Below are 57671 nucleotides of genomic sequence, written 5' to 3'. Positions count from 1 at the left end.
GGCGGGCGCGGCCCGGTGGTCGGCAGGTCGACGGTGCCGGTGGCCCCGGCGAGGTTTTCCCGCCAGTACGCGAGGTCGGCCTCGGCAATCACGTCGGTGACCACGTCGGCGTACTGCACCGCGGGGCTGGTCAGCGGCGACGGTTCTCCCGCGCGCAGCGCGCGGTAGCACGCGCCGAGCTCGTCGAACAGCACGCCGAACGACCAGCTGTCGGCGACGATGTGGTGCACGCAGAGGCCCAGCACGTGGTGCTCGGCGGCGAGCCGGAACAGGGAGAACCGGAAGAGCGGGCCTTCGGCCAGGTCGAACGGCGTGCGTGCGGCGGCCTGGAGGAGGTCGTCGAGGTCGGCCGGGTGCGCCTCGGTCACCGGCAGCGCCACCGGGACCTCGGCCCGGATCACCTGCAGTGGCCGGCCTTCGGGCGCGGAGAAGACAGTGCGCAACGACTCGTGCCGGGCGACGACCTCGGCGAGCGCGGTGCGCAGGGCGGCCACGTCCAGCGGTCCGCGCAGCTCCGCCGCGGTCGCGATGACGTACGCGGCCGGGTGGTCGTGGGCGTGGTCGAGGAACCACATGCGCCGCTGCACGGCCGTGGCGGGCAGCTCCGACGGCCGCACGGGCACCGGTTCCGCGGCGGGGCCGGCCGTGGTCCTGGTCTTGGTCGCCGCGTCGGTCAGGCCGCGCAGGGTGGGCGTGGCGAACACGGCGTCGAGCGGGACCGTGAGCCCGAACCGGCTGCTCAGCCGGGCGACGAGCCGGGTCGCGAGCAGGGAATCGCCGCCGAGGCCGAAGAAGTCGTCGCCGGGGCCGATGTCGTCGACGCCCAGCAACTCGGTCCAGACCGCCGCGATGCGCGCCTGGTCGTCGGTGAGCGTCTCCCCGGCCGCCGGCTTGATGTCCACTGTGGAGTGTGAGCGGCCTGCCTCGATCCAGTAGCGCTGCCGCTGGAACGGGTAGCCGGGCAGGGACACCATCGGGTGCCGGTCGCTGCCGGTGAACCGGGCGAGGTCCACCCGCCCGCCGTGCGCCCACACCCGGCCGACGCCGGAAAGCAGTGCCGGCAGGTCGCCGGTCGCGTCGGCGGCTCGCCGCATCAGGGGCACGGCCGTGCCCTCGCCGCGCCGCACCAACGTCGTCAGCGTGTGCCCCGGCCCCGTCTCGGCCACCACCAGCCCGGCGCGCGCGAGCTCGGCCGCGGAGTCGGCGAACCGCACCGGTTCGCGCAGATGCCTCGCCCAGTAGTGCGGGTCGGTGGCCTGCTTCGCGGTCACCCAGGTGCCGGTGACGTTGGACAGGTAGCGCAGGCCCGGTTCGGCGAGCGGGACCGCCGCGACCGCCTCGGTGAACTCGGCGAGCACCGGGTCGAGCATCCCCGAGTGGAACGCGTGGGAGGTGCGCAGCACGCGGCAGGCGACGTCTCGCGCGCGCAGGTCCGCCTCGATCTCCCGCACGGCCGACGGCGGGCCGGAGAGCACGCAGGACCGCGGCCCGTTGACCGCGGCGATCGCCACGTCGGGCCGGAGCAGCTCGATGGCGTCCTTCTCCGCGAGCTCGACCGCGAGCATCGCGCCGGGCGGGAGCGACTGCACGAGCCGGCCGCGCGTCGCGACCAGGCCCAGCGCGTCCGGCAGCGTGAACACCCCGGCCAGGCACGCGGCCACGTACTCGCCGATGCTGTGCCCGGCCATGGCGGCCGGGGTGAGGCCGCGGTCCAGCAGCGTGCGGGCGAGCGCGTACTCGGTGACGAACAACGCCGGCTGGGTCAGCGCGGTCCGGTCGAGCGCGCCGCCGTCCGCGCTTTCACTGCCGTGCAGCACGTCCCGCAGGTCGAGCCCGAGGTGCGGGCGCAGCGCGGCCGCGCACTCGTCCACCACGTCCCGGAACACCGGTTCGTCGCGGTACAGCCCGGCGCCCATCCCGGCGTACTGGCTGCCCTGACCGGGGAACACGAACGCGACCGGCCGGTCGGTGCCCTCGACCGGGGGTGCGGGTTCGCGCAGCGCGGCGACGAGTTCCGCGGGGCCGGCGCCGGTGACGACCCGCCGGTGGGTGAGCCGGGCGCGGCCGCGGTGCAGGGTCGCCTCGATCCCGGCGAGGTCACCCGGGTGCCGCTCCAGGTGGGTTACTAGGGACTCCGCCAGGTCGGTCAGCGCGCGGGGCGTCGCGGCGGACAAGGCCAGCAGCGCGGGCCCGGTGCGGTCCGCGTCCGGCGGCCGTGGCGGCGCTTCTTCCAGGATCACGTGGGCGTTGGTGCCGCCCATGCCGAACGAGCTGACGCCCGCGCGGCGCGGGCCGCCGTCCGCCGTCCAGTCCACTGTGGACGTGTTGAGCCGGAACGGGCTCTTCGCCAGGCGGATCCGGGGGCTGGGTTCGGCCAGGTTGGGGTTGCCGGGCAGGATCCCGTGCTGCAACGCGAGTACGGCCTTGATCAACCCGGCGACGCCGGCCGCCGCGTCGGCGTGGCCGAAGGTGCCCTTGACCGAGCCGAGCACGCAGAACCCGGTGTCCTCGGTGCCGGCGCGGAACGCCTTGGTCAGCGCGGACACCTCGATCGGGTCGCCGAGCGGGGTGCCGGTGCCGTGCGCCTCGACGTAGCCGATCGACCGGGGCGGCACCCCGGCATCGGCCAGCGCCCGGGTGATCACGTCGACCTGCCCGTCCACGCCCGGCGCGGTGAACCCGACCTTGGCGGCGCCGTCGTTGTTGATCGCCGAACCCCGGATCACCGCGCGCACCGGGTCGCCGTCGCGCAGCGCGTCGGCCAGCCGCTTGAGCACCACGACGCCGACCCCGCTGGCCGCGATCGTGCCCCGGGCGTTCCGGTCGAACGGGCGGCAGTGCCCGTCCGGAGACAACGTGCCGCCCTCGACGTAGGAGTAGCCGCGCCGCTGTGCGGGCTCGATCGCGGCCCCGCCGGCCAGCGCCACGTCGCATTCGCCGAGCAGCAGGCTCTGCTTCGCCATGTGCACCGCCACCAGCGAGGTGGAGCACGCCGTGTTCACGGAGACGGCGGGCCCGCGCAGGTCCAGCTTGTACGCGACCCGTCCGGCCAGGTAGTCCTTGTCGGTCGACAACGCCACCTGGTAGTCGCCGACGGCGCGCAGCAGCTCCGGCGCGGACGACAGGTTCTCCGTCAGGTAGACGCTGGAGCGTGCCCCGGCGAACACCCCGGCCCGGCGGCCCGCGGAACCGGGTGCCTGCCCGGCGTCTTCCATGGCGTGCCAGCAGCATTCGAGGAACAGCCGGTGCTGGGGGTCGAGCACCTCGGCCTCGCGGCGGGACATGCCGAAGAATTCCGCGTCGAACTCGGCGATCCCGTCGAGTACGACGCCCGACCGGACGTAGCCGGGGTCGGCGATGCTCGCCGGGTCGGCGCCGTCGGCGAGCAGTTCGTCGTCGGTGAACGACCGGACCACGTCGGTGCCGGAGGTGACCGTGGCCCAGAACTGGTCGGGGCCGTCCGCCGCCGGGTAGCGGCAGGCGATGCCGATGACGGCGATGTCGCGATCGCTTCGCTGCATGGTTTCCTTCGTCGTTCAGCGGGTCAGCGGGCCACAGTGGCGGCCATGGCACGCAGCCGGGGCCGGTCCGCCTTGCCGTTGGCGTTGAGCGGGATGCTCGGCAGCGGCGTCAGCCGGCGCGGCACCATGTACACGGGCAGCGTGCGGCGCAGTTCCCGCCGCACCCGCGCCGCGGGCAGGTCACCGGTGTAGAAGGCGGCGAGCTCGGTCCGCCCGTCGTGCGCGGTGGCGACCACCACGGCGGCGCCGATCCCGTCCGTGCGCCGCAACGCGGCCTCCACCTCACCGAGCTCGACCCGGTAGCCGTTGACCTGGACCTGCTGGTCGAGCCGCCCGACGTGCACCCATTGGCCGCCCTCGCGGCGCACGACGTCGCCGGTGCGGTAGTGCCGCCCCTCGGTGAACCGGCCGGTGTCGTCGGCCGGGTCGAGGTAGCCGTCGAAGCGCTGCGGGCCACGCACGCACAGCTCGCCTTCGGCCGCGGGGCGGCCGTCGGCGTCGAGCAGGACGGCGTCCAGGTGCGGGTACGGCGCTCCGATGGGGACGGTGTCGTTGCCCGTGCTCGGCCAGTCCGCCGGGTCGGCGGGCAGCTGGTAGTCCGCGCACGCGATCGTGAGCTCGGTCGGGCCGTACGCGTTGACGATGGCCGACCGGGGCGCGACCGCGTGCCAGGCCCGCGCCTGGCCGAGGGTGAACTGCTCACCGCAGAAGATGCTGTAGCGCAATGCGGTCGGCACGCCGGTGGTCAGCGTGCCCAGTCCGGCGGCGACGGTGATCGCGGCGGGCACGGAGAACCAGTGGGTGAGTTCGCGCTCGGCGAGGTAGCGCACCGGCTGGGTCAGTTCCGTGCGGCCCGGGCACACCAGGGTCGCGCCGCCCGCCCAGCTGACGAACAGGTCGAACACCGCGAGGTCGAAGGTCAGGTCGAAGGTGTGCGACAGCCGGCAGCCGGGCTCGACCGCGAACCGGGACACGTTGTGCGCGAGGAACGCGTCGACGTTGCGGTGGCGCACCGGCACCCCCTTCGGCCGGCCGGTGGAGCCGGAGGTGAAGAGGATGTAGGCGACCGCGTCCGGGTCGGGGCGCGCTTCCGGCGGCCGGGCCGCCGGAAGGTCCACAAGAGACGGTTCGACTACAGCGTTTGCCGCCAGCCCGGCCAGCTCGCCCGCCTGCGCGGCGCCACCCGCGTCGGCGAGCAGCAGGTCCGGCCGCGCCGCACGGCACACGGCCCGGTTGCGTTCGACGGGATGCCCGGCGTTCAGCGGCACCACCGTCGCGCCGAGCCGGGTCGCCGCCAGGTACCCGGCGAACGCGAGCAGGCTGCGGGAGGCGAGCAGGCCGACCCGGCGGGGGAGTGCGCCGCACTCGGCGGCGATGTGGGCGGCCAGCCGCGCGGACAGGTCGTCGAGTTCGCGGTAGGTCACGGCGGCGCCGTCCACCTCGACGGCGACCGCGTCGGGCACGCGCGCGACCGACGCCGCGAACCACTGGTACAACGTCCGAGCGGCGGGCTGGATCGGGTCAGGCATGCGGCCGGGCACCCACCTCGGCCAGCAGCCCGGCCTGCGCCCGCACCGTGCTGTGCTGGAACAGCTCCACGGGGTCCAGCGAGGTGCCCGTGGTGTCGCCCAGCACGTCGCCGAGCAGCACCAGGAGCATGGAGTTGCCGCCCGCCTCGAAGAAGCCGGTCTCCAGCGGCACGGCGTCCTCGTCGGTGTCGAGGACCTCGGCCCACGCCTGGCGCACCAGCGTGACCAGTTCGGGCCGGGGAGCGGGGTCCGGGTGGTTCATGGCGTCTCCTCGGCCAGTGGCGATCGGGGGTCGTCGGCCAGCGCGGTGGCGCAGGCCAGCAGGGTGTCGGCCACCGCGCCGGCGGTGGCCGCGTCGAACAGACCCGTCAGGTAGGTCAGGTCGAACTCGAGCCCGTCACCGCTGTCGACGGCGGCGAACTCCATTTCGTACTTGGCTTTCAGCGCGGGCAGCGGCCACAGCCGGGCCGCGACGCCGAGGTCCGGCGGGCGGGGCGTGGTGTCGGTGGCGTCCACGTACACCGGGGTGACCGGTGGCCTGCCGAGGTCGCGTGCCGGGTGCAGGGCCGCCGCGACCTCGTCGAACGGCACGTCGGCACTCCGGTACCCGAGGGCACCCGCGGCCGCCGCCCGCTCCAGCGCGTCCCGCCAGGTGCGCGCGCCGGTCAGGTCCACCCGGATCGGCACGGTGTTGACGAACATCCCGACGACGTCCGTGGCCGTGCCCGGCCGCTGCGACCACGGGAACACGAACACGAAGTCGCGTTGCGCGGTGTGCCGGGCGAGCGTGCCGGCGACCAGCGCGGCCGTGGCGAGGAACAGGCTGCACCCGGCGTCGGCGGCGGCCTTGTGCAGCAGCGCGGTACGGGCCGGGCCGAGGCGGCGCCGGACCGAGTCCGCCTCGATCGACTGCCGGGCGCCGCGCGACCGGTCGTGCGGCAGGGCGATGTCGGTGGGCGCCCCGGCGAGCGCGGTGATCAGCTCCGCCGCGCCGGCCGGTGGTGGGGGTGGCGCGGGCGCGTCCGCGGCGGGCAGCGGGTCGCCGCGGTAGGCGGCGCCGATCTGGTCGAACACGACCTGGCGGGACGCGCCGTCGAGCACGAGGTGGTGCGCGCAGAACACGAGCACGCACCGGTCGTCGGCCACGAGGAGTTCCGCCCGTGCGGGCGCCTGGTCGGCCAGTGCGAACGGCGTCCAGCACACGGTCGTGACGTGGTCGGCGAGCTTGTCGTCTGGCCAGCCGGTGATGTCGGTGACGGTGGCGCGGGCCGGGGAGCCTTCGGCGCGGACCACGCGCTTGGCCGCCCGGTCGAGGCGGAACCGCGACCGCAGCGCCGGGTGGTGGGCGAGGACCCGGTCGACCGCGGCGGCGAGCCTGCCGGCGTCGACGCCCGGGCCGAACTCGACGATCGACGGCACCAGGTAGGCCGCGCGCAGGTGCGGCATCCGGTCCTGCAACCACATCCGTTCCTGCGCCGAGGTGAGCGGCCGGTCAGTGGTGGGCTCGGCCGCGGGCGCCGGTTCTCGCGCGAGCAGCCGGGCGAGCCCGGTCACGGTGGGGTCGGCGAGGAACTCGCTGGGCGCGACCTGGGCGTTGCCGAGCATGGTGATCGCGAGCAGGGAGTTGCCGCCGAGGGCGAAGAAGTTGTCGTCGTCGCCGATCCGTCCCACCGCCAGTCCGTCCACTGTGGACAAGGCAGTGCGGAACAGGTTCGCGGCCGTGCGCCGCACGTCGGCGGGCGGTGGCGCGCCGCGGTCCGCGGGCACCGGCTCGGCCGAAGGGCGCGGTGTGACTAGGGGTCCGTTCGGCACCCGGACGTCCGCCAGCGGCCGGTCGGGGTCGGCGAGCACCGCGTCGAGCACCGCGAGGTAGTCGGCGACGAAGCGGGGGCCGAGCTCTTCCGGGTACCGGTCGGTGGCGAACTCGAGTGTGCCGCGGGCGCCGGTGGCGGTCGTCTCGACGATCAGCAGCAGGTCGGCCTTCGCGGTGCCGGTCGGCAGCAGCTCGCTCGTCCACAGTGGCTCGTCGATGTTCGGCGCGGGGAAGTTCTGGTGGGCGAACGCGATGTCGGCGAGCCCGCGCCGGCCCGCGTCGCGCGCCGCGACCTCGGCCACCAGCCGGTCGAACGGCAGCCGCTGGTGGCGAAGCGACGCGAACGCCTCCGCCCGGTTCGCGGCGACGAGGTCGCGGAACGTGCCGCCGTCCGGGCAGCGCAAGATCATCGGCACGGTGTTGACGAAGAAGCCGGCCATGCGCTCCAGCGCCGGGTGCGGCCGGTTGACCGTGAACGTCCCGATGACGAACTCGGTGCGCTCGGCCCAGCGCCGCAGGGTTTCCAGGTACGCGGCCAGGAACACCACGAACGGGGTGCCCCGGGTCTGTTTCGCCACCCGTTCGGCGGCGGCCACCAGCTCCGCGTCGAGGTCGAAGACGACCTGCCTGCCCGGCCGGGCGCCTTCCGGGGTCGCGGCGACCGGCCGGGCACCGCCGAGGCGGGCCGGTCCGGGTGCCGCGGCCAGCGCGTCCGCTCGGCGCCGAAGCTCTTCGCAGACAACGGGATCGGCGGAGACCTGCCGGTCCCATTGCGCGTAGTCGACGTACCGCAGTTCGTCCGCCGGCGCCGTGGCGCGTCCGGTGCGGTACAGCTGCGCCAGGTCCTCGAAGAGCGGCACGAGCGACCAGCCGTCCACCGCGATGTGGTGGATCAGCAGCAGGACCGTGCCGGTCGCAGGCCACACGACGCACCGGGCGGGTGGCGTCCGGGCGAGGTCGAACCCGATCCGGCAGCGGCGCACCGCGTCCTGGCGGACCTCCTCGGGCGACAGCGGGTCGTCGACGACCTCCACCGGCATCGCGTGCTGCTCCGCGACGACCTGCACCACCCGGTCGCCGCGGCGCTCGTAGGTGGTGCGCAGCACGTCGTGCCGCGCGACCAGCCCGTCGAGCGCCACGCGCAACGCCGCCACGTCGAGCGGTTCGGTCCACCGCAGGAACAACGGCACCGAGTACAGGGGCGAGCCGGGCGCCGACTGCTCGATCAGCCACAGCCGTTCCTGGGCGCTCGACAACGCCGCGACCGGTACGCCGGTCGGTACGAGCTCAGCGGTCATGCGCTGCGCACCGCCGTGCCCGGCAAGGTGGCGGCGAACTCCGCCAGCGTGTCGGCCAGCAGCAGCTCGGCGGGGTCGACCGTCGCGGCGAGCCGTGCCCCGAGCCGCGAGGCCACCTGCACCGCCAGGATCGAATTGCCGCCGAGGTCGAGGAAGTTGTCGGTGGCGGCGACCTCGACGCCGCCGAGCACCTCGGCGACGACCGCGCCGACCAGATCCGGCCCGGGGGAGTTTCCGGCTGTCCGCTGTGGACTGATCGCGGCCAGCATCGCGGTGCGGTCGGCCTTGCCGGTCGGCCCGAGCGGCACCGCGTCGAGCACCACCCACCGGCCCGGGATCATGTACCCGGGCAGCCGTTCGGTGAGCCGGTCGCGCAGCAGGCCGGGCAGGGCCGCCGGGACGACGCCCGGCGCCGGGAGCGCGAACCCGACCAGGGCGGCCTGCGCGCCGTCGCCGACCTTCTCGACGAACACGTGCTCGGCGAGCCGGGTGGCGACCGCCGCGTGCTCGATCTCCTCCAGCTCGATGCGGAAGCCGCGCAGCTTGACCTGGCGGTCCCGCCTGCCGAGCAGCTCCAGTGCGCCGTCCGCCAGCTCCCGCACGATGTCCCCGGTGCGGTAGAGGGTCTTGCCGGTGCGCGGGTCGGCGACGAACTTGCTCGCGGTCAGCTCCGGCCGGCCGAGGTAGCCGAGGGCCACCCCGGGCCCGCCGACGCAGAGTTCGCCCTGTTCGCCCAGCGCCACCGGGGTCAGGTCGTCGGCCAGGACGTGCAGTTCGGTGCGCTGCAACGCGAAGCCGATCGGAACCCTGGCCCGGTCCCGCAGGCTCTCGGGGGTGCACTGGTAGGCGGTGGCGAAGGTGGTGGTCTCGGTCGGGCCGTAGCCGTTGACCAGCCGGCCCGGGGGACCGGCGTCGAGGACGCGCCGGGTGAGCTCGAGATCCAGCTGTTCGCCGCCGACCACGAGCGTGCGCAGCCCCGCGAACGCGTCCGGCCGCTCGCGGGCGATGGTGTGGAACATCGACGTGGTCAGGAACATCGTGTCGACGCCCGTGTCGGCGACCAGGCCGAGCCACTGCTCGACGGGCAGTTCCGCCGGGGTCGGCAGCACCACGACGGTGGCGCCCGCGGTGAGCGCGCCCCAGAGCTCGAACGTGGTCGCGTCGAACGCCGGGTTCGCCATGCCGGCCACCCGGTCGCCGGGTTCCACCGTGCAGTAGTTCGGCGAGACGACGAGACGCGCGATCGCCCGGTGCGGAACCATCACGCCCTTGGGCTCGCCCGTCGACCCGGAGGTGAACGACACGTAGGCCACGGCTTCGTCGTCGTCGGCCGGGGGGAGGTCGAGGTCGTGCGCCGCCGGGCCGCCGGGGACGGCGAGCACGGGGTGCCCGGCGGGCAGGCGGTCGGCCCGGCCGCCGTCGCCCACGACCACCGGCGGATCGCCGCAGTCACGCAGGATCGCGGCCACCCGGGCGGCCGGGGCGTGCGGGTCCAGCGGCACGTAGGCGGCGCCCGCCCGCAGCACGCCGGTCAGCGCCACGACCAGGCCGATCGACGGCCCGGCGGCCACCGCGACCAGGGAGCCCGGCCGGACACCGCGAGCGGCGAGGTCCGCCGCCAGCGCCCCGGCGCGCTGCCACAGCTCGCCGTAGGTCAGGCTGCCGCCGCTCCGCCGGTCGAGCACAGCGCAGGCGGAAGGTGAGCGCCGAACCTGGTGCCCGAGCAATTCGGGCACGGTCGGCTGCTGGTGCGACAACATCAACCCCCATGGTTCGCCGCGTGGATGACTTCCGGCCCCCCGAACCCACGCGGTGAAGAAAGTTAAGCAATGAACGCGGACAGCACGTATCGCCCATTCGGTGGCTCCGCAGGTCTGATCAGCCCAAAGCCGATACTCCCCGCGAGCGATCGATCACCAAGGGAGACTTCGATGTCACGTACTGCGACGACTCGGCTCGGCAGGGTAAGCACGGAACTGTCCACTGTGGAGCCTCGGGATGGGTCGCCGGCTCGGTTCGCGGCTCGGCGACGCCGGGGTCGAGGTGGTGTTCGGCGAACCAGCAGCGGTTCAAGCCAGGGTCACCGGCGCCGAGCCCTCGAAGCGGTAGCCGACACCGCGGACCGTGGTGATCGGATCCAGGTGTGGCGCGAGCTTGGCGCGGAGCTTGCGGACGTGGACGTCGACCGTCCGGTCGCCGCCGTGCTGTCGCGGCCAGAGCGCCGATTTGAGCGCGGCGCGGGTGAAGACCCGGTCCGGGTGCGCGCGCAGGAAACGCAGCAGGTCGAACTCCAGCCGGGTCAGGACGAGCGGGCTGCCCAGCAGGACCGCGCGCCGGGAGCCGGTTTCGATGCGCAGGAGCGGGTCGGAGACCAGCCTGAGGTGGGGCGCCGCCTTCGTCGGGACGGCCGCGCGCCGAGTCGTGACGTCGACGCTCGCCAGGCCGTCCAGCGCGGTGGCCAGCCGGGCGGCGACGAGGGCCGCGTCGCCGGCTCGGCCGGTGAGGTCGATCCGGATGTCCACGCGGAGCAGCTCGGCGGTCGTGCGCTGTTCGGGCGGGGTCGTCATGAGCGCGATTCTGGTTCGTGACCACCTCGGCGGGAAGGATGCCCGGCGGGTGGAACGACTTGACGGCACGTGCCCCGCCGGCGGCACGATGATCGTGTTCCACGAAGCGGACGGAGCCGCGCGATGAGATTCCAGGTCCTGGACATCCTGCCCACGGGCGTTCGGTGCTGAGTACTCCGAGAAGGTGACCCACTGGGTCGTCGGCAGGACGAGGGCGAGCGAGCACGCGGCCACGACGAGCGGGGCTTCTGGGCCGGCCACGGCGGACGTCGGCACCGGGAGGGGCCCTGACCGCGCGGGTGCGAGACTGGGCCACGACTTGACGACCGAAGGAGCTCGCCGTGGCCTCTGATGCCCTTGACCGACCGGTCCCGGCGGCGAGCGGGCCGGGACAGCCGGTCCTCGAGCTGCTGGACAAGGCCATCGGCCTGCAGACACCGCTGGTGCGCAAGAACATCGCCCGCGCTCGTCAGCGCAACCCGGAGGCGACACCGGCGGAGGTCGTGCGCGCCCTGGAGCGGATGTACCTCAGCGCCCTGGCGAGCACCGGAGCCGCGGTCGGGGCGACCGCGGCCGCGCCCGCCGTGGGCACCGGGGTCGCCCTGGCGTTGTCGGCGGGCGAGGCCTTCTCTTCGCTCGAACTGAGCACCCTGTTCGTGCTCTCGGTCGCCGAAGTCCACGGCGTCCGGCTGGACGAGATCGAACGCCGGCGGACGCTGGTCATGGGGATCCTGCTCGGGCAGTCGGGTTCCAACGCCATCGTCGGCAAGGTCGCCGAGCGCACCGGTCAGCACTGGGCCCGCCAGCTCGTCAGCAAGGTCCCCATGGCGACGCTGCACCAGATCAACAGAGTCCTGGGCAGGAACTTCGTCACCAAGTACGGCACCAAGCAGGGCATCATCGTGCTCGGCCGGGTGGTTCCGTTCGGCATCGGTGCGGTGATCGGCGGGGGCGCCAACGCCACCGTGGCCGCCCTGGCGGTCCGGGCCGCCCGGCGCGCGTTCGGCCCCGCGCCCCAGTCATGGCCGGAGACGGAACCGGATCCCGCACCTCCCGGCGCAGGGCTCCCGGATCGTTGAGCACGTCCTGTTGCCGAGCCCGAACGCGACGCCTCCGGCTACCGCCGCTACAACGCGCAGGCGGCGGCCGACCTCTCCGGCGGCCGTCGCCGAGGCGTCGCCGGCCCGGCGGCGGTCACCAGGCTTTCCCGAACCGCCGGCCGGCCCGCCAGACGAGCGCACCGACGAGCCAGGCCGAGAGGAACAGCGCGACGATGCCGAACCCCGCGTAGCCGGCGCCGATTTCCCGGAGCCACGCCGGTGGGCCGGACGCGACGCCGAGCAGCCCCGCCAGCCCGATCCCGGCGGCCAGCACCGCGGTCGCCACCGAGATTCCGGTGACCAGCAGGTTGTAGCGGATCCTCCGCACCGGGCCGAGCAGGGCCCACTCGTAGACGGCGGTCATCACCACCCCGTCCGCCGCGTCGAACGCGCTCATCCCCGCGGCGAACAGCACCGGCAGGGCGAGGAACGCGTACCAGGGCACGGCCGGCGCGACACTGCCGGACAGGACGAGCAGCGAAACCTCGGTGGCGGTGTCGAACCCGAGGCCGAACAGCAGCCCGATCGGGTACAGGTGCCACTCCCGGCCGACCGACCCGCTCAGCCGGCCGAGCAGGCGCGCGACCAGCCCGCGCGAGCGTAGCTGCCGCTCGAGTTCCGCCTCGTCGTGGCTGCCGTCGCGGGCTTGCCTCGCCAGGCGCAGGAGGCCGGTGAAGGCCCGTGCGTTCAGCACTCCGATGAACAGGAGGAACCCCGCCGAAACCAGGGCACCCCCGGTCGCGGTCACCCCGTGGAGCAGGGACGAGCCGTCGGCCACGCTGTCGGCGACCGCCCGGGAACCGAATCCCAGCACGACGCAGAGCACCAGGACGACCGTCGAATGGCCGAGCGAGAACCAGAAGCCGGCCGAGAGGGGCCGCCGCCCGTCGCCGAGCAGCTTCCGGGTGGTGTTGTCGATCGCGACGATGTGGTCCGCGTCGAACGCGTGCCGCATGCCCAGGACGTAGGCCGTGACCCCGATCCCGGCGCCGAGACCTGACCCGCCGCTCGTGGCCGGCAGCAGCATCCCGGCGCCGAAGAGGTGCAGGAACACGACGAAACCGCCCATGCCGGCCAGCCGGCGGCGGTCGTCCCGGGACAGGCCGGCGAGCACCCGCGCCTTGAGCCGTACCGGATCCGCCATCACGGGACCAGCCGGAGCTCGCTCACCCGGCCACCGCGAACGGTGACCGTGGCGTGCGGTGCGCCGTCGGGGTGCCAGACGGTGTAGTCACCGGCCGGCACGCTGGGGAAAACGGCGGTGTAGGCGGTCCGCTCCCGGTTGTGCCGGGCGTGCACCACGTTGTGGCTCCGCGGCGTGTCGGAGCCGGCTCCCGGGCTGATTTCGATCTCCCGCTCGCAGTGCTGCGGGCCGGTGTGGACGACCAGCGCGCCGACGTCGCCGCCGATGTCCAGGATCAGGGTGTCCATGGTGGGCTCTCCGTTCAGGACCGCGGGGTGGTGAAGCCGCTGTTCGGCACGCCGAGGTAGGGAAACCGGTCGAGGTAGGGGATGTCGAGGCTGTCCGGGGTCACCCCGTCGTCCACCTTCGCCGCCGCCGGGTCGGCCGTGAAGGTCTTGTCCACCAGCGGGTAGGTGGCGCCCGCGATCGCGCGCAGCTCGATCGCGACCACGTCGTCGAACACCCTGCGCCCGTTGGGGAAACCGGCGAGGTCGCCGCCGAGGAGCCCGAAGATGCTGGGTTTCTTCGACGGCGGGATGGCGGTGTTCAGCCGCATCAGGTCGGCCTGGGTCTTGCCGGTGAAGTTCTGGAAGCCCGGAATCAGCCCGGCGGGGATGCCGGTGAGCAGGATGGCCAGCAGGTCGGCGCGCGGCTTGCCGGACTTGTTCAGCACGTCGAGGTTCGGGAACACCCCGGGGAACAGACCCGGCAGCAGCGAGGCGACCTCGGGGTTCGCCACGAACTTCGCGAACCTGCTGTCCCCGTCCGGGGACTGCGTGTTCCAGAAGTCCTTGCGCCCCATGGGCACGATGACCTCGTTGAACAGCGGGTTGGCCAGCCGCGAGACCTGCCGCTGCGGTCCGGTGCTCCACGTGTTGTTGCGGTCGGCATCGAGCATGCGCACGCGCTGGCGGCTCGCGGTCGTCCACACGCCGATGGTGGCGCGGGGATCGTCGACGTCCTTGCCGTGCCACCCCTCCCGGGTCAGGTCGGCGATCGGGACCTGCAGTGCGATGGAGTGCACGTTGAGGTTCTTGGTGGCGTTGACGCCCGGGCCGGACTGCGGGAACTTGGTCAGGCCGAAGTGCGCGTGCGCGTCGGCGAACGGCCGGGGGTCGAGCAGGTCGAAGATCGCCCCGAGGTCGACGTAGAAGCCCTCGGCGCGCTGCCCCGCGTACACCTTCCGCCCGCCACCGAGATCGCGCACCGCCGCGTCGGCGAGCGCCTTGTAGTCCGGTGTGGACAGTGGGCCGATGTTGCACGGCGGGCAGGGGAACTTCCGGCCGAGCAGCTGCTCGCGGCCCTGGCCGTCCCGGCGGGTGACCGCATAGAACTGCCTGCGGTTCCAGTTCGGCGAGTCCAGGGCCTGGATCGGGCCGGTGTTGTAGAGGAAGGTGTTCTCGTTGCGCACCTGGGTGGTGAACCGGAACTCGTAGGTGACGTCCGCCTTGCCGTCACCGTTGTTGTCGACGTGGATCGCGTACCGGACGTCGTCGCCGAACTCGTAGAAGTTCGGGCCGCCCGCCGGTGCCTGCAACGGCACGTAGTTCGCGATCAGGGTGACGGTGTCCGGTCTGTCCGGGCTGACGAAGGCGTAGACGTCGCTGGAGTCGGCGACGGGGTCCTTGGCGATTTCGGGCGCTTCACGGTGTGAAGACATGGTTCAACCTCACGGGTGGGAGAAGGGGAGCCGGGCGACAGGCCCGGTGCTGGAGACCAGGGTTCCGGCAAGACTCAGGCGGCGTCGACGATCTTCACCAGGCGCGCCGTGAAAGCGCGGTCGGTGACCTGGATCCGGCGGTCGCCCACGAACACGTCGAGCTCTCCCGAGCCGGCGTCCCGCAGGTGCACCATGACCGGATCGGCCGGATTCGTCACCGGACCGCCGGCTTCCGCGATCCCGGACACCACGGACGGGACCCCCGCGCCCACCGCCACCCCGGCGGCGGCGAGGCCGGCGCCCGCCAGCAACGCGCGGCGACGGGACACCCCACCGGCGGACGCGGCCGTCGTGCCGGGCTGTTCTTCCTGAGCCATGAGCCAACTCCTCGCTGCTGTGGGCGCTCGCACCGCCCGCTCGCCCGATATTCGGCGCACCCCTTCCCCCGGATTGCCCGGTTCACGAAAACCCGGCCGCGGGTCAGGCGTGTTCGATCGCCGCCGCCTCGCCGAGGCCGAGAAGCTCGATCGCCGCGGCGCGCATCTCGACCTTGCGCACCTTGCCGCTGACGGTCATCGGGAAGTCGTCGACGAGGTGGACGTAGCGGGGGATCTTGTAGCGCGCGAGTTTCCCGTCGGCGAACGACCGGATGGTCTCGGCGCTGAGCCCGGCGGCACCGGGACGCGGCTTGATCCAGGCCATGATCTCCTCGCCGTACCGCTCGTCGGGGACGCCGATGACGTGGACGTCGTGGATGTCGGGGTGGGTGTGGAGGAACTCCTCGATCTCCCGGGGATAGACGTTCTCCCCGCCGCGGATCACCATGTCCTTGATCCGCCCGGTGATGTTGAGGTAACCGGCGTCGTCCATCACGGCGAGGTCGCCGGTGTGCATCCAGCCCGCGGCGTCGATCGCCTCGGCGGTCTTGTCCGGCTCGTCCCAGTAGCCGAGCATCACCGAGTAACCGCGGGTGCACAGCTCGCCGGGCTCGCCGCGGGGCACGGTGGCGCCGGTCTCGGGGTCGATGACCTTGATCTCGACGTGCGGGTGCACTCTGCCCACAGTGGACACCCGGCGTTCGAGCGGGTCGTCGATCCGGGTCTGGGTGGAGACCGGCGAGGTCTCGGTCATCCCGTAGATGATCGTCACCTCCGTCATCCCCATCCGGGTCACGACCTGCTTCATCACCTCGATCGGGCACGGCGAGCCGCCCATGGCGCCGGTGCGCAGGCTGGACAGGTCGAAGCCGGCGAATCCGGGCACCGCCAGCTCGGCGATGAACATCGTCGGGACCCCGTAAAGGACGGTGCAACGGTGCTCGGCGACCGCGGCGAGGGTGGCCGCCGGGTCGAAACCCGGTGCGGGGTAGACCATGCACGCGCCGTGCGTGGTCGCACCGAGGTTGCCGATCACCATGCCGAACGTGTGGAAGAGCGGGACCGGGATGCAGATCCGGTCGGCTTCGGTGATTTCGCAGACTTCGGCGGTCAGGAACGCGTTGTTGAGGATGTTGTGGTGGGTCAGGGTGGCGCCCTTGGGGTGGCCGGTGGTGCCCGAGGTGTACTGGATGTTGATCGCGTCGTGCGGGGACAGCTCCGCCTGCCGCCGCGCCAGCACGCGCGGATCCCCGTGCCGGTCGGGCAGTGCGGCCCACGCCGGGCTGCCGATCACCACGACGTCGCGCAGGTCCGGGCAGTCCGCGCGCACCTCGTCGATCATCGCGGTGTAGTCCGCGCCCTTGAAGCCGGGCGCGGCGACCAGGGTGCGGATCCCGGCCTGGTTGAGCACATAGGACAGTTCGTGGGTCCGGTACGCCGGGTTGACGCACACCAGGATCGCCCCGATCTTGGCCGTGGCGAACTGGACGAGTGTCCATTCCGGACAGTTCGGCGCCCAGATGCCGACCCGGTCGCCTTTTGCGACGCCTGACCGGATCAGGCCGTGCGCGAGGGCGTCGACGTCGGCCCGGAGCCGGGCATAGGTCCAGCGCCGGCCGGTCGCGTGCTCGATGAGGGCGTCGCGGGCGCCGTGGGTGGCGGCGATGCGGTCGAAGTTGTCGCCGATCGTCTCCGCCAGCAAGGGGAGATCGGCCGGTCCTCGGGTGTGGGACAGGGTGGTCATCGGGTTCCTCCGTGTGGTGCGGACAGGTTTTTCAGGTAGGCCAGCGCCGGCCAGGGCAGGCAGGCGTCGAGGCCGTAGTGGGCGTTCATGTCGCGGTCGAACTCCGGCGCACGGCGGTAGCCCAGGCGCGCGTAGAGCGCCAGCGCGGCGGTCATGAAGCCGGAGGTGTGGAAGGCGAAGACGGGGGCGCCCGACGCGCGGGCCCGGTCTTCGAGCGCGGCCATCAGCGCGTGGGCCACGCCCCGGCCGCGGAAGTCGGGATGCACGGCCATGCCCCGGCCGCCGGCCCAGCCGCCGGGCCAGCCCAGGTTCTGCACGGTGGCGTCCGGGTAGAACGCCGCGTAGCCGGCGATCTGCCCGTCGACCTCCGCGACCAGCAGCTGCCCGTGGCAGGCGTGCCGGTCGAGGTCGAGCAGGTCGGCGCGGTAGGCGTCGAACACCCGCGGGGAGATGTCTCCCGCGTACTGGGCGTAGGCGACGCCGAGCACGTCCCGGATCGCCGCGTGGTCGGCGGCTCCGGCCGCCCGCACCCGCGGACCGGCGGCCCGGGGGAGGGCGAGCGCGGCCAGTGCCCCGGCTCCGGCGAGCACCGCGCCCAGCCACAGGGCCGGCACCAGGCCGGCGACGAGCCGGGCGGGCGAGCCGAGATCGCCGTGGGCGGCGAAGACCGAGGCGAGCACCGCGACACCGAGGACGACGGAGATCTCGCGGACGGCGGTCGCCGCACCGGAAGCCTGGCCCTGCTCGCGCGGCGCCACCGCGCCGAGGACGGCGGCGGCCGCCGGCGCGAAGAACAGCGCCGAACCGGCACCCAGCAAGGCCATCCCGGGAACCAACGCGCCGTAGGCAACGTCCGGCGTGGTCACCACCGCCAGCCAGGCCAGCCCGGCGGCGACCAGCGCGACGCCGGACGCCATCAGCGGGCGCGTGCCCCACCGGTCGGAGAAGGCACCGGCCATCGGCGTCAGCAGCATCGGCATCACGACCATCGGGAGCATGCGCAACCCCGCGTGCAGCGGCGAGGCGCCTTGCCCGGCCTGGAGCAGCTGCGTGATCAGGAACAGCGCGCCGAACAGCGCCGCGTACATCAGCAGCACGGTGACGTTGGCGATGGCGAAGGCCCGGTGGCGGAAGAACCGCATCGGCAGCATCGGCGCCGGCGCCCGCGTCTCCCAGACCACGAACAGCACCAGGGCCAGGACGCCGGAAGCCAGCGCCACCACCACGTCGGGCCGCGCCCAGCCGTCTCCGCCCGCGCGGATCACCGCCCACACCACGCCGAGCACCCCGGCCCCGCTGAGCGCGACGCCACGCAGGTCGAGCCGGTCGTGCGGGCCGTGGCTCTCCCGCAGGCACCGCCGGGCCAGCGGAACCAGCACCAGGCCGAGCGGGACGTTCAGCCAGAAGATCCACGGCCAGCCGGCGAGACCGGTGAGGGCACCGCCCAGCACCGGGCCGGCGGCCACCCCGAGGCCGCCGATCCCGCCCCAGGCGCCGAGGACCGCACCGCGGCGCGCCGCCGGGCAGGCCGCGCTGAGCATGGTCATGGACAGCGGTGCGAAGATCGCCCCACCGGCGCCCTGGACCGCGCGGGCCGCCACCAGGGCACCGATGCCCGGGGCGAGCGCCGCCGCGGCCGACCCGGCGGTGAACACCGTCAACCCGACGGCGAACATCCGGCGGCGGCCGAACCGGTCGCCGAGGGCGGCGCCGGCGAGCAGCAGCACGGCGAAGGACAGGGTGTAGGCGTTGACGGTCCACTCGGTGCCCGCGAGGCCGGCGCCGAGGTCGGTCCTGATCGACGGCAGGGCGGTGGTGACGGCCAGGCGGTCGAGTGCGAAGAGGAACCACGCCGACGAGGTGATGGCGAAGGTCCGGGCGAACAAGCTCATGGCCGTCAGCCTGCGTTCCGGTCACGTTCGCGGGCACTAGGGCGAAACCCCAGGCTCCACCCCAGTTCCCGGGGATGTACCCGGGCCGGGCATCGTGCCAGACTTCGAGGTTGTGTCGCCCGAACTGGCCGCGAGACCCCAGCCGGTGGAGCTCTTGGAGCGCGCCGGCGAGCTGAACGCGGTGGCCGCGCTGGTGGCCGCCGCCGGCACCGGCCGGGGCGGTTTGCTGCTGGTCGAGGCCGCCGCGGGGCTGGGGAAGTCGACGTTGCTCGAGCACGCCGCCGCCATGGCCCGTGCCCAGGGGCACCTGGTGCTGCGGGCCCGCGGCCACGAGCTGGAGACGGCGTTCGCCTGGGGGGTGGCCCGGACCCTCTTCGAAGGGGCCGCGCTCGGCGGTACGGATCTGCTGGCCGGCCCGGCGGCGCCGGCCCGGCTGGTCTTCCGCACCGCGGAGGAGCCGGGCGACCTGCCGGCGGCCGACGCGGGGTTCGCCATCCTGCACGGGCTCTACTGGCTGGCGGTGCGGCTGGCCGAGCGGGCGCCGCTGCTGATCGCGGTCGACGACGCCCAGTGGGCCGACGGGCCGTCGCTGCGCTGGCTGACGTTCCTGCTCGGTCGCCTGGCCGACCTGCCGATCGGCGTGCTCGTCGCCGCCAGGCCGGGGACGCGTGGTGAGGACGGGCTGCTCGCGCAGCTGGCCGGCGACCCGGACGGCACGATGTGCCGGCTCGAACCGCTCGGCCCGGACGCGGTCGCCGAGCTCGTCCGCCGTCGCCGCCCGGAGGCCGACGACGGCTTCTGCCGCCGCTGCTTCGACCTGACCGGCGGCAACCCGTTGCACCTGCGGGAACTGCTCGTGGCCATCGAGGCGCAACCCGGCGGCACCGACGCCGAGATCCTCGCCGGGGGTGCGGCACTCGCCTCGCGTTCACTGGCTCGCTCGGTGCGGCGCAGGCTGGCGGCCCTGTCGCCGGCCGCGTGCCGGCTGGCGCGGGCGGTCGCGGTATTCGAGAACAACGCCCCGCTGGAGATGGCCGCCGAGCTGGCGGAGGTCGGCACGTCGGCGGCGCCGTCCGCCGCGGACGAGCTGACCCACGCGGACCTGCTCAGACCGGGCGACCCGCTGGAGTTCATCCACCCGCTGGTGCGCTCCGCCGTGTACCACGACCTCCCGCCACGCGGGCGCGCCGCACAGCACCGCCGGGCCGCCGCGTTGCTGGTCGGCGACGGCGCGGCCGACGAGTGCGTCGCCGCCCACCTGCTGGAGTCGCCGGCCGCCGAGGACGACGAGGTGGTCGCCACCCTGCGCGCGACGGCTCGCCGGGCCTTCGCCCGCGGCGCGCCCGGGTCCGCGGTGCGGTACCTGGACCGGGCGTTGCGGGAACCGCCCTCGGCGGCGGTCCGGCCGGAACTGCTCGCCGAGCTGGGGCGCGCCGAAGGGGCCACCGGCGGTCAGGACGCCGTCGCGCACCTGACGGAGGCCGTCGAGCTGGCCGGCGACGCCCGCACCCGTGCGGCGCTGCTGCTCGAGCTGAGCCGGCTCCTGCACGACCGGGGACGGCTCGACGAGGCCTGCGAGGCCTGCTTGCGCGGGCGTGCGGAGCTCGCCGGTGACGACGAGCTCGCCGCTGCCCTGGACGCGGCCTACCTGACCTCGGCGATGCTGAGCCCGAAGCACGTGGCCGAGGCCCACCGGCGGGTGCGGGAGGTCCTCGACCGGCCGACCCGGCTGGCCGGCCCCGCCGACCGGGCACTGACCAGCAAGGCGATGATCATGCAGCTGGCGGCGGGCGGGAACCGCGACGAACTGCTGACGATCGCGAAGGACCTGTTCGCCGGCGGGCGGCTGGCCACCGAGGCCGGCGCGGACTCCCAAGCGTTGTGGCACACGATGGGCGCATTGAGCTACTGCGACGACTATCCGACTGCCGAGCACGCCTTCCAGCTCGCGTCGGCGGACGCGCGGCGGCGCGGGTCGACGATCGCACTCGCCGGTGTGACGGTGTTCCGTGCCCGGCAGCTCCTGTGGACCGGGCCGGTCGCCGAGGCCGTGGACGACGCCCGCACCGCGTTCGACGTCTGGCGCGGGGCGGGGCACATGTACGTTTCGGCGGCCGGTCTCTGCCTGGTCTCCGCGCTCCTCGAACAGGACGACACCGACCAGGCCGAGACCGTGCTCGCGGCGGTCGAGGAGCACGCCACGCCGTTCGGGCTCTTCGCGGCCTGGCGGCTCGCGGCGGCCGCCCGGGTCGCCGCCCGGCGCGGAGAGGACGCCGAGGCGCTGCGGGCGTTCACTCGCTGCGGGCAGCACCTTGTCGAGATCGCGCAGCTCAACCCGGTGATGCTGTCCTGGCGCTCGGAGGCCGGGCTGGCCGCGCTGCGCCTCGGGCAGCGCGACACCGCCGAAGAACTCATCACGGAGGAGCTCACCCTCGCCGAACGCTTCGGCGCCCCGCGTGCCATCGGCGTCGCCCGGCGTGCCGCCGGCCTGCTCGCCCGCGGCGAGCAGTCGATCGAACTGCTCCGCTCCGCGTCCGGCCTCCACCACGGTTGCGCGGCACACCTCGAACACGCCACCACCCTCGTCGAACTCGGCGCCGCAGTCCGCCGCACCGGCCGCCCGGCCGAAGCCCGCGACCCCCTGCGTGAGGCCATCACACTGGCGGAAACGCTTGGCGCGGTTCACCTCGCGCACCGAGCCCGCACGGAACTGAACCTCGCCGGCGGCCGGGCACCGGCCCGCAGCCACACCCCCGAGCTGACCCCCGGCGAGCGCCGCGTAGCCCGGCTCGCAGCCGACGGCCAGACGAACCGCCAGATCGCCAACGCCCTGTTCATCACCGTGAAAGCGGTCGAGTGGCACCTCAGCAACACCTACCGCAAGCTCCGGATCCGCGGCCGCGACGAGATCGCCAAGGCCCTGCCCACCCCGGGCGGCACCCCTTAGCCCGGGGTGATCGACCGCGGGTGACGCCACGGCGCCGATGACCGGTGCGCGCAGCGGCCTGCTGAAGAAGGCGGCAGCCTGAGCCGGCGGTCGTCTGTCCGGTTCGCACGATCGAACCGGGTTGGCAGCCTCCGGGCCCTTACCTGCGGAGACCGTGGACAGTCCACCTGCGACAGGCCGGTCCGGTCGGGGTGTCGACGGACTGTCGACAGATTGTCGACGGGGCCTGCGAATGTCGATGCAGAACCCCGGTGCGGACGCACGGCGGGTGGTTGATCGGCTGAGAGGGAAGCCCGCGGATGACCGTGTTCAGCGATCGCGCGCTGCGCGAACTGAGCGATCCGGCCGTACTCGGCTCGTTGCTGCTGCCGGCCGGTGACGTCGACGGCAGCCGGGTCCGGACGATGCTCGCGGCGACCTACGACCTGTCGGCGGCGCGCATCGACCAGGTCGGTTCCGTGCACGTGCGGACCGTGAGCCTGCAGCGGCCGCTGTTCCCCGTCGGCCGGCAGGACGGCTCGTGGTCCCAGCTCGTGCCGTCCTTCACCCGCACCGAGCTGACGCTCACCCTGCCGGCGCCGGCCGATCCACTGTGGATCGACCTGCTGGCCGGGATCGACGTCACGGTGGTCACCGAGGTGGATCCCAGCGGTGCGGAAGCCGTGCTTGCGAAGGCTTTCGACACCTTCACCACGCTGGACGAGTTCCGGGCGCGGTTCGCGTTCTTCGATCTCGACGCGTTCCTCGCCGAGCACCGCATCAGCACGGTCGAGGAACTGCGGGACGCCTTCGACTACGTCGTGACCGAGATCCAGCTGCGCAGGCCGGGCACCTTCGATCCGGACGACCCCGCGAACCGGCACACGCTGCCGGTCACGCTGGCCGCCGTGATCGCCGATCCCTTCGACCTCGCCGCCGGGCTGCGTGCCACGCGGCTGGTGCGGGAAGCCGCGAAAGGACTCACCGGCCCGGCGCCGGCGGGCATCCCGGTCGACGCGACCGAGGCCTACGCGACGGCCGTCGTCGTCGCGGCGGACGGGCTGCCCGACGGGCTCACCGAGACGGATGTCGAACAGCTCTACGGCAAAGAGGGCGTCGTCAGCCTCTTTGTGCCCACAACATGAGGAGGATCTGATGGCAGTTCGGTACATCCGGGTCGACCCGATCGTCAACCTGTTCGCGCCGGCCGTCCGCGCGTTCGGCAACATCGCGGTGGTGGGGCGGACGACGTCCACGACCGCGGCGATCGGCAAGGCCGCGTTGTTCACCAATCCCGACGACGCCAAGAAGGCCTTTCCCGGCGAGCTGGGCGCCGCGATCGCCCTCGCGTTCGCGCAGACACCCGGCCCGGCGCTGGTCTACGGCGTGCCCGTGGCCACCGAGACGCCGGACTGGGCCACCGCGCTCGGCGCGGTCGCCGCGCTGAACGTGCAGCTCGTGGTGCTGGCGAACACACCGGTGAACAAGACCACCACGCCGAAGGACGCCCCGATCCAGCTGCTTTCCGACCACGTCACGTCCGTGTCGAACACCGGTGCCGACGGCATGGAGCGCATGGGCGTCGCGATGCTGGACAAGGGCGCGGCCGATCCGGGGGTCATCCTGCCGAACGAGCGGATGGTCTACATCGCCCACAACAGCGACCAGGACGCCGCGGCGGCGGTCGCGGGCACCATCGCCGGGTACGAACCGTCGGTGTCGCTGCTGCTCAAGCCGGTGAACATCGTCAGCCCGCCGTTCAGTCACGCGGACATCGAAAAGCTCAACGACCCGGGGAAGGAGACCGCCGCCAGCGGCCCCGCCGGCCTGGGCGTCAACTGGCTGACCACGCCGTCGCTCATCCCCGGCAACGGCGTCTTCATGGGCGAGAGCTACACGGGCGACGCGAGCCACGGCAAGAAGTACATCGACGTCGTCCGGTTCGTGGACGACGTGTCGTTCCAGCTCAAGGCGCGGCTGATCAGCTCCATCGGGAACGTGCGGATCACCCGGTCCGGCCTGCGCACGCTGATCGCCCGGATGGAGGCGATCCTCACGCCGCTGGTCGAGACGGACGTGCTCAACGGCTTCGAGGTCGTCGTCCCGCTGCTGGCGCTGCTGGACAAGGACCCGGCGACGCGGACTCCCGAAGAAACCCAGCGGATCCACGACGCGGAGGTGGCGCGGCTGGTGCAGGTGCTGGCCGCCCTGAAGTACGCCGGCGCGGTGCACCGCATTTCGATCAGCCTGAAGTTCGACTAGGAGGAAATCCCGATGGCCGACTGGAACACGCGGCTCGAGGTCAAGCTCGGCGACGCCACGATCACGCCGATCTCGACGTTCACGCCGACGTTCAACGTGCCGCACACCGTGCTGCACAGCATCGAGGCGGACAACACCGGTTTCGTCCGCCAGCCGTTCACGTTCACCTTCACCATGGGCGTGCCGGCGGTGGCGTCCGCGGTCGCCGACCTGACCGAGCTCGCCGCGAACGGCGGCGAGTTCCAGATCGTGGTGGCGGAGAAAAGCGGCACCGACTGGGCGTTCAACGCGATCAAGTTCGCCCGCTGCGTCATCACGTCGGCGAACCCGAGCAACGTGATGGTCGACGGCGTGCCGCAGGCGACGTTCAGCTGCCTGGCGCTGTCGGTCGGCGTGGAGGCCTGAGCCGTGGCCCGGGACGAGGACTCCCCCGAGGACGAGCCGGTCGTCAACTACTACTTCCCGGTCCGGGTCGAAGTGGTCGGCACCCTGTCCGATGTGGAGGTACAACGGATCGCCGAGCACGTGTTCGGCGAGTTCGACCGGGAACTGACCACCCGGATCTGACGCAGTCTCGAGGGGAGGACACCTTGGCACCACAGCCGAACACGCCCGTCCTGGTGGGGTCCGTGCAGCTGCTGCACGTGCAGAGCATCACGGTCAACGAGGGGTACCGCATCGAGCGGATCATGGGAAGCCGGTTCGTCCAGGCGACCCAGCCCACCAACCAGACGATCGCGATCGAGGCCGTGCTGCTCGGTGACGGCCGGCTGGACCAGAAGAAGGAACTGGAGAACGTCGCGCTGACGTCCCGGCAACTGGTGGCCAACGCGCCGGCCGGGCAGGGGGCGGTGGGCATCTCCGTGGTGTCCGGGATGACGACCAACCTCAACATGCAGGTGACCGACCTGCGGTTCACCCAGAGCGTCGGCAAGCGGGACGCGCTGGACGTGTCGATCACGCTGGAACAGGTCCTGCCCGGCAGCCCGGCCGCCACCCCGGGCGACGCGACCGACACCCGCCTCGCGCCGGGCAGTGCCGCCCTGCCCAGCACCCCCGCGCCCAACCCGGTCCCCCGGACCGCCGGTGAGCCACTGCCGGCAGGAGTGCTGACATGACGGACTTCCTGCGGTTGCCGATCGACCCCGCGGACGGGTTCCCGCAGGCGTTCCGGTTGACGTTCGCCGGCCGGACCTACCAGTTCCTGCTGTACGCCGCCGTGGCCGAGGACGTGCTGGAGGGCGCGTCCGGCCCGCTGGACCTGCCGGCCGAACACGCGTTCCTGGTGCTCACGGTGGATCGCGAGGAGCCGGGCGGGCTGACCACCGTCCTGCGCCGCAAGCTGGTGCCCGGTGTCGAGTACCGGGCGGGCGAGCTGGTGCTGACGTTTCCCACCATGCGGGTGGATCCCCGCAACCTCAACGGAATCGGCTCGTTCGGTTCCCAGGTCGTCGGCGGGGTGGGGCTGCGATGAGTTTCGCGATCAGGTACCGCGTCGACATCGCGGCGCCCACCGCGCCGGGGCGCCTCGGGCTGCCGCTGACCGTGTCCAACGACGTGAACTCCGGTTCGCTGGGGCTGGACGCCGAGATCACCGTCACGATGACCGAGGGCGCCGCGACGGACACGTTCGAGGTCACGCTGATCAACCTGCCGACAGCCAAGGCGGACCTGATCCGGGCCGTCCAGGCGACCGGGCCGGTGACGGTGTCGATCCACCTGGGTTACTTCGACGACCCGGTCACGAAGACCGCCGACGGGGGCCTGGTGCTGGTCGGCCGGATCACCAGGGTGATCGGCCGGGTCGGCGACGACGGGTACGCCCGGACCGTCCTGTGTGGTCAGGAGACGGCCGGCTACCGGCTGCGGAACACGGCCGCGGCGCTCGACCAGACGGCCGAGGGCCCCACCCTGACCTTCGCCGAGAACCTGGCGAAGCTGGCCGGCGTGCCACTGGCCGCCAACTCGACGCTGCCGGGCACCCTCACCGATTTCACCGCGCGCAGCGGGTCCACACTGGACGCACTGCGGGTACTGGCCGAACGCGCCGACGTGCCACTGGTCGTGCGCGACGGCCACGTCCACCTCGGCGACGCCGTCGGCGCGCCGGCGGACACGGCGCCGGTCACGTTCGACCCCAACACCAACATCGTCTCGCTGGACAGCCTCGACGGAGAGGACACGGCCAGCGCCCCGGCGCCGCCGGTGCGCACCACGGCGCACCTGACCGTGCTCGGCCATCCCCTGCTCCGGGTGGGTCAGGTCGCGACCATCACCGGGCTGTCCGGTGTCCCGGCCGGACCGCTGCGGCTGTCCCGGGTGGTGCACCGGTTCACCACCAGCGGGGGCTACACGGCGCACCTCGGCCTGGTCTCGGCCGAGGCCGGCAAGCGGGCTCAGGTGCACACCGGCGCGCAGGTGGTCGTGGACCGGTGGCGGGAGATGATCCTCCGCGAGCACGACGACCACCCGGCCGTCGACGTCGGCGAGGTCACGGAGTACGTGGCCGGCGACCACGTGGCGTCGCTGCACTACGCCCAGGACCCCGGCTCGGCGGTCACCACACCGAGCGTGGCCGGTCCCGTCGACTCCACGGTGAGCCTGCACGGCAAACCGATCGCGTCGGCGTTCGCGTTCGCCGACACCGGCCTGGTCGTCCCGGTGTACCCGGGGATGCGCGCGCTGCTGGCGCACAACCGGGGCCTGGTCGACGACGCGGTGCTGGCCGGGTTCGTCTGGCCGGCCGACCTGGCCGGCCGCCGGCCGCCCAACCAGCCGGGCGACCACTGGCTCGCGCTGCCCACCGCCATCGGCGGCGACGGCCTGCCCACCGGCAAGGGCGCCAACGATCTCACCGACGCCACCGGGCACCGGGTGATCCAGACCGCCGGCCTGCACATCCTGGTCGGCGCGGGCGCGCTGCCACCCGTGGGCACCAGGCCCGATCCGCCCGCGGACAGCACCGTGACCATCGAACACCAGAGCGGCACCACGATCACGATCGGCACCGACGGCGGCGTCACCATCGCCACGGCCGACAAGCCGATCACCTTCACCAACGGCGAGGTCAGCATGAAACTCAACGGCTCGGCAGTGGTGGTGTCGTGATGACCGCCGTCCTGACCACCGCGTCGACACTGCTGTGCGCGCACCAGCTCCCCGTCAAGCTCACGTCCGGCCAGACATCGCTGCGCGTGGACAGCGATCCGGCCGTCACCGAGTCGGACGTGACCGGCATGACGTTCAACTGCGGCTTCACCAGCGGACCGCCGTGCACCTCGATCAAGGCGGTCACCCTCGGCGTGTCCGCCGCGCTGAAGGTCGGGGACGATCCGGTGCTGCTGCAGTCCGCGCAGGGCCTCACGAACGTGGGCCCGTGGACGATCGGGGCCGGCGGGCAGACGAAACTGGAGGCGGCGTGACCGCCCCGGCGGGGGACCCGTTCGGCCGCGGCCTGCTGGTCGACAACGGGGACCTCGTGTTCTCCGACGGGCGGCTCGCCGAGGTCGCCGGCATCGCCAACCTCGTCCAGGCGCTGACCCTGCGGATCCTGACGCCGAGCGGCTCGGACCGCTTCAACACGACCTACGGACTGGACGTCACCCAGGCGTTCACCCGGCCCAACAGCACCCGGATGGTCAAGGAACTGCTCAAGCTGAACCTGGTCGGCACGGTGGGCGCGGACCCGAGGGTCAGCGCCGTCCGGCAGGTCACGTTCGACGACGACCCGGCCCGCGCGGCCGCCGACCCGGAGGCCGCCACCACCGCCCGGCTGAGTCGCCGGTGGACCGCCGAGGTCCACGTCGACACGGTGACCGGCACACCGGTGACCCTGCGGGCTGACGTGGAGGGATGACGATCGTGAGCGAGCTTGCGAGGTCACCATTCAACACAGCACCGCCGGTCACGGCGGCGACGAGCGCCAGCGAGGAGTTGTCGTGACCGATTTCGGGGTGACGCCGGCCGGGTTCGTGGTCAAACCGGTCGACGTGCTGCTCAGCGAGTCCTTCGACCGGGCCCGCGCCGTGTTCACCGACGTGGACCTGACCAGCACCAGCGCGCTGCGCAAGATCCTGGAGACCACGGCCGCCGAGGACGGTGAGCTGTGGAAACGCCTGGAGGACCTGTACTACGCGAACTTCATGTCCACCGCGGTGGGGGCGGCGCTGGACCAGCTCGGCGAGGACGTCGGCCTGCCGAGGGCGGCCTCGCCCAGCACCGGCACGGTGCGGATCACGGTGACCGACCCGGTCGCCGGGCAGCAGTACGTGCTGCCGGCGGGCACCATCGTGGTGACCGGCGACCCGGTCCGGGCGTACGGCACGACAGCGCCGGTCACGCTGGACTCGTCGACCCGCTTCGCCGACGTGGCCGTGATGGCGTTCGCGCCCGGGCCGGCCGGTGACGTCGACGCGGGCGTCATCGCCGGCATCGACCCGGCCTACCACGCGGAGTTCCTCGCCGACACCGGCGCGGCCTTCACGGTGACCAACCGGGCGGCGACCAGCGGCGGCAGCGGAACCGAGTCCGACGCCTCCTACCGCGGCCGGCTGCTCGGGCTGGCCCGCAACCTCTGGACGGCCGACGCGGTCGCCCAGGCCGCCCTCGGCGTTTCCGGCGTCCTCGACGTCGTGCTGTCCGACCCGCTGGGCGGCGTGGACGTCTCGCAGAGCTACTTCGACCTGTTCAACTTCGACCAGCGGGCGTTCAGCAGCGAACGGCGCGCGGGGGAGCCGTACTTCTTCTCCGTCGTGGTCGCGCACGACTTCGTGCGCCCGTGGCGCACCATCGGTCCGGTGCCCGGCATCTTCGAACAGGTCACCGCGGCGGTCGACGCGGCGCGGCCGATCGGCATCCACGCGAACGTCGTGGAGGCCGACCACATCGAGATCGGCGTGCGCGCCACGGTGGTGATCGAGTCCGGTTCGGACGGCACCGCGCTGCTCGCCGCGATCGGCCGGCGGCTGACCACCGACATCGGCGCGCTGCGGCTGGGCGGCGACGTGCTGTACTCGCAGGTGGTCCGCGCGTTCGTGGAACAGCCCGGGGTGCTGGACGTGCAGGGCCTGCACCTGCGCCGGGCACCGGCCGCGTTCGGCCGGATCACCTTCGGCGACGTGCCCATGCAGGACGTGATCGCCGAGGCGGCGGTGGGGGAGAACCTGACCATGGGACCGACCGAGCTGGCCACCTTCGCGGCCGGCGGCGACAGCCTGGACGTCACGGTGGTGGTCCGGTGACCGGCCCGATCGCCGCGACCCGGATGGGCCGCAGGCTCACCGCACCGTTCGAACGCGGCGCTGACACGCTTTCGCTGGGCCTGACGCTGTTCGCCAGCTCACAGGCCACAGTGGACGATTACGACTTCTCCGATCACTTCGCCCGCTTCGGCGTGCTGCCCCAGCCGCGCTACGTGCTCGGGGTGACCCGGGACTTCGACGTCGACACCACCGTCCGGCTGGACTACGACGAGCCAGGCTCGGTCACGCTGTCCTCGACCGTCACCGTCCCCGCCGGCACGGTGGCCGGCACGACGTTCCTGTTCGACAACCCGGTCACGGTCACGGCTCGCGCGCGGGTGCTGACGATGCAGCCCGGACCGGACGACAACAGCCCGCAGAACTGGCTGACGCTGACCGCGCTGCTGGGCACCACGGCGAAACTGCTGTGGGTGGTGGGCGCCGAGCGCGAGCTGTTGCGCGGGCACGCCGCCCGGACACTCGCGCAACGGCACGTGTCCTCGGCGGTCGGGCTGAGCCTGGACATCATCGGCCACGACCTGGGCGTGCCGCGCTTCCCGCCGCTGTCGCACAGTTTCGACGCCGGCACGGTCGCCCTCTACCACCTGGACGACCCGAAGTCGCCGGCGGCGGACGTCGCGGCCGGATTCCCCGGCCGGACCGGCAGCAGCGGAACCCTCTCGGCGGACGTGCAGGTGGGCGTGCCCGGCCGGTACGGCACGGCGATGGCGTTCCGGACGGCGGCGGCCGTGGTCACCGCACCGAGCAGCACGGACTTCGACATCGACGGCGACGCCACCATCGAGTGCTTCGTCCGCCCCGATCCGGACACCGGGGAAGGGCCGGTGATCAGCAAGAATCCCGACCCCGGCGAGGACAGCCCCGGCTGGGTGCTGCGGATCGGCGACGCCGGGTCCGAGGTGCGGTTCACCATCAGCGACGGCACCACCGTCATCGACGTGTGCGCCGAGGTCACCCTGCCGGCCGATCGCTTCACCCACATCGCGGCGGTGGTCGACCGGTCCGTCGATCGCGGTGTCAGCGTCTACGTCGACGGGGTGTTCCAGGCCTTCCGGTTCCTGTTCCCGCTGGACACCGTGGCCACCACGGCGAACCTGCTGATCGGCGCGGCGGGCGGCGGCTTCCGCGGGGTGGTCGACGAGGTGCGGATCAGCTCGGTGGCCCGCCAGGACTTCGCACCGGTCCTGGGCGAGTCCGACGAGCACTACCGTCGCCGCCTGGCCCTGTTCCGCCGCTGGACCCTCCCCACCCCGGCCAACCTGGCCGCGGTGCTCAACGAACTGGTCGGCCGGATCGGCCCACCACCCGAACCCGGCGAAACCCCGATCCCACCGCTGGTCGTGGACGACACGAACGCCACCCTGGTCCGCGGCACCCGGCTGGTCCACATCCGCCCGAAAACGCTGCGGCCCGGCGAATCCATCGACGCGGCCGGCCGGCGGAACACGGCCGAGGCGGCCGTGGTCGGCACAGCCGGCCAGGAGGAGCTGTTCGACCCGGACTTCCTGTTCCGCTACGAACGGTCCGATGTGGACTTCGCCCCGGCGCCGATCCGGGCGCTGGGCGTCGGCGAGCGGCCGGCCGACCCGCATCTGCTGCAGGTCGGCGTCGCCGAACGGCTGGACCGGCTGGTCGCCGACCTGGCGGCCGCGTTGCCCGGCCGGCTGCTGGTCGATTCGGCGTTCGACCCCCAGGCCGACGATCTGCGGGCGACCGGCCGGGCGGTGCTGCTCGGGCACAGCTCGAAAGATCTGGGCAAGCTCGCGGCCCTGGCCCACCGGGCCGGCTTCGACTACGTGAGCCATCGCGCCAGTGCGGGACGCGTCTACGCCGCCGCCGCGCCCGGCGACTACTTCGCGATCGACCTCGGCACTGGGGGCGCCGGCCCCACCGACCTCGACGCGGGCGCCACGGTCACGCTCTCGCTGCGGCCCGCGCCACCCGCCGACGCCTTCCTGCACTGGGTCACCGTGCCCACCACCGGCGCCGGCCGAGCCGTACTCACGCCGGCCGGCGGCACGGGCACCCCGCAGCGCACGGCGACCCTGCTGGCCACGGCCGCCGGCCGGGTGGTCGTCAAGGCCGACGTGATCCGCAACGGCCGCACGGTCTCGGCCACCCGTGTCCTGCGCGTCGGCCTGACCGACCTGCCCGACGGGCGGAACATCGCCGCCGACGGCAGTCTCGTCGCCCCCGAGTCCATCGTGGACCCTCCGGACCTGTTCTTCGATGCGGTGTTCCTGGTGCGCCACGACGATCCCCGGGTGGACTACAGCACCGATGGCGCCCACCTGGTGCAGCCCGCGGTCGCCGAACTGCTCGACGCGCTGCTCGCCGAACTGGCCCGCAGGAACGTGGGGGGCCGGCTGGCGGTGACCGCCGGCCCGACCGGGACCCAGGGCCGGCAACTGCTGATGCGGCACAGTGTCCTGACACCCGGCGCGCTGGCCGGGGTCGCGTTCGCGGTCGGCTTCAGCCACGTCCAGCACAAAGCCCGCGACGTCATCATCCGGCAGGCGCCCGGGCAACTCGTCGCGGTCACGCCGACCTCGGGCGGCCAGGGCGCGGTCATCGAACTCCTCGAGGGCGACGACCTGGAACTCATGGCCCATCCGGCGCCGCCGCTGGCGGGCCTGACCGGCCAGGTGCCCGGCGAAGGCCCGCGGCTGGGCTGGTCGTCGGGCGCGTTCGACAACGCCTCCATCACGCTCACGTCCAGCACCCGGCCCGTCGTGACGCTGCACGCCGAGTCCGCGGGAACCGCCTGGGTGCAGGCCGGTTACCTGGTCGGCGGGCAGCCCAGCCCGTACACCTTCCAGGTGCGCCTGCGGCCGGGACTGGACGACGACACGACGGTGATCACGAAGGACCAGCACGACCTGATCATGAACGTCCTGAACGTGCTGCACCCGATCGGCGTCGAGGTCAACACGGCCGCGATCCGCGCCCACGTGATCGACCTGCGGACCGACGACCTGTTACAGGCCAACCCCGACTTCACGTACCCGAAGTTCCGCGTCCGCGGCCCACTGCCGCCCCAGGTGAGAAGGCCCGCCCATGGCTGACATCGTTTTCACACCGACCTTCCGCCATACGGCCTGGGTGGACGGAACGGACCCGGTCGAGGCCGCCGACCACCCGGAACGCACCGACGACCGGGGCGGCTTCAACAGCCGGTTCACCGCGATCGAGAACGACCTGAAGCAACTGTCCACAGTGGTCGCCCAGGTCGGCGCCGCGATCGACGCGCGCCAGGCGTCCCCGCTGCGCCAACTGGTGCTGCCGCCGGCGCTCGTGCCGACCGATCGGTTGACGCCGTGGGCGATCACGGAGTCGGGCGCCGCTCAGGCGGCACCGGGCGGCAGCGCGGACGGAGTGCTGCTGGTGGTGCCGCCCGACGGGGTCCGGCTGGTTTCGTTCCGTGCCGTCGGCCAGGCGGCCGGGGTGTCGATCGCGGTCTCGCTGGTCCGCGTGGCGCTCGGCACGTCGCCCCCGCCGCCGCAGGTGCTGGCATCGGTGACCGGTGACGCCAACCCGTTCGACAAGGTGAAACCCATCGATCCCACGCTGGCACTCGTCGATCCCAAGACGTTCCGTTACGTCATCAAGGCCGGCGTCCCGACCACACCGGCCGGAAACGTGACGGCGACGCTCGCCGCTTTCCAGATCATCTACGCGACCGGTTGAGGAAGAGAGCACATCGTGGCTGACGTGAACTACACGCCGGTGTTCCACCACACCGACTGGGTGGACCGGGTCGACCGTGTCGTGGCGGGCGGGTCCAACGGCTTCAACGGCAGGTTCAACACCATCGCCGGCGACTTGCGCACCCTGTCCACCGTGGTCACCCAGATCGGCCAGGCTATCGACGAGTCCGTCGCACCGGCGCCACCGCCGCCGACCCAGGAGCTGATCTTCACGCCGGTGGTGCGCCAGGTGTCGCCGGCGGTCGGCTGGTTCACCTCGGCGAACGGGCTCGCACAGGTCCAGTCCCAGGCGGGAACCGTCGTCGGTGTCACCAACCTGACGCTGACCGACCGGGTCAGGCTGATTTCGATGCGGGCCAACGGTTTCGTGACCGGCAACGTTCCCGAAGCCACGGCGTGCCGGATCGAGTTGTTCCGTGCTCCGGTCCGGCAGAGCGATTCGCCGGCGACTCCGGACTCGTTGGCGGTGATCGCCCACTCCACCGCCCCGATCACCGAGACGGCCGCGGTGACCAGCACGTTCGCCCAGGTCGACCTCAACACGTTCCGCTACTTCATCAGGTTCACGCTCATCGCGCTCTTCGGCCAGGGAACCATGGTGATCGACAACATCCGCCTCGCGTTCGCCAATTCCTGAGCCGAGAAAGGGCGCACCGTCATGACCGATCTGTCCTTCACGCCCACTTTCCGCCACCTCAACTGGATCGACAACGTCGACCGGATCCGAGCCGGCGGTCCCAATGGGTTCAACGTGCGGTTCGACGCCATCGCCGCCGATCTGCACCGGATGGCCACCGTCGTCCAGCAGATCGACGCCGCGCTCGCCCTGCCGGTCAACGACGCGACCGGCAACCAGCACCTGACACCCGGCCTGGATTTCCGGCCGTTGCCCTTCGAGGACTCCTTCTGGGACTACGACCAGAACGGAGTCCTGCTGGGGCCGCTGGGCAACGCCGGCGAGGCGGTGATGGACCTGGCCGTGCCGGATGGCATCCACCTGCAGTCCTTCCGGGCCACCGGCAAGTTCTTCGTCCCGTTCAAGCTCACGCTGTTCCGTGTCCCGCTCCTGAACGCGGGCGCGAAGCCCGACAAGCTGGCCGAGATATCGGACACGACACCAGGCATCGCCGACCCGTTCGACGTCACCGTGCCCGTCGACACCGCCCTGGCGACGGTGGACACCGACACGTTCCGCTACTACGTCCTCGCGGCCCGGTCGGGCAGCGCGGACGAGTCGGGCAACACCATCGCCATGGTCCAGCTCGCCTACACCAGCTGAGCCGGCCGTGCGGATCGACTGCCACATCCCGGTCACCGTCCGGATCGTCGGGGTGCCCACCGACGACCAGCTCGCGGCGCTGGGGCGGACGCTGAGCCGGGTGGTGGCGGCCCGGCTGGCCGAGGCGCAGCGGGTGCTGGACCAGCGGTACGGCCGCGCGCCGGAACGTCCGGGTCCGGACGACGCCGACCGGGTGACGTTCCAGCTGACCGACCTCCCGGTGCGGCCGGCACCGCCGGCCCGGCAGCCCACGTTCGAGGAGCGGCTGCTGGCGGAGGCCGTTGTGCTGTTCGACCTGCTGCGGCCGGCCGCGCAGTACGATCGTCTCCAGCTGGCCAAGGTCATCGACGTCTACGGCTCGACCGCCGACTACGCGGCCTTCCTGGACGGGCTGGCGGCGGAGCACCTGGACAAGTTCTTCCGGTCGTTCCAGTTCCGGTTCGGCGTGCTCGTGCGCTCCCGGCCCGGAGTCAGCCGCGACCTGGCGCGCCTGGTCGGTGGCCCGGAGCCGGACGATCCGGACTACTGGCGGTTGCAGGAATCCCGCAACCTCGCCTTCCCGATCACGGTGGGAGACCGGACGCACCTGACGCTCGACGAGCACTGGGAACGGGTGCCGGGCCCGGGCGACCAGCACGACCTGCCCTCGGTGTTCGTGCGCGACGGCCGGTGGGAGATGACGGAGGCGGCGCTGCACGCCTACCTGGTGCGGATGGCCGGCCCGTTGACGCAGTTCGAGGAACACCTCGTCGCGAACTGGAACCGGCTGCACACCGCACCGCAGTTCGACGGCGGCCGGATCATCGGCTACACCACCCGGACCGGCGGCTCCGGCGACTACCTCTACCAGGTGTGGGACCCGACGGGCAAAGAGGTCTTCAGGTGGCACGACGAGCCGCCGCTGGTCAACGAGGGCCTCGGCCCGATCGACTACGTGCTGCTGGCCCACGGCGCGTTCCAGCTGGGCACCGCGCTGGCCCGCGTCGCGGCGAGGCTGGCCGCGAAAGGGCTGACGACCGCCGTCGCCCGCAACATCGTCCTGTCGTTGCGGCTGGCCACGAGCCGGTTGAGCCGGGTCACGGCGAGTGCGATGGAGGGTGTCGAGGGTGGGTTGGCCGTGCCCGGCCTGACCAGCGGTGGTTCCGTGCCGTCGCTCGTCCTGCGCGATGTGACCGAGGCCGGCACCGGCGCTGTTCGCGACGTGGCCGCCCGCGACGCGGCGGCCTCGGCCACGCCGGACGCGGCGGCCAGGGAGGCGGCCGTCACCCCGGATCCCGTCCCGCCCGGACCGGTTGCCCCGGCCACAGTGCGGGTGCCGGTGCCTCCGGCCGCGGTGGCCGGCGCAGTCGACGCCGCCACGACGGCCCACGACGCGACGGCCCAGCCCCCGGTATCGCCCCCGGCCGTCGCCGGCACCGGCGTGGCGGCCGCGCAGCCCCGGCCACCGGCGACGGCTGCGGCGACCGCCGCGGTGTCGCGGGAACAGATCGTCGCCGAGTACGAGCGCGTCGCCAACCGGAAGATCCCCGATCACGTCCGGAACCTGCTGGCGCGACAGCGATCCACGCCGACCCGCGTGCGGCTGGCGGTGCTGCGGCGCCGGTTCGAGCGGCTGCGGGACCGGGTGGGCACCAGGACGTTGACGGCCCGGGAACGCAGTATCGCCACCCGGATCCTGCGTGAGGCCCGCGATCTCGCCAGAGACGACTTCGACACGGTGCGGGACTCGCTGTGGCGCCGGCTGCGCCGGGACCCCGATCTGCTGGCGATCGAGCAGCGGATGCGGGCTCTGGGATTCGCCGAAGCGGGTGGTCTCGCGTTGCGGATCAGCACGCCGACGGCGTCCGGCACGGTGTTCGAAGGGCTGGGTGTCGAGCATCGCATCCGCCTGTCCGACAACCCGTGGCGGTACAACGACCCGGACAACCTGATCGTCACCGACGCGCCGCAGAACGAACGGTACCTGGAAGCCATCCGGCGCCACGGCTTCGTGTGGCCGACCGATCCCATCGAGGACTTCGTGATCCGCAACGACCTCAACGACCAGCACCGCAGCTTCCAGCCGGGTCCCCGCGAACCGGACGAGGACTAGGACCCGTACTCACCGTGGAGGTCGAGCGCCGTGCGCCATCGTTACCACCTGCCCACTGACGTCGAGGTGCTCGGCGACCTCCGGCCGGCGGCCCGGCATCGGCTGCGTGCGCTGGTACCGGCCGCGCTCCGCGACGCCGTCCGTGCCGCGGCGCCGGAGGAGGTGGCCCGGCCGCCGGCCGGCACCCGGCAACGCCTTGCCCCGGCCGACGGGGATGTCCACGTCATCCCGGACTACGGCGGCGACAGGCGGTTCAGTCTCGTGGCGGACCCTTCGCCGAGCGGCGCGGCCACCCCTCCAGCGGCCACGCCACCGGCGGCCACACCTCCGGCACCGATGCCGACCGGCGACATCCCCTACCCCGGCGCCGTCACAGCCACCTCCGTGACCATTGTGGACACTCCGGCGGTCGTCGACTACCTGCGGGGCGAGTTGGGCAGAGGGCCGTCCATCGCGGTGAACGCCCCGATTCTGGCGATCCACCGTAACGTGGACTTCTGGGGGATCGAGGAGGTCCGCGAGTACGCCCTGACGCTGGCGCAGGGCTGGAAGACGCGGCTGGCCGGCCGCGAGCGGGTGGACGTCCCGGCCACCGTGGACTCACTGGCCAAGGACTTCGACGACATGATGTCGGCCGGGTTCACCCGTGACTTCGGGGTTCCGCTCGGCGGTGGCCTCGAAGAACACTTCACCTCGCTGCTCGCCGGTGAACGCGACCGCCTCACCAAGGAAGCGGCCGGCCGCCACCTGAAAGGACAGGACCTGAACAACGCCGTCCTGGACGGGCTGGTGGCGTTCCGGGCGAAGCTCCGGACGAAGATCGAGTCACACGTCCGGGGCTACGCCTCGGGGTGGATGCGGGAGAGGCGGGAACACCTGGACTTCGTGACCAGGCAACCACCCGGCCTGCGTCCGATCGGGAAGTTCGAGCCGGCCATCCCGGCCGGCGTCGACGTGGCCGAGGTCGTGCACGAGCAACTGGTCCGCACCCAGCGCGAACTCACCGAGAAGGAAACGGCTGCCGTCCTGGCGCAGGCGAAAGCAGCGCTGCGGAAGAAGCCGCACGACCCCCTGCCGGAGCTGACCGAGGAGCAGACCGCCGCCGCGATCGCGGCGGCGGAGGCCAGGAAGCTGGGCGCCGACCAGGTGGTCAAGGCCGTCACCGCGGCCGCCGCCTCGGCCGAAGCGCGCGAGCGGGTGGACGTCAACGAGAGCATCGCCGGGAGTCGCGTGGACCGGTGGGACCCCACGAGCGCCCCGGTGCAGATCCGGACCGCGGAGTTCGTGTTCGTCCTGTCCAAGCTCTTCTACACCAAGCCGTTCGGGGTCGCGAACTACCGCGGTCACGGCCTCGGGCCGTGGAAGGACCGGGGACGGTCGATCGACCTGACCCTCCCCGACACGGAACCCGGTGGGTTCTTCCGGCCGGCCGACGCCATCGAGTTCGCCCTGGCGATCGACGCCACCGCCCAGGCGATGGGCATCGAGTGGCGCGCCCTGTACAACGACGCCTCGGTCGCCCACGCGGTCAACCAGCGCCTCGGCGTACAACGCATCGTCGAGGTCGCCAACGTCTTCGCCGGCCCGCCCCGCAACATCAACTGGCACGGTCCGCTGATCACGCACTTCCACGTCGACCTGGCCTATTGACGCTCGCCGCCCGGTCACAACCCGGCTGCAACCGGGACGCGGTACGCATGCCGGGTGGCGCGCGCCTCCGCGGGCCCGGACGCAAGGGGGACTCCGATGAGAACAGCGGTGCTCGCAGTGGTCGTGCTCCTGCTCGGCCTGGGGACGGCGGCGCCCGCGGGCGCGGTGGCCCCCGGCTGCGGGCCCGCGACGGTGGCGGTCGCCGACCGGACGCTCTACGAGGGCACCCCGGCCTTCGGGGAGCCCAGACCGGCCTCCACCACCTTCGAGTTCACCGTGTCCGTCACGGCGGCCGCGGGGTGCGTGCCGACCGGGTCGGTCTCCTACAAGACCGAGGACGGCTCACCCGGCGCGACCAGCCCGGACGACTACGTTCCCGCCGAGGGACGGCTGAGCTGGACCGGTGACTCCAGCCCGCGCACCGTCGCCGTCCAGGTCGTGAAGGACGCCGCCGCGGAGCCGAACGAGCCGTTCTTGCTGCGCCTGTCCGATCCGGTCGGCCTGGTCCTGGCCGACGACCTGGCCGCGGGCGGGATCCTCGACGACGACGGCGCCGACGGGCCCCCGATCATGGTCTCCACCGACGGCGGCAAGATCTGCTGGCGCGTCTGCACGGTCGGGGTGCGGCTCGGCGGCGGCCCGGCCAAGGCACCGGTCACCGTGCACTACCGGACCTTGCCCCTCGGCACCGGCGAACCGGCGTACGTGCCGGTCAAGGACGCGACGGTGACGATCCCGCCCGGCGCGTCCGGCGGCGGTGCCGTGGTCAAACTGCTGGACCCCAAACCGGGCCAGGCCGAATCCCGGTTCGTGCTGGAGCTGTTCGCCCCGTCGGCCGGCACGCTGGGGAACGCGCGGACGGAGGTGACGATCAAGCCCGGCGGTTAGCCATCTCGCGGGCCTCGGCCGTCGCGTTGGCCTGGGAGTACAACGCGGCGGCCGTGGCCCAGTGCCGGGCCGCGTCGGCGGGCCGGCCGAGCCGCGCCTCGAGGTCACCGAGGTCGCGGTGCAGGTGCGCCTGCTCGTAGCCGTCGGGCACGGTGGCCCGCACGGCCAGCCCGCGTTCCAGGTGCTCGCGTGCGGCCGCCAGGTCGCCCGCCCCGAGCCGGGCCCGTCCGAGGTGCTCCAGCGCGGCCGCTTCGCCGTGCCGGTCGCCGACGTCGCGGCTGAGGTCGAGGGCCTGCCCGAAGTGGTCCGACGCGGTGGCGAAGTCGCCTCGGCTCAGGTGGACCCGGCCGGTGTCGAGCAGCGACTCCCACTCCAGCCAGCGGTCGCCGAGCACCCGGCTGACCGCGAGGGCTTCACCGAGGTGCGCCAGCGCCGCGCGGTGGTCCCCGCGCTGCAGGTGCGCCTCGCCGAGCGTGTCGAGCGTGGCGGCTTCCAGCCGTGCGTTGCCCAGGGCGCGGAACGTCGTCAGCGCCGCCGTCAGCGGTGCCAGGCTCTCCTGCGCCCGGCCCATCCGGACGTAGGTGTGGCCGAGGTTGCGCTGGGACAGCGCGTGCCCGAGGTCGTTGCCGGCCGCGGCGTTGCGGGCCACCGCCAGCCGGTGCGCGGCGATGGCTTCGTCGAAACGGCGCAGTTCGGCGTAGGCGTTGGCGGTGTTGTTGTGGATGTGCCCTTCGCCCTGGACGTCCCCGGCGGCCTGAGCCGTCCGCAACGCGGCCGCGTTGGTCTCCAGCGCCTCCGGCAGCCGCCGGGTCATGAAGTAGGCGACGCCCAGCGCCCGCAGCATCTCCGCCTCGGCCAGCGGGTCGCCGAGCCCGGTCGCGGCGGCGGCGCCCTCGCGGCACAGCTCGACGCGGGTGTGCCAGTGCCCGGCCGTGTCGTAGAAGCTGGTCAGCAGGTACGTCAGCTGCCACGCGGCCTCGGCGCGGCCGTGCTCGCGGGCGAACCGCACGACGGGCAGCAGGTTGTCGCGCTCGGCGGTGAGGAAGGTCAGCGCGGCGTGCCGGTCGGCGCCCACCGGCACCTCGGGCGCGGCGAACCGCGGCGACGGCGTGACGAGGTCGCGGTTCGGGTCGATGGCCCGGTTCGCCGCCGCCGCGGCCACCAGGTACCAGTCGACGAGCCGGTCGGCGATCTCCGCGCGGGCGGCCGGGGGCTCGTCGGCCCGCGCGCACTGCCGGGCGAACTCGCGGATCAGGTCGTGGAACCGGAACCGGCCCGCGCCGGCGGCCGTGACGAGGTGCGCGGCGGCGAGCCCGGCCGCGGCGCGGTCGCCGTCGGCGCCCGGCACCTCGCAGAGCGCGGCACCGAGCGCGGCGCTGAACGTGGCCCCCGGGCCGAGGGCGGCCCGGCGGAAGAACCGGGCCTGCGCGGCGGGCAGCGGCCGGTAGGCGGTGGTGAGCACCGCCCGGACCGTGCGCGAATCCCCTTCCACGGCCAGGGTTTCCAGCCGCCCGGCTCCGGCCAGCTCGGCGGCGAGCTCGGCGATCGGCCGCTTCGGCGCACCCACCAGCCGGGCGGCCGCGATGCGCAGCGCCAGCGGCATCCCGCCGCACAACCGAGCCACCCGCGCGGCCGGGCCCCGCTCGCGCCGCACCCGTTCGGCACCGAGCACCCGGTCCAGCAGCGCGACGGAGTCGGCGTGCCCGAAGGCGTCCAGGGCGATCGGGCGCACGGCGTGGCGGGTGCCCAGCGCGGCGAGGTGCTGCCGGCTGGTGACGACCAGCAGGGCCGGGCCGGTGCCCGGGATCAGCGGCAGGACGTCCTCGAGACCGGCGACGTCGTCCACCACGACCAGGCACCGGCGCCCGTGCAGCAGCGACCGGTACAGCGCGGCGCGCCCGGCCTGGTCACCCGGGATGTTCTCGTCGGGCACGTCGAGGCCGCGCAGCAGGTGCGTCAGCGCCCGGGCGCCCGGCAGCGGCTCGGCCGGGTCCTCGCCGCGCAGGTCGAGGAACAGCCGGCCGTCGGGGAAGCGGGCGGCGACCCGGTGCGCCCAGTGCAGCGCCAGCGCGGTCTTGCCCATGCCCGCCGCGCCCGAGAGCACCACCACCGGCCGTTCGGGCTCGTCGAGCACGGCGTCGAGCGCCGCGAGCTCGGCTTCGCGTCCGGTGAAGTGCCCGACGCCCGCGGGTAGCTGCGAAGGCCCGGTCGCGGCCGGGCGGAGGTCCAGGGCGGGGTCCCGCCGCAGGATCGCCGTGTGCCGGGCCAGCAGTTCGGGGCCGGGGTCGACGCCGAGCTCGTCGGCGAGCCGCCGCCGCAGCCGCTGGAAGACGTCGAGCGCGTCGGTGTGCCGCCCGCAGCGGTAGAGCGCGAGCATGTGCAGCCCGGTCAGCCGTTCGCGGGCCGGGGCGTCGGCGAGCAGCCGGGGCAGCTCGTGGACGGCCTGTTCGTGGTGGCCCAGCCGCAGTTCGGCGTCCCAGAGGTCTTCCATCGCGCCCAGCCGCAGCTCGTGCAGCCGGTCGACCTCGCGCCGGCCCCAGCCCGCCGGTTCCGCGTCGGCGAAGGCGTCCCCGCGCCAGAGCGTGACCGCCGCGCGCAGGGTGGTGGCCGCCCGCTCGACGGCGCCGGCCGCGAGGTCGGCCGCGCCCGCGCGGACCTGCTGCTCGAAGCGGTGCGCGTCGACCGCCACCGGCGGGACGGTCAGCAGGTAGCCCGGCTCGCGGGTGACCAGGACGCCCGGGAACCCGCAGCCTTCCAGGGCCTGGCGCAGCCGCGCGACGTGGCTGTGCAGCGTCTTGACCGCGGTGCGTGGCGGGTCTTCGCCCCACAGGACGTCGACCAGCCGCGGGATCGGCAGCACGGTGCCCGCGTGCAGCGCCAGCACGCCGAGCACGACCCGCTGCCGCGTCCCGTGCAGGGTCGCGGGTCCGGCCGGGCCGACCGCTTCGACCGGCCCCAGCACGCGCAGCTCCCCGGGTTGGGACACCCCCCGCTCCTTCCCGCGCCGCACCACCGCTCAGCGAGCGTAACCAGGCGAAGGAGGGGCGAAAACAGCCAACCAGCCGATCCGCGGCGGCATCGACAACCGGTTCACAACCGGTCGCGGTGACGCTCGGTTCCCGTTCCCGTTCCGACTCTGTGAGGGAAAACCGGATGAGCACCAGATCGCGGCCCCGGCGCCGCAGACCGTTCACCGCCGCGCTCGCGTTCGCCACCGCGGCCGCGTTCCTGCCCGTGGTCCCCGCGGCGGCGGCCCCGGCCGCCGCGCCGCCGCCCCAGTCGCCGTGCGGGCCGCTCGACGTCGCGTTCGTCATCGACGACACCGGCAGCATGGGCCCGGCGCTGACCAACATCAAAACCGAGCTGGGCAACATCGCCACGGCCGTGCAGGCCAACTCCGGCAACGACTACCAGCTCGGCCTCGTCTCGTTCAAGGACGACGTGACGGTCCGGACCGACCTCGCGCCGCTCAATCTGGCCACGGTCACCCCGCAGATCAACGCGCTGACCCCGTCGGGGGGCAACGGTGAGCCCGAAGCCTCCGACGAGGCGGTCAACACCGCCGTCAACAACCTGCCCGCCACCGGGCGCCCGCAGATCGGCAACTTCTCCGGGACCTGGCGCTCCAACGCCACGAAGATGGTCATCCTGGTGACCGACGCCCACCCGGGCGGCTTCGACGACACCTTCACCGCGGCCGACCAGGCGAACGCCCACCTGCGGGCGGTGCAGGCGGCGACCAAGGGCATCAAGGTCTCGGCGGTCTACGTCCAGACGAACGCGCTGCCCGGCATCTCGGCGATCATGCAGGACTACGCCACCACCACCGGCGGCACGTACACGGCGACGCCGGCCAACGGCACGGGTGCGGGCGCGGCGATCCTCGACGCGCTCAAAAACTGCCGCAAGACCGACGTCTTCATCAAGGACGCGCCGGCCGACACCGGCGTTGCGCCGCACGGCCTGAACCCGATCTGGACGAGCCCGGACATCAAGGTGTGCACGTCGCCGCCGCCGTGCGCGGGGACCAACCCGGTCATCGGCCCGCCGAACTACGTGGTCGTCACGCTGAACAACCCGGGCCCGGGCGGGTCCGGCGCGTCGACCGGCCATGTCGAGGTCTCCTACACCGCGCAGGGCGGGGCGGCGCTGTGGCCGATGGACTGGACCCCGATCGGCTCCTCGCCCACGGTGACCGTGCCGGCGGGCACCACCCAGGTGACGATCCCGTGGACCTCGGTGCCCGGACCGGGCCACTTCTGCCTGCTCGCCCGGTGGATCTCGGCGACCGACCCGATGACCTACCCCGAGCTGACCGGCTCGAACACGCTGGTCAACACGCGGAACAACAACATCGCGTGGCGCAACGTGGACACGGTCAAGCTGAAGCCCGGCACGCCGGTGACGCACCCGTTCACCCTCGGCAACCCGGTCCTCGAGCGGGCCACCACCACCGACCTGCTCTTCACCCAGCCCGGCAAGCCGTTCGCGGGCGGCGCCGGCAAGGTGGTCGTCGACCTCGGCAAGGTGCTGGCCGAGCGCTGGCGCCAGAGCGGCCAGAAGGGTGTCGGCGTGCGTCAGGTGGGGGAGACGCAGGTCGAGATCACGGGCGGGCAGCAGGCGGCCTTGCAGGGCCTGCTGATCCAGCCGCGGGAGCGCTTGGAGACGGCGGTGACGTTCACGGCGACGGACGCGGCGGCGGGTGCCGACTTCGTCGTCCGCGTCTCCCAGTCCAGCGGTGACGAGGACCTCGGCGGCGTCGAGTTCCAGCTGTCGGCCGAGGGCTGATCCGGAGCCGGGCGGCCACCTCGATCCGGTCGGGGTGGCCGCCCGGCATCCGCTGTCGCGGGCCGGGTCAGGGAAGCGAGCCGGGCAGGCCGAAGGCGGGGAAGTGCTCGGGGCCGAGGAACGAGGTGATCTCGGCGATCCGGTCGTCGCGCACGGCCAGCACCGTGATCGACCACGCCTGGTGCGGGCTTGCCGCGTCGGCCCCGACGTAGAACGCGACCGCCGGCTGGCCGTTCGCGCTGGTCAGCCGGTACCGCCAGCTGGGACAGCGGGTCATGGGCACTTCGACCGCGAAGTCGGTGACGGCGGCGATGCCGTGGTACCAGTGCGGCAGCGGCGGCATCGACCAGGTGACGTCCTCGGTGAGCAGCGCGACCAGGGCTTCGGCGTCGCCGCGGTCCAGCGCGTCGGCGAACCCGCTCACCAGCTCCCGGAGCCGGGTGTCGGCGATCGTGCGCAGGGTCTGCTGCTGGGTGCGGGCGGGGACCTTCCGGGCGACGATCCGGCGGGCGCGGGCCAGCGCGGAGTTCACCGACGTGGTCGAGGTGTCCATCATGGTGGCGATGTCGGCGGCCGGGAAGCCCAGCACGTCGAACAGCAGCAGCACCGCCCGCTGGTTACCCGGCAGGTGCTGACAGGCCGCGACGAACGCCAGCTCGACCGCCTCGCGCTGGGCGTAGCGCGCCTCCGGCCCCGCCGGATCGTCCGGAAGCCCGGCGTCGGGATAGGGGCCCAGCCAGGCCACGTCGGTGCGGGGAAGCTGTTCGAGAACGGCACGTTCGGCGGCCGGACCCAGGTCCATCGGTAGCGCCCGCTTCCCCCGCGCGTCGAGCAGATCCAGGCAGGTACGGGTGGCCACCGTGTACAGCCAGGTGCGCAGCGAGCTGCGGCCCTGGAACCGGGCCAGCCCTCGCCAGGCCCGCAGCAGCGCCTCCTGCACGGCATCGTCGGCATCGTGCACCGAGCCGAGCATCCGGTAGCAGTGGGCATGCAATTCCCGGCGCAGCGGCGCCATCAGGCGGGAGAACGCGGCGTCGTCCCCACCCGCGGCGCGAGCCAGGTCAGCGTCCCGCTGTGCGCCCGCCTCGGCCGTGGCGGCTGCGACCGGCCCGGAAAAAACTTCGTCCACGAGCGACGATTCTGCCCCACGGCCGCGGTCTCACCGGTGAACGACCGTCCGTCACCACTGTTCCGGAGGCTGCCCATGAGCTCGACCCACCACCCGCACCGGCCCGCCTGGTTCGACATCTCCACCCCCGACGCCGCGCGAGCGCGAGACTTCTACCGGGACCTGTTCGGCTGGCCGAGCAAGGTCCTCGACGAGACCTACGCGCTGGTCGGCGACGACGGGGGACCCACCGGCGGGATCGGCCAGGCCGGCCCGGACAGTCCCTACACCGGCTTTGTCGCCTACTTTCCCGTCGACGACGTGGACGCCGCTCTCGCCCGCGCCGAACGACTCGGGGCCACCCGTGTCCTGGCCCCGGTCGACACCCCCGTCAGCCGCATCGCCGTGTTCACCGATCCCGACGGCAACCACGTCGGCCTGGTCGGCCGCTGACCGGAACCCCGCACAGGAGCCACGATGACCCACCCGGAACCGGCCACCCGCCGGCATTCCGCGACCTGGTCGCTGATCCACGCCGAACGGGCCGCCCTGGCCGGCGACCTCGCCGGGCTGACCGACCGGCAGTGGGCCACGCCGTCGTTGTGCGCCGGCCTCACCGTCCGCGAAGTGCTGGCCCACCTCACCGCCGGGGCCAGTCTCGGCCCCGCGCGGTGGATGGCCGGGGTGATCCGCTGCCGCTTCGACTTCGACCGGCAGGTCGCCATGCGGCTGGCCGAACAACTGGGCGCCACCCCCGCCGGCACGCTCGCCCGATTCCGGCGCGTGAGCACCGGCACGACCAAACCGCCACTGCCGGCCGTGGCGATGCTGGGGGAAGCCATCGTGCACGGCGAGGACATCCGCCGGCCGCTGGGCCTCCACCGGGACTACCCGATCACCACCTTGACCAGGGTGGCCGGCTACTACCACGGCTCCGATCTCGTCGTCCTCGCCAAGGGACGCGTTCGCGGCCTGCGGCTCGCGGCCACCGACGGCCCCTTCGGCGCCGGCTCCGGTCCGCTCGTGTCCGGCACCACCCTGGCCCTGATCATGGCGATGACCGGCCGCACGCTCTACTGCGACGAACTCGACGGCGACGGAGCCGCCATCCTCCGCGACCACGGCACCAGCCGACCCGACGCGAAAACCCGTGCAGCCAAGGCAATCCGGGGTTCGGATCGCGGCAACGACAGCGATGTCGACCGGACGCGGGTACTGCGGCGGCCGGGTACTCACTCCCGGTGGGCAAGGCGTCGGTGAGGTGCCCGACCGGCGGCGATGGTGCTGAACCCGTTGGCGGGCATCGCTTTCGGGGCGTGTCGCGCGGTCGTGCGGGGCAGCCGGGGAGCGTGCTCCGGTGCCCGGGCCACCCGAGGTCGCGGGCTCTCACCTCGCCAACGAGCGGACTTCCTGGCTTGGCTGCGTACGGCGCCGGCGTCGCGGGTGCCGCTCGCCGTCACCAGGGCAGCCGGGTGCTGGTCACCGGGCAGCTGTCGGGGAGCCAGGAGGTCCACGGCGGACAGTGCGGAGTCCGCCGCGTGGAACGGCTCTTACTTCAAGGTTTGTACGAACGAGCGTCCGGCCGCCGTTCGGCGCTTTACAGCCCAGGTGGAAGGTGCCTACGGTGCGCACGCACCAATCCGGCCGGTCCGTGCCGACCACGGCTGAAGGAGGTCAGGTGTTCCGCAACCACAGACGCAGTACCCGCGCCACCGTCACGGTGCTCGCGGCGGCGGCCTTGCTCGCGGTTCCCGCGTTCACCGCCAGTAGCAGTGCCGCCATCGATCCGGGCGCGACGCCCTGGCTGGACACCCATCGCCCGGTGCCGGCGCGGGTGGAGGCGCTGCTGCACGCGATGACGCTGCCCGAGAAAGTCGGCCAGATGGACCAGCAACTGGTCAGCACGCTGACCGATTCGGACGGCACGAGGTGCGGGAACAACGGATTCAACCTGCCCAATCCCGAATGCATGCGGAAAATCCTGATCGACGCCAACGTCGGTTCGATTCTCGCGGGTGGCACCGAAAATCCGGTCGACACCACGGGCAAGGGCGGCGTGGGCAACACCGGCTACGACTGGGCCACCGAGTACAACATCATCCAGCAGTTCGCGATCAAGAACTCCCGCCTGCACCTCCCCGTGGTGTTCGGCGTCGACGCGGTGCACGGCTTCGGCCACCCGTGGCAGGCGCCGCTGTTCCCGCAGTCCATCGGCATGGGCGCCACCTGGGACCCCGCGCTCGCCCAGGCCGGCGGCAAGGCGACCGCGGACGCCCTGCGCGCCACCGGCTGGAACTGGAACTTCGCCCCGGTCCAGGACATCGCCCGCGACAACCGGTGGGGCCGCACCTACGAGACGTGGGCCGAGCAGCCGGTCCTGTCGGCCGCGATGGGCGCCGCGAACATCAAGGGCATGCAGACGCCCGGCAAGCGCGGTGAGCTGAACGTCAGCGCGACGGTCAAGCACTTCGCCGGCTACTCGCAGTCGGTCAACGGCCACGACCGGGTCGAGGCGCTGCTCCCCATGAACTACCTCCAGACGACGATCCTGCCGTCGTACGCGGCCGGGATCGACGCGGGCGCCGGGACGGTGATGGTCAACTCCGGCTCGATCAACGGCGTTCCCGCCACCTCGTCGCACTACCTGCTGACCGACGTCCTGCGCGGTCAGATGCACTTCCAGGGTGTCGTGATCAGCGACTACCAGGACGTCACCGCGTTGCAGACCGCCTATCACATCGCGGCGGATCTCCCGGGGGCCATCGCCGCCGCCGTGAACGCGGGCGTCGACATGAGCATGCAGGTCGCCGACCCGGCCGGGTGGCAGGCCGCGATCCTGCAGGCCGTCGACACGGGCAAGATCTCGCGCGCGCGGATCGACCAGGCCGTGCGCCGCATCCTCACGCTGAAGTTCCAGCTCGGCCTGTTCGACCAGCCGTGCGTGGCCGACCCGGCGAAACCGTGCGTCGACGCGAACGCCGCCAACGCCGCCGTCACCGCGGGCCGCGATCAGACGCTGAAGGCCGCGCGGGAGTCGATCACCCTGCTGCGCAACGAGAACAACGCGCTGCCGTTGCCGGCCGGCGCGAAGGTCGTGGTGACCGGCCCGAGCGCGGACTCGATGACCAACCAGCTCGGCGGCTGGAGCGTGAGCTGGCAGGGCGTGGCGGGTGCCGGGCACGCGTGCTGCATGGGCCCCGACAACCAGATCCCACCGGGCACCACCGTGCTGGGCGGCATCCGGGCCGCGAACCCGGCCGCGGTCTACGCGCCGGACCAGGCCAGCGCCGTCGCGGCCGCGGCGGACACCAGTGCCTACGTGGCGGTGGTGGGGGAGAAGGCCTACGCGGAAGGGCTGGGCGACAACCCGGCGCCGGCCTTGGCACCCGACCAGCAGGCCCTCATCTCGGCGCTGGAGGCGACCGGCAAACCGGTGATCGTCGTGGTCGTCGCGGGTCGGCCGGTCGGGCTGGGCCCGGCGGAGAAGGCGAACGCGGTGCTGATGGCCTACCAGGGCAGCACGGAAACCGGCACGGCGGTGGCGGATGTGTTGTTCGGCAAGACGAACCCCGCGGGCAAGCTGCCGATCAGCTGGCCCTCCGACGCGCCGGCCGTCGGCGGTGACTTCGCCGGCACAGCCCCGTCCCCGCTGGGCGACCAGCCGAAGTTCTTCGACCAGCTGCCCAGCACCGCCTCCGGTCAGGGCAACGCGTACAACCCGCAATACCCGTTCGGTTACGGCCTGTCGTACACGACGTTCACCCACACGAACCTGGCGGTGACGCCGAAGGTCGCGCGTGACGGCACGGCCACCGCGACGTTCACCGTCACCAACACCGGAACCCGCTCCGGCACCGACATCGTGCCGGTGTACGTGGCACAGCCGGTGAGCCCGGTGGTCGTCCCGCCGCAACGGCTGGTCGGCTTCGCGCGGGTGACGCTGGACCCGGGCCGGTCCCAGGTAGTGCGCGTGTCCTTCCCGGCGGCCGCACTGGCCGAAAGCGCGGGGGACATCAACGCGTCCGGCCCGCCCACCGTGGTGCCGGGCAGTTATGTGCTGCAGCTGGACAAGAACGGCACGACGCCGTACGCGGTGGACATGTCGGCGCCGTTCGTGATCCGGTAGCACGAGGCGGTAGCGGGGCGGCGCAGGCGCGCCGCCCCGCAGGGCTGGCCCAGGCTTCCGTCAGGCGAGGCCGAACCGCTCGGAGTGCACTCGCCGGCCGGGAATCTTCAGTTCGCGCAGGGAACCGAGCACGGCGGAGGTCATCGCGGGTGGGCCGCAGACGTCCAGTCGCGGAGCTCCGCGACTGGACTGCCTACTTCCGGGAGCGGCGTTGGCCACCGGATGTGTTTCGCGCCTGTGGCGGCGCTCGCCGCGCCGCGCCGATCGCCGGAGGCACGGCCCGCGCCCGACCGCGGGCGCGCATGTGCCGGCGAATCGCGCGTGAGGGAGTAGGCCTCCGGCGGCCCAGCGATTTGAGGAAGTCGTCTCTTCAGTGGTTGGTGCTCGGGCGAGCATGCCGCCGGGGAGGTTGAGCACGTCCAGCTCGATCCGGCTGGTCGCTTCTCCGGAGCGTCAGCGAGCCGTATGTGCCGGCTCAGACACCATGCCCACGTCGGTGTAGCCGTGTCAGTCGCGGTGCCGCCCGCTCTCGCCATCCGCGGACCCGGTTGTCGACCTCCACGATCACGCTGGTCATGAAGGGCAACCCACCGAAGATCGTGGCGATCCAGGCGCCGGCCTGGAGCAACGCTGCGGCGGCTTCCGGCGGCTGGGCTTCTGCCGCACGCTGGTGGCGGCCGCGGCAACTCGGGGCCGGGGTCGTATCGGTGGACGGCTCCGCTGCCGGCGGTGGCGCAGTCGTTCCGTACCGGGATCGCCATACGCCGACCTGGTCGGCGGTGCCTCCATGCCGGCGCGGTCGATCTCTCGCGATGACAGCCAAGGAGTGAGCAGGAAGCAGTCGTCTAGGAGTGCCTGCAGGAGGTGTGGCTGCAGGTCGCGATCACCGCGCGGGTGATTTGCTCCGTATTCGAATCTGCGGGTATGTGTCAAGCGTCAGGAGATCGCTTGGCATGCGAAGGTCGGCGTCGGAGCATCTGCGTCAGTGCGGCAACGGTTGTGGGCCGCTCGTCCAGCAGCTCTTCGAAAAGGGCGTGCTTATTCGGAACCACGCTGGGATCAACGTCGAGGAGTGCGGAGAACACAAGCTGTCTGAGTTCCTCGTTATTCGCTGGGTCGGACGACTTGCCAACCAGCTGTACGCGAAAAGCTGCGATCCCGATCAGAATGGAACCGTGCTCACCAAGGTCGCGTCCTAATGCTCGCGCCAGCGTGCGTCGGATTGCTTGGCGAGCGGAAACGCCGACCAGCGAGATTCGGTCACCGCGCCCTTCGAGAAGGACTTCGATCTCTGATCTCAGCTCGGACTCGACTGCCTGGGCTTCAGGAATCTCGCTGCCTTGAATAATCTCATAGCGGGCGAGCTGCCATCCGAGAAACAAGCTCGCGGTAAGTGTGCTTGAACTGACGCCGGCGATCATCGCGCTGACGGGCTCGGATGATCCGGCTCCCAAGCCGGCGATGAGGCTGCGGAGGCCGTCCGACCAGTTGGGAAAAAGATCAACCCAACTGAGTTTCTTCAGGTCGCGGTTGATGATTTCGACATCGTCGAGGCGCACCGGGATGAGGAACGTTTCCGACTCCGGGACCTGGCGGAGTAGTTCGAGCGCTTCACGCAACTCTGCCTGCACGTAACCGCGATGCGTAACTGATCTGGACGAGAGGATTGCGATGAAGTATTGGCTCCGCTCGATTGCGGCGCTGACAGCTGATTGCCAGTGCTCGCCGGGGCGAATCTTTTCGACGTCGATCCAAATGTCGACACCTGCGTTTTTGAGGTCATGAGCAAGCCGCCGAGCTGACTCACTGTCTTGACGGGCATAGCTCAGGAACGCCGTAGGGCGTTTCGAGCTGGTATCTCGAGATGGGGCATGTGAAATCGAGTTCAGCGGTGAGGACGACGGCGTAGCGTGCCCTTCGAGCACCCTTGCCGCCGCTGTAGCGGTCGTGGCAGTCGCGCTCAGGAGCGAGTCGAATACTTCGTCGCGATCCCGTGCCTGCAGGCTGTAGGCCCCGTCGAGCGACTGGCGGGCTGCGGCGAGCAGGGCCTTCTGTCGTTCACCGTCCATGGCTAGTGCGAGTCGCAAACGCGCCACGCAGATCCCGATGAACGTTAGATTCCACATTTGTTCATCACCTAGGCGAGCCAGGATATCGGACATCAGTTCTCCAAAATCCTTGTAGTCGCTACGTAGTCGTCCAACACTCAGTTCGGCCAAGATCGCGTCAACCTGCTTGATCGACTCGCGTTCGCTCGCGCGCACCTGCGCGCCAAGGTCTGTGTCGTCGAAGTTGCGATTCTGGAAGGCGAACTCGAGGCTGCCTAACGCAATCCCGAGTTCGAGGCACCAATGGTCGCGGACATAGTCAAAAGCCAACATGCTCGGATCTCCGTTTGTGAATCTTGAATTTTGGTTTCGGTCTGATGACGACTACCTGGGCAAGAGTGGCGACGGCCTGGATTCGGTTCTTGAGCCTGCTTGATCTTGTGAATCGAAGGAGGTGGCGAGGAGCTTCAACATGCCAGCGTCACAAGGGGAGTGGCGTTTGCCCAGGTCCGAGCCCTGGCTGTCGAGGTCGTTCATGGGGGCAGCTCCGTCGCTCGTTACCCAACGACTCGCAAAGCTGACGACGCCTGTTACAGTCTGCGTCCGACACGGGCACTCAGGCAACTCGACGCCGCAGTGCTGTCTGCCGGGTGCAGGCCGCACCTGTGCCTCGTCGAACCTGGTATTGGTCTGCGACGCTGTCATGTGCTCGCCAAGATCGGCGACTCGTCATCGATCACACCGTAGCCACCTGACTCCCCTTCTCGCACCGCGCCGGCGTGGACGCACCACTAGTTTTTGACCATGTCCGACGGGTGCACGTGCGCACCAAAGGGGTACGAATTCCTGGCTCGACGTGCGCCAAACAGGCCATCGCACTTACCTTGTACACGCGGTCCATCTGCGGCTGCACTTCTGCAATTATAGCTACGTCGACCGAGATCAATTCGTGGAAGTGGTACCGCATCTGCTGGTCGCTGGTTTATGTGGGCATAATTCACCTCGCCCGGCGAGCCGGCACGCCAACTCATTGTGAATTGATCAATTGAGCAGCCGGTTGACGTGGGGAAGCGAAGACAGGCGGGGGCGCACATCGCCGTCGGCCGCTACGAAGTGGCTTGAGCCAGGTCGGTGATCTGCTGCACTGACCAGTGCTTCTGCATCCCGGGCAGTGGTGACAGGTACTCGGCGACCTTCGGCAGGGACCATCCGTGTGCTTCCCGAAGTCCTCCTACGAGCATGGCCAGGTAGGCGGCCGACGGAGGATTTTTCTCGATTTCCGATGCCGACCAGGGTGCTGTGAATGTCAGGACGGGGTAGCCGTCGAGATCACCGAGGTGCAGCAGGGTCTCGTAGCGACCCGGCCCGAGCTGGTGGCGGCCTGTCCGGAGCACGGTAGTCAAATCCAGGTCTGGGCCAGGGTCGCGGTACATTTCCTGCTCGGCGATGTCGGAGAACTGCCCAGCGGTCACAAGGTACGACCGCATTGCCGCGCGGCCTGGCAGCGTGGGGTCGAAGAACGCCCGACCACCGTGCCAGACCGGCGACTCTGTCGCGAAGTAGATGCCGCCGGAGAACTCGCTCGCCACCATGCGACGCGCCGGGCTGCGGTCGCGGCATCCGACATAGCTGCGCCGCGCGCCCAGCGGTGTTCCTCCTGTGAGGTAGCACAGCAACCGCGCGGCGTACATGTTGGACCCGTAGCTGGCGTACCAGATCAGGGGAGGCGGTGGTGAACTCATGGCATCCACGGTATCGCGCATGTCTCGACGGGAACGAGCAGCAGAGGTGCCCAAAACGGCCTTCGTGCTCGAGTAGTTGAAAGTCTCCTCGGGCTCAACGATGGCCGAGGCCGGGCGAATACAACACGAGCGCCGGAAGGTCTCCCAGTCGCGGATCGTCGGCAGGCCCTACCCCGGCGGCGAGGTGGCTTTGGTGCTCAGCCTGCCGAGTCCTTCCCCGTGGAGAGCGAGGACTTCGGTGTCGGCGCTGCATGTCGTTGACGGTTGAAGGCCAGGTCCCGGTCTCACTGGCCGGCGCGGCGGCCGTCCGCCCGGCCGTCCTGTGACCAGGACGGCAGCTGCGCCGTCTCATCGCGAGTTGTTCTGTGAAGACGAAGCTGCTTTCGGCGTGGTCGATGATCTCGCGGGCGAACGTGCCGGCACCGGCGTAGCACGCGAGGCGCTGGTCGGCGTCGGCCCAAAGGATTCCGACGTGGACAGTTCGGAGGTCGGGTGCGGCCATCCCCGGCGGTAAGGCCGCACCAGCCAACACCTCCACCTCACGGCTGCCGGAACGCACCCGTCGTCGGGTCCGGCTGACCCCGGCGGGGCTGATGCTCTCGCGGCGTGCGTGAGCGATCCTCGACCACATGGACACTGTCGAGGTGGAGCTGTGCGGCCTCCGCGGAGCCCCCGGCCTGGTCCGGCTCGGGTCGTTCCAGGGCGCGATCCGCAGCAGGCAGCCGCGGCGAGGGTGCAAAAAGCTCTGTGCGACTTTCGAACAATTCTCGTAACCCGCCATAAATGAAGGCGAATTGTTTTCGAGAACATGGGCGGCAGATCATTCCCGGCCACTTCTGGCGAGGTTCGGACAGTACTGTCAGGCGCACTGGCACAGGGGACACATCTGGCCTGAGACCCCTGCGTAACAGGGGTTTCCGCTGACCGTGACCGAGGTGCCGGGGCCTCGTAATGACTGTTGTGTCTGCCGCGAGGGTACGGCGATGTCAAATGCTCCGAACGGGTGTAATGGATTCGTCGTGTGATGGCTGAACCGGGCTTTTGCGGGTACGCTCCCAGCGGTCTGCAAGCGTTCCTGGGGGAAACGCGATCGAATGGCCAACGGCGAAGAAATCCTCAGGAGGCTCGGTGTGCATGAACACCCCGGCAGCTGCCGCGGCACCGGCGAGAGCGGTGAAGTCAGGTTTCCGGCACCAGGGCTGCCTCTACGGCAGCGACGCCGAGTTCCTCGCGATGGCCGTTCCGTTCGTGGAGGACGGGTTGCGCCGGGGCGAGCCGGTGCTGGTCACCACGACCGCGGCCAACCTCGAACTGCTGCACGCGGTGATGAGCGCGGATGCCGACCGGATCGCCTTCGCGGAGTCGGACTACTTCGGGCGGCGGCCGTCGCAGCTGGCTGACGCGCTGCGCCGCTACTGGGGCCGGCACCGGTCCACCGCGCCGACCGGCACGGTGCGCATCCTCGCCGAACCCGCCCGGGCCGGCGGCTCCGGCGACGAAGCCGCCTGGCAGCTGACCGAGGCCGAGTTCAACGTGGCGCTGGTCGGTACCCGGATCTGGATGATCTGCCCCTACGACACCAGGACCACCGGTCCCGGTGTGGTCGAGGTGGCGCGCCGCACGCATCCCGAGTACGTCGTGGACGGCGTGACCTGGCCGTCCACGCAGTTCAGGGCCCCCGAGGAGGCGAATGGATCCGCGGCGGCCACGCCGTCGCTCGCCGCCGAGGACCTCTTCCACTTCGAGGGCGACCTGGTCGCCGTGCGGCGCCACGTGCTGGAGCGGGCGAGTGCCCTGCTGCGGTCCGAGGACACCGCGACGCTGTTCGGCATCGCCGTCGGCGAGGCCGTCGCCTACCTGCTCGAGCACGGCATCGACCGGTCGGCCGTGTGGGTGCGGCCGGCGGCGGGCCGGGTGGTGTGCACGCTGCACAGCGAACGGCCCGTCGACGGCCCGGCGTTCTACGGGCCCCGGGCGGCTGCCCGCCCCGGCACCACGTTGTGGATGACCGACCAGATCTGCGAGTGGCTCGACGTCAGCTCCGACGCGGCCGGCTGCACCATCGAGCTGGCCATGCGGGAACGGCCCGCCGGTGCGGCGCACCCTGCCGGAGGCTGAGGCCCGGGTGTGACTCGGGCCGGGGCAGGGCTCCGGCGAAGCCGGGAGCCGGTTGCCCGGCTCCCGGTGGGCGAGCCGTCCCGGTCACGACGATCGACCGGGACGGCCGAGCGGTGGCTGCGGCGGGAAGCGGGCCGGCTGAACCCCGACCTCGCCGGGCCACCGCCTTCGAACGCGGGAGTCGTCCCTCGCAAGCGGGGACACATGTGTCCGTCAGTGCAACCGCACGTCGCCGAAGCGGTCTTCGATGCGGCGCAGATCGCGCAGCCGGGGCTCGGTCTGCCCGCCGAGCCAGCGGCTCATCGTTTTCGGGGACACACCGAGCTCTTCGGCGGCGGTCTCCTTCGTGATCCCGCGGCTGCGCAGCGCTTCGGCCAGCCACTCGGCGAAGCTGGCGGCGGAGGCGTCCGGTTCGGCCGGCGGCGGGGACGGCTCCTTGTCGCGGGACGGGAGCACGTCGAACTCGACGCGCTGCGGGTATTTCCGGCAGGAGACCTCGAGCACGCCGGATGGCCCGGCCGCGGTCAGCAGGGCCCGGAGGATCGTGTTGCCCACCTCGCGCTCTTCGGCTTCGGCGAGCGGCGCACCCGCGAGGCAGCCCTGGACGAATTCCCGGATTCCCGGAACGGCGGACGGGCGGGCGGGAAAGATCTTCGTGACGATTTCGACCGGGACGACCTCGATCGAATTGCCGGCTGACCGGCCCGCCGATTCCACCACGATCAATGCCCCTTCCGTCGGGAGTTCAGTGTAGTCGTCCGCCCGATTTCCGGCTCCCCCCGAACGTGGCAGCGCGGGCGGCCGGTATTGTCCGGCGTCCGGGAGCAGCTGTGTCCGGGAATCCGGTCCGGCAGCCTTGCCGCTGCTGCCGGACGGGTCTACGGTAGGCGTCCTCCGGGCCGGTCATCCAGGAAACCTCGCGCGGCCCCGCGGCCGCAGGAAAGGTGCCATCGATGGTCAGGGCCCCGCAGACCGGCAACGGCCCGGCGGACGACTCCGGGAATCATCCACCGACCGTCCACATTCTCTGGATGAATGGCGGGCTGAGCTGTGACGGCGAATCGGTGGCGCTGACCGCGGCCACTCAGCCCAGTATCGAAGAGATCGTTCTCGGCGGTCTTCCCGGGCTGCCCGAGATCGCCATGCACTGGCCGTTCCTCGATTTCCACAGCGGGCCCGACGGCGGTTCCGACAGCTTCATCGAATGGTGGCACCGCGCGGACCGGGGCGAACTCGAGCCGTTCATCCTGATCGTCGAGGGGTCGATCGCCGACGAGACGAACAAGGCCGAGGGCTACTGGTGCGGGTTCGGCACGGACCCCGCGACCGGTCAGCCCGTGACGGCGAGCGAGTGGCTCGACCGGCTGGCCCCCAAGGCGATGGCGATCCTGGCCGTCGGCACCTGCGCGAGCTACGGCGGCGTGCACGCCATGGCCGGCAACCCCACCGGCGCCATGGGCGTGCCCGAGTACCTCGGCCGGGACTGGCGGTCGTGGGCCGGGCTGCCCGTCGTGTGCGTGCCGGGTTGCCCGGTCCAGCCGGACAACCTCTCGGAGACCATCCTGCACCTGCTGTTCCAGGTGGCCGGGCGGGCACCGGAGATCGACGTCGACGAGGCATTGCGCCCGAAGTGGCTGTTCTCCAACACCGTCCACGAAGGGTGCGACCGGGCCGGGTACTACGAGCAGGACGAGTTCGCCGATCAGCACGGCACGCCCAAGTGCCTGGTCAAGCTGGGGTGCTGGGGCCAGGTGGTCAAGTGCAACGTGCCCAAGCGGGGCTGGATCAACGGCGTCGGCGGGTGCCCGAACGTCGGGGGCATCTGCATCGGCTGCACGATGCCGGGCTTCCCGGACAAGTTCATGCCGTTCATGGAGGACCCGGCCGGTGCCGGCGGCCCGACGGCGTCGAGCAGTGTGTCCGGGTCCGCGATCCGCATCCTGCGGGAGATCCGGACGGCGGCGGACCGGTGAGCGTGCCCGGCGAACGCCTCGGGACACTTCTGGGCGTCCTGCTCGCCGGTCCCCACCGGGGACCCGCCGAAGAGATCGTCCGGCAGTTGACGGACCTGTACGGCGAAGGCCTGACCCGGATCGTCGGCACGCTGCGCGAGCACGCCCCGGCGTCGGTCGGGGTGATTGCCGACGACGACGTCGTCGCGGATCTGCTGGCGCTCCACGACCTGCACCCCCTCGACGCGCCGGCGCGGGTCCAGCTGGCCCTGGACCGGATCCGCCCGCAGGTCGGTGCGGTCGGGTACCTGGACACCGACGACGGCGTGGTCCGGCTGAGCGTCGGCGCGAGCCGTGGCTGCTCGTCCGCGGCGCGCGCGACGGTCGAGGCCGCCGTCCGGGACGCCGCCCCGGAGCTCACCGGCGTCGAGATCGTCGCCGCCCCGGTGCTGTATCAGATCGGCATGGGACCACCCGCCGCATCGGAAGGGAGAGCGTCGTGAGCGTGGCTCATCCCGCGTTCGCCCGGGACCGGCGCGCCGCCCGGCAGGAGCGGTGCGAGCTCTGCGGGACACCGGTGGCCGCGCGGCACTGCCACGTGGTCGACACCGGCCGCCGTGGCCTGCTGTGCGCGTGCCGCGCGTGCTTCCTGCTGTTCACCCGGTGCCCGGCCGGAGACGCGCGGTACCGCGCGGTACCGGAGCGCTACCTGTGGGACCCGCGGCGCCCGATGGCCTGCCTCGACTGGTGCGGGCTCGGGATCCCGGCCCGCTTCGCGTTCTTCGTCCACTGCGGCACCCGCGTCACCGCGTTCCAGCCCGGACCGGCGGGCGCGGCCGAGACACCCCTGCCCCCCGGCCTCTGGGCGGAGCTGGCCGCGGCGCACCCGCTGCTGGCGACAGCCGAGCCGGACGTCGAGGCGATCGTGTTCCGCGGGGGTGAGCACGGCACGGACTGCTTCCTCGTCCCCATCGACGTGTGCTACCGGCTGGCGGGCGTGGTCCGCCGGTACTGGACCGGCTGCGACGGCGGCCCCGAGA

44 protein-coding genes (2 of these 44 cut by a window edge) are annotated in these 57671 nt (G+C 72.1%); 27 read left to right on the top strand and 17 right to left on the bottom strand.

The annotated features are described in order from the left end of the window. The 6 genes from AB0G28_RS22110 to AB0G28_RS22085 form a co-directional block, all read right to left on the bottom strand. A protein-coding gene (locus tag AB0G28_RS22110) for an amino acid adenylation domain-containing protein (RefSeq protein ID WP_361091756.1) crosses the window boundary here: on the bottom strand, positions 1–3521 show its start. It extends 4537 nt beyond the left edge of the window; only the first 3521 of its 8058 coding nucleotides appear in the window; the start codon lies at positions 3519–3521; the stop codon falls past the left edge of the window. A 23-nt stretch (positions 3522–3544) separates the two neighbouring features. Next, positions 3545–5050: a D-alanine--poly(phosphoribitol) ligase gene (locus AB0G28_RS22105; RefSeq protein ID WP_361091753.1), complete on the bottom strand. Its 1506-nt coding sequence runs from the start codon at positions 5048–5050 to the stop codon at positions 3545–3547. Beyond that, positions 5043–5312 (bottom strand): acyl carrier protein, encoded by a 270-nt coding sequence (locus AB0G28_RS22100; protein ID WP_361091750.1) that lies wholly within the window; start codon positions 5310–5312, stop codon positions 5043–5045. Before AB0G28_RS22100 ends, AB0G28_RS22105 begins: the two co-directional genes overlap by 8 nt. Then, positions 5309–8161: a condensation domain-containing protein gene (locus AB0G28_RS22095; protein ID WP_361091747.1), complete on the bottom strand. Its 2853-nt coding sequence runs from the start codon at positions 8159–8161 to the stop codon at positions 5309–5311. The genes AB0G28_RS22100 and AB0G28_RS22095 overlap by 4 nt, the downstream gene beginning before the upstream one ends. Next, positions 8158–9921 (bottom strand): non-ribosomal peptide synthetase, encoded by a 1764-nt coding sequence (locus tag AB0G28_RS22090; RefSeq protein WP_361091744.1) that lies wholly within the window; start codon positions 9919–9921, stop codon positions 8158–8160. The genes AB0G28_RS22095 and AB0G28_RS22090 overlap by 4 nt, the downstream gene beginning before the upstream one ends. Positions 9922–10230: 309 nt before the next feature. Next, positions 10231–10728, bottom strand: a complete 498-nt coding sequence (locus tag AB0G28_RS22085; protein WP_361091741.1) for a winged helix-turn-helix domain-containing protein — start codon at positions 10726–10728, stop codon at positions 10231–10233. Positions 10729–11069: 341 nt separating this feature from the next. Between AB0G28_RS22085 and AB0G28_RS22080 the strand changes: the two genes are divergently transcribed. Then, positions 11070–11807 carry a hypothetical protein gene (locus AB0G28_RS22080; RefSeq protein WP_361091739.1) on the top strand — a complete coding sequence of 246 codons (738 nt, stop codon included), beginning with the start codon at positions 11070–11072 and terminating at the stop codon, positions 11805–11807. A gap of 115 nt (positions 11808–11922) precedes the next feature. Here the strand turns inward: AB0G28_RS22080 and AB0G28_RS22075 are convergent, their stop codons facing one another. From AB0G28_RS22075 to AB0G28_RS22050, 6 genes are all read right to left on the bottom strand, one after another. Then, positions 11923–12972, bottom strand: coding sequence for a HoxN/HupN/NixA family nickel/cobalt transporter (locus AB0G28_RS22075; protein WP_361091736.1), 1050 nt, complete (start codon positions 12970–12972; stop codon positions 11923–11925). Continuing rightward, a complete protein-coding gene (locus tag AB0G28_RS22070; protein WP_361091733.1) occupies positions 12972–13259 on the bottom strand; it encodes a hypothetical protein in 288 nt (95 codons plus the stop codon). The genes AB0G28_RS22075 and AB0G28_RS22070 overlap by 1 nt, the downstream gene beginning before the upstream one ends. A gap of 14 nt (positions 13260–13273) precedes the next feature. Further along, on the bottom strand, positions 13274–14671 hold the full coding sequence (locus tag AB0G28_RS22065; RefSeq protein ID WP_361091730.1) for a DUF4331 domain-containing protein: 1398 nt from the start codon (positions 14669–14671) through the stop codon (positions 13274–13276). A 74-nt stretch (positions 14672–14745) separates the two neighbouring features. After that, positions 14746–15048, bottom strand: coding sequence for a hypothetical protein (locus AB0G28_RS22060; RefSeq protein ID WP_361091727.1), 303 nt, complete (start codon positions 15046–15048; stop codon positions 14746–14748). Positions 15049–15151: 103 nt separating this feature from the next. After that, positions 15152–16792 (bottom strand): AMP-binding protein, encoded by a 1641-nt coding sequence (locus AB0G28_RS22055; RefSeq protein ID WP_361091724.1) that lies wholly within the window; start codon positions 16790–16792, stop codon positions 15152–15154. Next, positions 16789–18684, bottom strand: a complete 1896-nt coding sequence (locus AB0G28_RS22050; RefSeq protein WP_361091722.1) for a DHA2 family efflux MFS transporter permease subunit — start codon at positions 18682–18684, stop codon at positions 16789–16791. Before AB0G28_RS22050 ends, AB0G28_RS22055 begins: the two co-directional genes overlap by 4 nt. Positions 18685–18829: 145 nt before the next feature. On the opposite strand from AB0G28_RS22050, the gene AB0G28_RS22045 reads away from it, so the two are divergent. From AB0G28_RS22045 to AB0G28_RS21960, 18 genes are all read left to right on the top strand, one after another. Beyond that, positions 18830–21631 (top strand): AAA family ATPase, encoded by a 2802-nt coding sequence (locus AB0G28_RS22045; protein WP_361091719.1) that lies wholly within the window; start codon positions 18830–18832, stop codon positions 21629–21631. 299 nt (positions 21632–21930) lie between these two features. Continuing rightward, the gene (locus AB0G28_RS22040) at positions 21931–22755 is read left to right on the top strand and encodes a hypothetical protein (RefSeq protein ID WP_361091716.1); all 825 of its coding nucleotides are present in this window, start codon (positions 21931–21933) and stop codon (positions 22753–22755) included. Positions 22756–22765: 10 nt separating this feature from the next. Then, on the top strand, positions 22766–23872 hold the full coding sequence (locus AB0G28_RS22035; RefSeq protein ID WP_361091714.1) for a hypothetical protein: 1107 nt from the start codon (positions 22766–22768) through the stop codon (positions 23870–23872). 12 nt (positions 23873–23884) lie between these two features. Next, a complete protein-coding gene (locus AB0G28_RS22030) occupies positions 23885–24277 on the top strand; it encodes a hypothetical protein (RefSeq protein WP_361091711.1) in 393 nt (130 codons plus the stop codon). A 3-nt stretch (positions 24278–24280) separates the two neighbouring features. Next, positions 24281–24439, top strand: a complete 159-nt coding sequence (locus AB0G28_RS22025) for a hypothetical protein (RefSeq protein ID WP_361091708.1) — start codon at positions 24281–24283, stop codon at positions 24437–24439. A gap of 23 nt (positions 24440–24462) precedes the next feature. Beyond that, positions 24463–24990, top strand: coding sequence for a hypothetical protein (locus AB0G28_RS22020; protein ID WP_361091705.1), 528 nt, complete (start codon positions 24463–24465; stop codon positions 24988–24990). Further along, the gene (locus tag AB0G28_RS22015; RefSeq protein ID WP_361091702.1) at positions 24987–25346 is read left to right on the top strand and encodes a hypothetical protein; all 360 of its coding nucleotides are present in this window, start codon (positions 24987–24989) and stop codon (positions 25344–25346) included. The genes AB0G28_RS22020 and AB0G28_RS22015 overlap by 4 nt, the downstream gene beginning before the upstream one ends. Further along, positions 25343–26980 carry a hypothetical protein gene (locus tag AB0G28_RS22010; protein ID WP_361091699.1) on the top strand — a complete coding sequence of 546 codons (1638 nt, stop codon included), beginning with the start codon at positions 25343–25345 and terminating at the stop codon, positions 26978–26980. Before AB0G28_RS22015 ends, AB0G28_RS22010 begins: the two co-directional genes overlap by 4 nt. Then, the gene (locus tag AB0G28_RS22005) at positions 26980–27294 is read left to right on the top strand and encodes a hypothetical protein (RefSeq protein WP_361091697.1); all 315 of its coding nucleotides are present in this window, start codon (positions 26980–26982) and stop codon (positions 27292–27294) included. Before AB0G28_RS22010 ends, AB0G28_RS22005 begins: the two co-directional genes overlap by 1 nt. Then, on the top strand, positions 27291–27728 hold the full coding sequence (locus tag AB0G28_RS22000; RefSeq protein ID WP_361091694.1) for a hypothetical protein: 438 nt from the start codon (positions 27291–27293) through the stop codon (positions 27726–27728). Before AB0G28_RS22005 ends, AB0G28_RS22000 begins: the two co-directional genes overlap by 4 nt. A gap of 82 nt (positions 27729–27810) precedes the next feature. Further along, a complete protein-coding gene (locus tag AB0G28_RS21995) occupies positions 27811–29112 on the top strand; it encodes a baseplate J/gp47 family protein (RefSeq protein ID WP_361091692.1) in 1302 nt (433 codons plus the stop codon). Then, positions 29109–32198, top strand: a complete 3090-nt coding sequence (locus AB0G28_RS21990) for a LamG domain-containing protein (protein ID WP_361091691.1) — start codon at positions 29109–29111, stop codon at positions 32196–32198. Before AB0G28_RS21995 ends, AB0G28_RS21990 begins: the two co-directional genes overlap by 4 nt. Beyond that, positions 32191–32820 carry a hypothetical protein gene (locus AB0G28_RS21985; RefSeq protein ID WP_361091689.1) on the top strand — a complete coding sequence of 210 codons (630 nt, stop codon included), beginning with the start codon at positions 32191–32193 and terminating at the stop codon, positions 32818–32820. The genes AB0G28_RS21990 and AB0G28_RS21985 overlap by 8 nt, the downstream gene beginning before the upstream one ends. A 15-nt stretch (positions 32821–32835) precedes the next feature. After that, a complete protein-coding gene (locus AB0G28_RS21980; RefSeq protein ID WP_361091686.1) occupies positions 32836–33477 on the top strand; it encodes a hypothetical protein in 642 nt (213 codons plus the stop codon). Between the two features lie 21 nt (positions 33478–33498). After that, entirely contained in the window at positions 33499–34119 is a 621-nt protein-coding gene (locus AB0G28_RS21975) for a hypothetical protein (RefSeq protein WP_361091683.1), read from the top strand. Between the two features lie 7 nt (positions 34120–34126). Next, positions 34127–36211 (top strand): hypothetical protein, encoded by a 2085-nt coding sequence (locus tag AB0G28_RS21970; RefSeq protein WP_361091680.1) that lies wholly within the window; start codon positions 34127–34129, stop codon positions 36209–36211. 30 nt (positions 36212–36241) lie between these two features. After that, positions 36242–37861: a hypothetical protein gene (locus AB0G28_RS21965; protein WP_361091678.1), complete on the top strand. Its 1620-nt coding sequence runs from the start codon at positions 36242–36244 to the stop codon at positions 37859–37861. Positions 37862–37957: 96 nt separating this feature from the next. After that, positions 37958–38749 carry a Calx-beta domain-containing protein gene (locus tag AB0G28_RS21960; RefSeq protein ID WP_361091675.1) on the top strand — a complete coding sequence of 264 codons (792 nt, stop codon included), beginning with the start codon at positions 37958–37960 and terminating at the stop codon, positions 38747–38749. Here AB0G28_RS21960 and AB0G28_RS21955 read toward each other — a convergent pair. Then, positions 38733–41711 carry a BTAD domain-containing putative transcriptional regulator gene (locus AB0G28_RS21955; protein WP_361091813.1) on the bottom strand — a complete coding sequence of 993 codons (2979 nt, stop codon included), beginning with the start codon at positions 41709–41711 and terminating at the stop codon, positions 38733–38735. The two genes, AB0G28_RS21960 and AB0G28_RS21955, sit on opposite strands and share 17 nt — an antisense overlap. A 191-nt stretch (positions 41712–41902) precedes the next feature. Here AB0G28_RS21955 and AB0G28_RS21950 point away from each other — a divergent pair, with 191 nt between their 5' ends. Beyond that, complete coding sequence (locus tag AB0G28_RS21950; protein WP_361091672.1) at positions 41903–43537, top strand: vWA domain-containing protein; 1635 nt, start codon at positions 41903–41905, stop codon at positions 43535–43537. A gap of 67 nt (positions 43538–43604) precedes the next feature. Here AB0G28_RS21950 and AB0G28_RS21945 read toward each other — a convergent pair whose 3' ends face one another. Beyond that, positions 43605–44666: a sigma-70 family RNA polymerase sigma factor gene (locus tag AB0G28_RS21945; RefSeq protein ID WP_361091669.1), complete on the bottom strand. Its 1062-nt coding sequence runs from the start codon at positions 44664–44666 to the stop codon at positions 43605–43607. 75 nt (positions 44667–44741) lie between these two features. Between AB0G28_RS21945 and AB0G28_RS21940 the strand changes: the two genes are divergently transcribed. The 3 genes from AB0G28_RS21940 to AB0G28_RS21930 all read left to right on the top strand — a co-directional run bounded on the left by AB0G28_RS21940 (position 44742) and on the right by AB0G28_RS21930 (position 48771). Beyond that, a complete protein-coding gene (locus AB0G28_RS21940; RefSeq protein ID WP_361091667.1) occupies positions 44742–45098 on the top strand; it encodes a VOC family protein in 357 nt (118 codons plus the stop codon). 24 nt (positions 45099–45122) lie between these two features. Then, positions 45123–45905, top strand: coding sequence for a maleylpyruvate isomerase family mycothiol-dependent enzyme (locus tag AB0G28_RS21935; protein WP_361091664.1), 783 nt, complete (start codon positions 45123–45125; stop codon positions 45903–45905). Between the two features lie 418 nt (positions 45906–46323). Then, on the top strand, positions 46324–48771 hold the full coding sequence (locus tag AB0G28_RS21930) for a glycoside hydrolase family 3 N-terminal domain-containing protein (protein WP_361091661.1): 2448 nt from the start codon (positions 46324–46326) through the stop codon (positions 48769–48771). A 929-nt stretch (positions 48772–49700) separates the two neighbouring features. Here the strand turns inward: AB0G28_RS21930 and AB0G28_RS21925 are convergent. Both AB0G28_RS21925 and AB0G28_RS21920 read right to left on the bottom strand, forming a co-directional pair. Then, on the bottom strand, positions 49701–51152 hold the full coding sequence (locus AB0G28_RS21925; RefSeq protein WP_361091658.1) for a toll/interleukin-1 receptor domain-containing protein: 1452 nt from the start codon (positions 51150–51152) through the stop codon (positions 49701–49703). A 773-nt stretch (positions 51153–51925) separates the two neighbouring features. Further along, positions 51926–52582: a histone deacetylase gene (locus AB0G28_RS21920; protein WP_361091655.1), complete on the bottom strand. Its 657-nt coding sequence runs from the start codon at positions 52580–52582 to the stop codon at positions 51926–51928. A gap of 1113 nt (positions 52583–53695) precedes the next feature. On the opposite strand from AB0G28_RS21920, the gene AB0G28_RS21915 reads away from it, so the two are divergent. Further along, positions 53696–54679 carry an MEDS domain-containing protein gene (locus AB0G28_RS21915; RefSeq protein WP_361091652.1) on the top strand — a complete coding sequence of 328 codons (984 nt, stop codon included), beginning with the start codon at positions 53696–53698 and terminating at the stop codon, positions 54677–54679. Between the two features lie 213 nt (positions 54680–54892). Here the strand turns inward: AB0G28_RS21915 and AB0G28_RS21910 are convergent, their stop codons facing one another. After that, on the bottom strand, positions 54893–55399 hold the full coding sequence (locus tag AB0G28_RS21910) for a helix-turn-helix transcriptional regulator (protein WP_361091649.1): 507 nt from the start codon (positions 55397–55399) through the stop codon (positions 54893–54895). A 233-nt stretch (positions 55400–55632) separates the two neighbouring features. On the opposite strand from AB0G28_RS21910, the gene AB0G28_RS21905 reads away from it, so the two are divergent. The 3 genes in view from AB0G28_RS21905 to AB0G28_RS21895 are tightly spaced (at most 2 nt apart) and all read left to right on the top strand, a layout consistent with a single transcriptional unit that may run on beyond the window. Continuing rightward, entirely contained in the window at positions 55633–56652 is a 1020-nt protein-coding gene (locus AB0G28_RS21905; protein ID WP_361091646.1) for a hydrogenase expression protein HypE, read from the top strand. A 2-nt stretch (positions 56653–56654) separates the two neighbouring features. Next, entirely contained in the window at positions 56655–57134 is a 480-nt protein-coding gene (locus tag AB0G28_RS21900) for a NifU family protein (protein WP_361091643.1), read from the top strand. Continuing rightward, positions 57131–57671, top strand: the 5' portion of a protein-coding gene (locus AB0G28_RS21895) for a DUF5947 family protein (RefSeq protein WP_361091640.1). Its footprint extends 62 nt past the window's final position; the window shows 541 of its 603 coding nt (coding positions 1–541); it begins with the start codon at positions 57131–57133; the stop codon falls past the right edge of the window. Before AB0G28_RS21900 ends, AB0G28_RS21895 begins: the two co-directional genes overlap by 4 nt.

The organism is Amycolatopsis sp. NPDC021455, assembly GCF_040640995.1.
Taxonomy (GTDB): domain Bacteria; phylum Actinomycetota; class Actinomycetes; order Mycobacteriales; family Pseudonocardiaceae; genus Amycolatopsis.
Note: the sequence above shows the minus strand (reverse complement) of the source record. Positions and strands in the feature narration are given on the sequence as shown.

Coding starts and splice junctions, on each gene's coding strand:
- AB0G28_RS21985 (WP_361091689.1), top strand. CDS start 32,191: ATGGCTGACATCGTTTTCACACCGACCTTCCGCCATACGGCCTGGGTG.
- AB0G28_RS22105 (WP_361091753.1), bottom strand. CDS start 5,050: ATGCCTGACCCGATCCAGCCCGCCGCTCGGACGTTGTACCAGTGGTTC.
- AB0G28_RS21905 (WP_361091646.1), top strand. CDS start 55,633: ATGGTCAGGGCCCCGCAGACCGGCAACGGCCCGGCGGACGACTCCGGG.
- AB0G28_RS21975 (WP_361091683.1), top strand. CDS start 33,499: ATGACCGATCTGTCCTTCACGCCCACTTTCCGCCACCTCAACTGGATC.
- AB0G28_RS22085 (WP_361091741.1), bottom strand. CDS start 10,728: ATGACGACCCCGCCCGAACAGCGCACGACCGCCGAGCTGCTCCGCGTG.
- AB0G28_RS22005 (WP_361091697.1), top strand. CDS start 26,980: ATGACCGCCGTCCTGACCACCGCGTCGACACTGCTGTGCGCGCACCAG.
- AB0G28_RS22055 (WP_361091724.1), bottom strand. CDS start 16,792: ATGACCACCCTGTCCCACACCCGAGGACCGGCCGATCTCCCCTTGCTG.
- AB0G28_RS21925 (WP_361091658.1), bottom strand. CDS start 51,152: ATGTTGGCTTTTGACTATGTCCGCGACCATTGGTGCCTCGAACTCGGG.
- AB0G28_RS21920 (WP_361091655.1), bottom strand. CDS start 52,582: ATGCGCGATACCGTGGATGCCATGAGTTCACCACCGCCTCCCCTGATC.
- AB0G28_RS22060 (WP_361091727.1), bottom strand. CDS start 15,048: ATGGCTCAGGAAGAACAGCCCGGCACGACGGCCGCGTCCGCCGGTGGG.
- AB0G28_RS21915 (WP_361091652.1), top strand. CDS start 53,696: ATGAACACCCCGGCAGCTGCCGCGGCACCGGCGAGAGCGGTGAAGTCA.
- AB0G28_RS22010 (WP_361091699.1), top strand. CDS start 25,343: ATGAGTTTCGCGATCAGGTACCGCGTCGACATCGCGGCGCCCACCGCG.
- AB0G28_RS22065 (WP_361091730.1), bottom strand. CDS start 14,671: ATGTCTTCACACCGTGAAGCGCCCGAAATCGCCAAGGACCCCGTCGCC.
- AB0G28_RS22030 (WP_361091711.1), top strand. CDS start 23,885: ATGGCCGACTGGAACACGCGGCTCGAGGTCAAGCTCGGCGACGCCACG.
- AB0G28_RS22040 (WP_361091716.1), top strand. CDS start 21,931: ATGACCGTGTTCAGCGATCGCGCGCTGCGCGAACTGAGCGATCCGGCC.
- AB0G28_RS21960 (WP_361091675.1), top strand. CDS start 37,958: ATGAGAACAGCGGTGCTCGCAGTGGTCGTGCTCCTGCTCGGCCTGGGG.
- AB0G28_RS21935 (WP_361091664.1), top strand. CDS start 45,123: ATGACCCACCCGGAACCGGCCACCCGCCGGCATTCCGCGACCTGGTCG.
- AB0G28_RS22100 (WP_361091750.1), bottom strand. CDS start 5,312: ATGAACCACCCGGACCCCGCTCCCCGGCCCGAACTGGTCACGCTGGTG.
- AB0G28_RS22015 (WP_361091702.1), top strand. CDS start 24,987: ATGACGGACTTCCTGCGGTTGCCGATCGACCCCGCGGACGGGTTCCCG.
- AB0G28_RS22095 (WP_361091747.1), bottom strand. CDS start 8,161: ATGACCGCTGAGCTCGTACCGACCGGCGTACCGGTCGCGGCGTTGTCG.
- AB0G28_RS22035 (WP_361091714.1), top strand. CDS start 22,766: ATGGCAGTTCGGTACATCCGGGTCGACCCGATCGTCAACCTGTTCGCG.
- AB0G28_RS21940 (WP_361091667.1), top strand. CDS start 44,742: ATGAGCTCGACCCACCACCCGCACCGGCCCGCCTGGTTCGACATCTCC.
- AB0G28_RS22070 (WP_361091733.1), bottom strand. CDS start 13,259: ATGGACACCCTGATCCTGGACATCGGCGGCGACGTCGGCGCGCTGGTC.
- AB0G28_RS22050 (WP_361091722.1), bottom strand. CDS start 18,684: ATGAGCTTGTTCGCCCGGACCTTCGCCATCACCTCGTCGGCGTGGTTC.
- AB0G28_RS21950 (WP_361091672.1), top strand. CDS start 41,903: ATGAGCACCAGATCGCGGCCCCGGCGCCGCAGACCGTTCACCGCCGCG.
- AB0G28_RS22090 (WP_361091744.1), bottom strand. CDS start 9,921: ATGTTGTCGCACCAGCAGCCGACCGTGCCCGAATTGCTCGGGCACCAG.
- AB0G28_RS22075 (WP_361091736.1), bottom strand. CDS start 12,972: ATGGCGGATCCGGTACGGCTCAAGGCGCGGGTGCTCGCCGGCCTGTCC.